This is a genomic window from Halorientalis brevis, from assembly GCF_023077655.1.
The window spans coordinates 1-56,027 of the sequence record NZ_JALLGV010000003.1 but is presented as its reverse complement, the minus strand read 5'-3'; the positions used below and the strand labels follow the sequence as shown (position 1 = coordinate 56,027).

At 65.6% G+C, this 56,027-nt stretch carries 52 protein-coding genes and 1 tRNA gene (1 of these 53 running past the window's edge); 24 read left to right on the top strand and 29 right to left on the bottom strand.

The annotated features are described in order from the left end of the window. Window positions 1-283, top strand: the end of a protein-coding gene (locus tag MU553_RS05730; RefSeq protein WP_247376629.1) for a phosphatase PAP2 family protein. It extends 614 nt beyond the left edge of the window; only the last 283 of its 897 coding nucleotides appear in the window; its start codon lies beyond the left edge, outside the window; the stop codon is at window positions 281-283. A 6-nt stretch (window positions 284-289) separates the two neighbouring features. On the opposite strand, the gene glnA is transcribed toward MU553_RS05730, so the two are convergent. After that, window positions 290-1,663 (bottom strand): type I glutamate--ammonia ligase, encoded by a 1,374-nt coding sequence (glnA, locus tag MU553_RS05725; protein ID WP_247376627.1) that lies wholly within the window; start codon window positions 1,661-1,663, stop codon window positions 290-292. 127 nt (window positions 1,664-1,790) lie between these two features. Here glnA and lrp point away from each other — a divergent pair, with 127 nt between their 5' ends. Continuing rightward, window positions 1,791-2,246, top strand: a complete 456-nt coding sequence (lrp, locus tag MU553_RS05720; protein WP_247376626.1) for an HTH-type transcriptional regulator Lrp — start codon at window positions 1,791-1,793, stop codon at window positions 2,244-2,246. 110 nt (window positions 2,247-2,356) lie between these two features. On the opposite strand, the gene MU553_RS05715 is transcribed toward lrp, so the two are convergent. Genes MU553_RS05715 through MU553_RS05705 form a run of 3 tightly spaced genes read right to left on the bottom strand, consistent with a single transcriptional unit; the run spans window position 2,357 to window position 7,267 of the window. Beyond that, window positions 2,357-3,193: a universal stress protein gene (locus tag MU553_RS05715; RefSeq protein ID WP_247376624.1), complete on the bottom strand. Its 837-nt coding sequence runs from the start codon at window positions 3,191-3,193 to the stop codon at window positions 2,357-2,359. A gap of 2 nt (window positions 3,194-3,195) precedes the next feature. Beyond that, window positions 3,196-5,556 carry an efflux RND transporter permease subunit gene (locus MU553_RS05710; protein ID WP_247376623.1) on the bottom strand — a complete coding sequence of 787 codons (2,361 nt, stop codon included), beginning with the start codon at window positions 5,554-5,556 and terminating at the stop codon, window positions 3,196-3,198. A gap of 1 nt (window position 5,557) precedes the next feature. Continuing rightward, window positions 5,558-7,267, bottom strand: coding sequence for a COG1361 S-layer family protein (locus tag MU553_RS05705; protein WP_247376620.1), 1,710 nt, complete (start codon window positions 7,265-7,267; stop codon window positions 5,558-5,560). Window positions 7,268-7,543: 276 nt separating this feature from the next. On the opposite strand from MU553_RS05705, the gene MU553_RS05700 reads away from it, so the two are divergent. The 3 genes from MU553_RS05700 to MU553_RS05690 all read left to right on the top strand — a co-directional run bounded on the left by MU553_RS05700 (window position 7,544) and on the right by MU553_RS05690 (window position 10,538). Further along, window positions 7,544-8,179, top strand: coding sequence for a TetR/AcrR family transcriptional regulator (locus MU553_RS05700; protein ID WP_247376618.1), 636 nt, complete (start codon window positions 7,544-7,546; stop codon window positions 8,177-8,179). Further along, complete coding sequence (locus tag MU553_RS05695) at window positions 8,176-9,651, top strand: MATE family efflux transporter (RefSeq protein ID WP_247376617.1); 1,476 nt, start codon at window positions 8,176-8,178, stop codon at window positions 9,649-9,651. The genes MU553_RS05700 and MU553_RS05695 overlap by 4 nt, the downstream gene beginning before the upstream one ends. A 296-nt stretch (window positions 9,652-9,947) precedes the next feature. Continuing rightward, entirely contained in the window at window positions 9,948-10,538 is a 591-nt protein-coding gene (locus tag MU553_RS05690; RefSeq protein WP_247376616.1) for a hypothetical protein, read from the top strand. Window positions 10,539-10,565: 27 nt separating this feature from the next. On the opposite strand, the gene MU553_RS05685 is transcribed toward MU553_RS05690, so the two are convergent. Beyond that, window positions 10,566-11,513 (bottom strand): AEC family transporter, encoded by a 948-nt coding sequence (locus tag MU553_RS05685; RefSeq protein ID WP_247376614.1) that lies wholly within the window; start codon window positions 11,511-11,513, stop codon window positions 10,566-10,568. A 127-nt stretch (window positions 11,514-11,640) separates the two neighbouring features. Between MU553_RS05685 and MU553_RS05680 the strand changes: the two genes are divergently transcribed. Then, on the top strand, window positions 11,641-13,230 hold the full coding sequence (locus tag MU553_RS05680) for a serine/threonine protein kinase (RefSeq protein ID WP_247376613.1): 1,590 nt from the start codon (window positions 11,641-11,643) through the stop codon (window positions 13,228-13,230). A 107-nt stretch (window positions 13,231-13,337) separates the two neighbouring features. On the opposite strand, the gene MU553_RS05675 is transcribed toward MU553_RS05680, so the two are convergent. Then, window positions 13,338-14,639 (bottom strand): aryl-sulfate sulfotransferase, encoded by a 1,302-nt coding sequence (locus tag MU553_RS05675; protein WP_247376611.1) that lies wholly within the window; start codon window positions 14,637-14,639, stop codon window positions 13,338-13,340. Window positions 14,640-14,801: 162 nt separating this feature from the next. After that, window positions 14,802-16,487 (bottom strand): thermosome subunit alpha, encoded by a 1,686-nt coding sequence (gene thsA, locus MU553_RS05670; protein ID WP_247377555.1) that lies wholly within the window; start codon window positions 16,485-16,487, stop codon window positions 14,802-14,804. Window positions 16,488-16,699: 212 nt separating this feature from the next. Here thsA and MU553_RS05665 point away from each other — a divergent pair, with 212 nt between their 5' ends. Continuing rightward, window positions 16,700-17,164, top strand: a complete 465-nt coding sequence (locus MU553_RS05665) for a hypothetical protein (protein ID WP_247376609.1) — start codon at window positions 16,700-16,702, stop codon at window positions 17,162-17,164. Window positions 17,165-17,223: 59 nt separating this feature from the next. On the opposite strand, the gene MU553_RS05660 is transcribed toward MU553_RS05665, so the two are convergent. Further along, complete coding sequence (locus MU553_RS05660) at window positions 17,224-17,772, bottom strand: KH domain-containing protein (RefSeq protein WP_247376607.1); 549 nt, start codon at window positions 17,770-17,772, stop codon at window positions 17,224-17,226. A 224-nt stretch (window positions 17,773-17,996) separates the two neighbouring features. Here MU553_RS05660 and MU553_RS05655 point away from each other — a divergent pair, with 224 nt between their 5' ends. Further along, window positions 17,997-18,953, top strand: coding sequence for a TIGR03557 family F420-dependent LLM class oxidoreductase (locus tag MU553_RS05655; RefSeq protein WP_247376605.1), 957 nt, complete (start codon window positions 17,997-17,999; stop codon window positions 18,951-18,953). A 49-nt stretch (window positions 18,954-19,002) separates the two neighbouring features. Here the strand turns inward: MU553_RS05655 and MU553_RS05650 are convergent, their stop codons facing one another. The 3 genes from MU553_RS05650 to eif1A all read right to left on the bottom strand — a co-directional run bounded on the left by MU553_RS05650 (window position 19,003) and on the right by eif1A (window position 20,769). Continuing rightward, window positions 19,003-19,359: a hypothetical protein gene (locus MU553_RS05650; protein WP_247376603.1), complete on the bottom strand. Its 357-nt coding sequence runs from the start codon at window positions 19,357-19,359 to the stop codon at window positions 19,003-19,005. Between the two features lie 151 nt (window positions 19,360-19,510). Further along, window positions 19,511-20,395, bottom strand: coding sequence for a serine/threonine-protein kinase Rio1 (rio1, locus tag MU553_RS05645; RefSeq protein WP_247376601.1), 885 nt, complete (start codon window positions 20,393-20,395; stop codon window positions 19,511-19,513). Between the two features lie 86 nt (window positions 20,396-20,481). Continuing rightward, complete coding sequence (gene eif1A, locus MU553_RS05640) at window positions 20,482-20,769, bottom strand: translation initiation factor eIF-1A (RefSeq protein WP_247376599.1); 288 nt, start codon at window positions 20,767-20,769, stop codon at window positions 20,482-20,484. A gap of 349 nt (window positions 20,770-21,118) precedes the next feature. On the opposite strand from eif1A, the gene MU553_RS05635 reads away from it, so the two are divergent. The 3 genes from MU553_RS05635 to MU553_RS05625 all read left to right on the top strand — a co-directional run bounded on the left by MU553_RS05635 (window position 21,119) and on the right by MU553_RS05625 (window position 25,438). Next, entirely contained in the window at window positions 21,119-22,186 is a 1,068-nt protein-coding gene (locus MU553_RS05635) for a zinc-dependent alcohol dehydrogenase family protein (protein ID WP_247376597.1), read from the top strand. A 529-nt stretch (window positions 22,187-22,715) separates the two neighbouring features. Continuing rightward, window positions 22,716-23,783, top strand: a complete 1,068-nt coding sequence (locus tag MU553_RS05630; RefSeq protein WP_247376595.1) for a zinc-dependent alcohol dehydrogenase family protein — start codon at window positions 22,716-22,718, stop codon at window positions 23,781-23,783. A 242-nt stretch (window positions 23,784-24,025) separates the two neighbouring features. Beyond that, complete coding sequence (locus MU553_RS05625; protein WP_345893361.1) at window positions 24,026-25,438, top strand: NAD(P)/FAD-dependent oxidoreductase; 1,413 nt, start codon at window positions 24,026-24,028, stop codon at window positions 25,436-25,438. A 91-nt stretch (window positions 25,439-25,529) separates the two neighbouring features. Here MU553_RS05625 and MU553_RS05620 read toward each other — a convergent pair whose 3' ends face one another. Beyond that, the gene (locus MU553_RS05620) at window positions 25,530-26,255 is read right to left on the bottom strand and encodes an apolipoprotein A1/A4/E family protein (RefSeq protein WP_247376593.1); all 726 of its coding nucleotides are present in this window, start codon (window positions 26,253-26,255) and stop codon (window positions 25,530-25,532) included. A 368-nt stretch (window positions 26,256-26,623) separates the two neighbouring features. On the opposite strand from MU553_RS05620, the gene MU553_RS05615 reads away from it, so the two are divergent. After that, entirely contained in the window at window positions 26,624-28,015 is a 1,392-nt protein-coding gene (locus tag MU553_RS05615) for a DUF445 domain-containing protein (protein WP_247376592.1), read from the top strand. A gap of 5 nt (window positions 28,016-28,020) precedes the next feature. On the opposite strand, the gene MU553_RS05610 is transcribed toward MU553_RS05615, so the two are convergent. Together MU553_RS05610 and MU553_RS05605 are read right to left on the bottom strand one after the other, a co-directional pair. Beyond that, a complete protein-coding gene (locus MU553_RS05610; protein ID WP_247376590.1) occupies window positions 28,021-28,716 on the bottom strand; it encodes a hypothetical protein in 696 nt (231 codons plus the stop codon). 318 nt (window positions 28,717-29,034) lie between these two features. Then, window positions 29,035-30,660 carry a hydroxymethylglutaryl-CoA reductase gene (locus MU553_RS05605; protein WP_247376588.1) on the bottom strand — a complete coding sequence of 542 codons (1,626 nt, stop codon included), beginning with the start codon at window positions 30,658-30,660 and terminating at the stop codon, window positions 29,035-29,037. A 264-nt stretch (window positions 30,661-30,924) separates the two neighbouring features. On the opposite strand from MU553_RS05605, the gene MU553_RS05600 reads away from it, so the two are divergent. Beyond that, window positions 30,925-32,286: a condensation domain-containing protein gene (locus MU553_RS05600; RefSeq protein ID WP_247376586.1), complete on the top strand. Its 1,362-nt coding sequence runs from the start codon at window positions 30,925-30,927 to the stop codon at window positions 32,284-32,286. Between the two features lie 32 nt (window positions 32,287-32,318). Here the strand turns inward: MU553_RS05600 and MU553_RS05595 are convergent, their stop codons facing one another. Next, on the bottom strand, window positions 32,319-33,029 hold the full coding sequence (locus MU553_RS05595) for a hypothetical protein (protein ID WP_247376584.1): 711 nt from the start codon (window positions 33,027-33,029) through the stop codon (window positions 32,319-32,321). 165 nt (window positions 33,030-33,194) lie between these two features. Here MU553_RS05595 and MU553_RS05590 point away from each other — a divergent pair, with 165 nt between their 5' ends. Beyond that, window positions 33,195-33,626, top strand: a complete 432-nt coding sequence (locus MU553_RS05590) for an SCP2 sterol-binding domain-containing protein (RefSeq protein WP_247376582.1) — start codon at window positions 33,195-33,197, stop codon at window positions 33,624-33,626. A 178-nt stretch (window positions 33,627-33,804) separates the two neighbouring features. Next, window positions 33,805-33,993 carry a DUF7470 family protein gene (locus tag MU553_RS05585; protein WP_247376579.1) on the top strand — a complete coding sequence of 63 codons (189 nt, stop codon included), beginning with the start codon at window positions 33,805-33,807 and terminating at the stop codon, window positions 33,991-33,993. A gap of 298 nt (window positions 33,994-34,291) precedes the next feature. On the opposite strand, the gene MU553_RS05580 is transcribed toward MU553_RS05585, so the two are convergent. Further along, window positions 34,292-36,274, bottom strand: a complete 1,983-nt coding sequence (locus MU553_RS05580) for a DUF460 domain-containing protein (RefSeq protein WP_247376577.1) — start codon at window positions 36,272-36,274, stop codon at window positions 34,292-34,294. A gap of 159 nt (window positions 36,275-36,433) precedes the next feature. Between MU553_RS05580 and MU553_RS05575 the strand changes: the two genes are divergently transcribed. Beyond that, window positions 36,434-36,820 carry a DUF2178 domain-containing protein gene (locus tag MU553_RS05575; protein ID WP_247376576.1) on the top strand — a complete coding sequence of 129 codons (387 nt, stop codon included), beginning with the start codon at window positions 36,434-36,436 and terminating at the stop codon, window positions 36,818-36,820. A gap of 2 nt (window positions 36,821-36,822) precedes the next feature. Next, window positions 36,823-37,026 (top strand): helix-turn-helix transcriptional regulator, encoded by a 204-nt coding sequence (locus MU553_RS05570; RefSeq protein ID WP_247376574.1) that lies wholly within the window; start codon window positions 36,823-36,825, stop codon window positions 37,024-37,026. 2 nt (window positions 37,027-37,028) lie between these two features. On the opposite strand, the gene MU553_RS05565 is transcribed toward MU553_RS05570, so the two are convergent. Then, entirely contained in the window at window positions 37,029-37,442 is a 414-nt protein-coding gene (locus MU553_RS05565) for an HIT family protein (protein WP_247376572.1), read from the bottom strand. Between the two features lie 106 nt (window positions 37,443-37,548). Here MU553_RS05565 and MU553_RS05560 point away from each other — a divergent pair, with 106 nt between their 5' ends. Beyond that, window positions 37,549-39,801, top strand: a complete 2,253-nt coding sequence (locus MU553_RS05560; RefSeq protein ID WP_247376570.1) for a histidine kinase N-terminal 7TM domain-containing protein — start codon at window positions 37,549-37,551, stop codon at window positions 39,799-39,801. On the opposite strand, the gene rnz is transcribed toward MU553_RS05560, so the two are convergent. Beyond that, on the bottom strand, window positions 39,798-40,730 hold the full coding sequence (gene rnz, locus MU553_RS05555) for a ribonuclease Z (RefSeq protein ID WP_247376569.1): 933 nt from the start codon (window positions 40,728-40,730) through the stop codon (window positions 39,798-39,800). The two genes, MU553_RS05560 and rnz, sit on opposite strands and share 4 nt — an antisense overlap. Window positions 40,731-40,864: 134 nt before the next feature. On the opposite strand from rnz, the gene MU553_RS05550 reads away from it, so the two are divergent. The 3 genes from MU553_RS05550 (at window position 40,865) to MU553_RS05540 (ending at window position 43,218) form a co-directional block, all read left to right on the top strand. After that, the gene (locus MU553_RS05550; RefSeq protein ID WP_247376567.1) at window positions 40,865-41,608 is read left to right on the top strand and encodes a DUF4382 domain-containing protein; all 744 of its coding nucleotides are present in this window, start codon (window positions 40,865-40,867) and stop codon (window positions 41,606-41,608) included. A gap of 119 nt (window positions 41,609-41,727) precedes the next feature. After that, entirely contained in the window at window positions 41,728-42,003 is a 276-nt protein-coding gene (locus tag MU553_RS05545; RefSeq protein WP_247376565.1) for a hypothetical protein, read from the top strand. Window positions 42,004-42,195: 192 nt separating this feature from the next. Beyond that, on the top strand, window positions 42,196-43,218 hold the full coding sequence (locus tag MU553_RS05540; RefSeq protein ID WP_247376564.1) for an AAA family ATPase: 1,023 nt from the start codon (window positions 42,196-42,198) through the stop codon (window positions 43,216-43,218). Here the strand turns inward: MU553_RS05540 and MU553_RS05535 are convergent. From MU553_RS05535 to MU553_RS05525, 3 genes are all read right to left on the bottom strand, one after another. Further along, window positions 43,212-45,503, bottom strand: a complete 2,292-nt coding sequence (locus MU553_RS05535) for a PAS domain S-box protein (RefSeq protein ID WP_247376562.1) — start codon at window positions 45,501-45,503, stop codon at window positions 43,212-43,214. The two genes, MU553_RS05540 and MU553_RS05535, sit on opposite strands and share 7 nt — an antisense overlap. Before the next feature lie 5 nt (window positions 45,504-45,508). Then, window positions 45,509-46,960, bottom strand: a complete 1,452-nt coding sequence (locus MU553_RS05530) for an ATPase domain-containing protein (RefSeq protein ID WP_247376560.1) — start codon at window positions 46,958-46,960, stop codon at window positions 45,509-45,511. 102 nt (window positions 46,961-47,062) lie between these two features. Continuing rightward, window positions 47,063-48,076, bottom strand: coding sequence for a methyltransferase domain-containing protein (locus tag MU553_RS05525; protein ID WP_247376558.1), 1,014 nt, complete (start codon window positions 48,074-48,076; stop codon window positions 47,063-47,065). A 163-nt stretch (window positions 48,077-48,239) separates the two neighbouring features. On the opposite strand from MU553_RS05525, the gene MU553_RS05520 reads away from it, so the two are divergent. The 3 genes from MU553_RS05520 to MU553_RS23545 are packed head-to-tail and all read left to right on the top strand — an operon-like array spanning window position 48,240 to window position 49,435. Beyond that, window positions 48,240-48,803 (top strand): TATA-box-binding protein, encoded by a 564-nt coding sequence (locus MU553_RS05520; RefSeq protein WP_247376556.1) that lies wholly within the window; start codon window positions 48,240-48,242, stop codon window positions 48,801-48,803. Window positions 48,804-48,861: 58 nt separating this feature from the next. Further along, a complete protein-coding gene (locus MU553_RS05515; protein ID WP_247376555.1) occupies window positions 48,862-49,248 on the top strand; it encodes a DUF7473 family protein in 387 nt (128 codons plus the stop codon). 58 nt (window positions 49,249-49,306) lie between these two features. After that, window positions 49,307-49,435, top strand: coding sequence for a hypothetical protein (locus tag MU553_RS23545; RefSeq protein ID WP_282594209.1), 129 nt, complete (start codon window positions 49,307-49,309; stop codon window positions 49,433-49,435). A gap of 352 nt (window positions 49,436-49,787) precedes the next feature. On the opposite strand, the gene thsB is transcribed toward MU553_RS23545, so the two are convergent. From thsB to MU553_RS05475, 8 genes are all read right to left on the bottom strand, one after another. Then, the gene (gene thsB / locus MU553_RS05510) at window positions 49,788-51,440 is read right to left on the bottom strand and encodes a thermosome subunit beta (RefSeq protein ID WP_247377553.1); all 1,653 of its coding nucleotides are present in this window, start codon (window positions 51,438-51,440) and stop codon (window positions 49,788-49,790) included. A gap of 253 nt (window positions 51,441-51,693) precedes the next feature. Then, a complete protein-coding gene (locus MU553_RS05505) occupies window positions 51,694-52,509 on the bottom strand; it encodes a DUF6159 family protein (RefSeq protein WP_247376554.1) in 816 nt (271 codons plus the stop codon). A 147-nt stretch (window positions 52,510-52,656) separates the two neighbouring features. After that, window positions 52,657-52,738: transfer RNA gene (locus tag MU553_RS05500), tRNA-Ser, on the bottom strand. A gap of 27 nt (window positions 52,739-52,765) precedes the next feature. After that, complete coding sequence (locus MU553_RS05495) at window positions 52,766-52,969, bottom strand: DUF7981 family protein (RefSeq protein WP_247376552.1); 204 nt, start codon at window positions 52,967-52,969, stop codon at window positions 52,766-52,768. Further along, on the bottom strand, window positions 52,969-53,346 hold the full coding sequence (locus tag MU553_RS05490; RefSeq protein WP_247376551.1) for a RidA family protein: 378 nt from the start codon (window positions 53,344-53,346) through the stop codon (window positions 52,969-52,971). The genes MU553_RS05495 and MU553_RS05490 overlap by 1 nt, the downstream gene beginning before the upstream one ends. A 48-nt stretch (window positions 53,347-53,394) precedes the next feature. Beyond that, complete coding sequence (ilvA, locus tag MU553_RS05485) at window positions 53,395-54,606, bottom strand: threonine ammonia-lyase (protein ID WP_247376550.1); 1,212 nt, start codon at window positions 54,604-54,606, stop codon at window positions 53,395-53,397. A 213-nt stretch (window positions 54,607-54,819) separates the two neighbouring features. Then, window positions 54,820-55,209: a gamma-glutamylcyclotransferase family protein gene (locus tag MU553_RS05480; RefSeq protein WP_247376549.1), complete on the bottom strand. Its 390-nt coding sequence runs from the start codon at window positions 55,207-55,209 to the stop codon at window positions 54,820-54,822. Window positions 55,210-55,247: 38 nt separating this feature from the next. Beyond that, complete coding sequence (locus MU553_RS05475) at window positions 55,248-55,895, bottom strand: CRISPR-associated protein Cas4 (protein WP_247376548.1); 648 nt, start codon at window positions 55,893-55,895, stop codon at window positions 55,248-55,250. Window positions 55,896-56,027 lie beyond the last annotated feature (132 nt).

The following is a 56,027-nucleotide window of genomic DNA, read 5'->3' as shown; positions in this document are numbered from 1 at the left end:
CGCGCTGTTCGCCGGCGGCTACGAGCGCGACCCGGTCATCGCGCTCGGGATGGCGCTGGGCGGCCGCCTCACCTGGCAGGTGGCCGGCGACCGCATCGCAGCCGCGTCGCTCTCGGCGCGGGAGCGCGGGCTGCTCGTCGTGGGCGGTCTGACCGTGATCGGCGGGCTGTTCGTCGGGATGGAGGTCCTCGAACCGGCGTTACCGATCACCTTCCTGCTGTCGGCTGCCATCGTCGCGACGCTGCTGGTGCTCCCGGTCGTGGCGGACGAAAGAAAGCGGTAGTCGAAGTCAGAACGTCTCGAGGTAGCGGTCGAGTTCCCACTCGGAGACGTCGACGAGGTACTCCTTGTACTCCTGGCGCTTGGCTTCGACGAACTTCTCGCCGATGTGCTCGCCCAGCGCGTTGTAGATGTCCTCGTCTGCTTCGAGGGCGTCGACGGCCTCGCCGAGGTTCTCCGGCAGCGTGTCGATGCCGTACTCGGCGCGTTTCTCCTCGTCGAAGTCGTAGATGTTCTCCCGAACGGGGTCGGGCGACTCGATGCCCTTCTCGATACCGTCGAGACCGGCGTGGATCATGACGGCGAGCGCGAGGTAGGGGTTACACGACGGGTCTGGCGAGCGCAGCTCGACGCGGGAGGCGGCCGGGATGCGCGCGGCCGGCTTGCGGATGAGCGCCGAGCGGTTGCGGTCGGACCAGGCGACGTAGACGGGCGCCTCGTAGCCCGGCACCAGGCGCTTGTATGAGTTCACGGTCGGGTTGCAGATGGCCGTGATGGCCGGAGCGTGGTCGAGCATCCCGCCGAGGAACTGCTTTGCCGTCTCGCTCAGGTTGAACTCGTCGTCCTCGTCGTGGAACGCGTTCTCGCCGTCCTCGGTGAACAGCGAGAGGTGCGTGTGCATGCCCGAGCCGTTGATCTTCGGGATCGGCTTGGGCATGAACGTCGCGTGCAGGTCGTGCTCTGCGGCGATGGCGCGGACGACCGTCCGGAAGGTCCCGACGTTGTCGGCGGTCGTGAGCGCGTCGTCGTACTCGAAGTTAATCTCGTGCTGGCCCTGGGCGACCTCGTGGTGGCTGGCCTCGATCTCGAAGCCCATGTCCTCCAGGCCGTAGATGATGTCACGGCGCACGTCGGAGGCGAGGTCCTTCGGCGCGAGGTCGAAGTAACCGCCGGCGTCGTTCGTCTTGGTCGTGGCGCGGCCGTCTTCGTCTTCCTCGAACAGGAAGAACTCCGGCTCGGGGGCGGCGTTGACCTGATACCCCATGTCCTCGGCGCGCTGGATGGCCTGCTTCAGCACGTAGCGGGGGTCGCCCTCGAAGGGCTCGCCGGTCGAGGTGTTGATGACGTCACAGATGAGGCGTGCACTGGCGTGTTCCTCCGAGTTCTTCCACGGGAGGACGGAGAACGTGTTGGCGTCGGGGACGAGGCGCATGTCCGACTCCTGAATGCGAACGAAGCCCTCGATAGAAGAACCGTCGAAGTAGATACCCTCGGCGAACGCCTTTTCGGCCTGCTCCGCCGGAATAGAGACGTTCTTCACGGTGCCGAGAATATCAGTGAACTGCAACCGCAGGAAATCGACGTTTTTCTCCTCGATTTCGTCGAGGACCTCCTGTGCCTCCGCAGTGAGACCGCCGTCAGCTTTTACGTTCGGGTTTGTCATCTTTCTCGTCACCGGAAAGCTATACCCCAAATATAAAAACCCTATTGATTTGCGCAAAGCTCACGACTCGCTCCGAGGAATTGGATATTCGTAAAATTCTAATGCCCCCAGCGAGTTTGTGAACGTAATGACGTACGAAAATCTCGACCGGAAGTTAGTAAATGCCCTGCTCGGCGACGGACGCGCCAGTCTTCGAAGTCTCGCCGAGGACCTCGACGTCTCGGTCACGACCGTCTCGAACCACCTCAAAGACCTCGAAGAACAGGGGATCATCAACGGGTACACCCCCAAGCTGGATTACGACGCGCTCGGCTACGACGTGACCGCGGTCGTCCAGCTCAAAGTCGAGGGATCGGCGCTCCCCGAGGTCACGGAGAGCCTCAAACAGCACAAACAGATGATCTCGGTGTACGAGGTCACCGGTGACTACGACATCATCGCCATCGGCAAGTTCACCGACACCGACGGGATGAACAACCAGATCAAAGAACTGCTCGTCGACCCGCAGATCAAAGAGTCCAACACCAGCGTCGTCCTCAACGCCGCCAGCGAACACGAACAGTTCGACCTCGACGTGGAGTAACGCGCCCCGCGCGGTGCGCTCTTTTCCGACCGCCAGCCCCGCCAGCGCCGTGAGTGCCGTCGATGGCGCGAGCGACGGGGCGGCCGAAGTCACCCCGACACTGGCCAGACTCACTGCTCGGGGGCGGCGTCGTCGGTGTGGACGGCGAGGACGGGGTGCGTCGTCGTTCGAATCGTCCGCTCCGTCACGCTTCCCAGAACGCGTCGCGAGAGGCCCGTGCGGCCGTGCGTCCCCATCACCACGAGATCGACGTCGGCGTCGGTGGCGTACGAGTCGATGACGGCACTCGGCGCCCCGCTCGCGATCTCGGTCACCGGTTCGCGACCGGTCGTCTCGACGATGCGGTCCCTGGCGTCGGCGACGGCGGCGCGCCCGTGGTCGGCGTCGCCGGCGTGCAGGACGTGGGGCGTGGCGTCGAAGGCGTCTGCGAGCGCGATCGCGTGTTCGAGGGCAGCGTCCGCGTACTCGCTCCCGTCCGTCGGGACGAGCACGTCGTCGTAGGCGACCGACTGACACTCCCCGTGGACGGTGAGTACCGGTGCGGTGACGGTCCTGACCGTCCGCTCGGTGACGCTGCCGAGGAGGTGACGCCAGGGACCGGTCCGGCCGTGCGTCCCCATCACCACGAGGTCGATGCCGTGTGCCTCGACGAACTCGGTGATGATCTCGTGGGGCGTTCCCTGCCGCGTGTGCTGTTCGACGTCGACCGAGGGGTCGATGTCGGCGATGGCGGCCGTGGCCTCGCTGGCGCGGTCGAAGAACGTCTCGCGCTCGCGGTCGACGAGGTCGGAGACGTCACCGACGCTGCCGCTCGCGTATTCCATCGGGTCGACGACCGAGAGCGCGTGGACGGTCGCCCCGAAGGCGTCCGCCACCGTCATCGCGTGTGCGGCCGCCCCGCGTGCGCAGTCACTGCCGTCCGTCGGAACGAGGATGTTGTCGTACATTGCTAATCACTTCCCATCGAGTCGGTCGGCGCGGTCGGCTGTGCGTTCGCCTTCCCACCGGCCAGCCCGGTGACGGTCAGCGCCGCGGGCAACACGACGAAGGCCGTCAGGAGCGAGAAACCGATGGCGAGCACGGTGGTCTTGCCGAAGTTCGCGAGCACCGGGAACCGGGAGACCATGAGCACGCCGAACCCGAAGATCGTGGTGAAGCTCGACCCGATGATCGGCCGGGAGAGCTTGGCCACGGCGGTCGCGGCGGCGGTACGCGGCGAGAGCCCGCGCTCGTGGACCTCCTGTTCGTACCGCTCGAAGATGTGGATCCCGTAGTCCACGCCGATGCCCAGCGTCAGCGACGACATCGTGATCGTGAGCGGGTTCCACGGGATGCCGAACAGGTACATCGCGCCCGTCACGAGCAGCGCCGCGCTCCCGGCGACGCTGGCGATCAGCGTGACCGAGATCCGCCAGGACAGGAACGCGAACGTCAGGAACAGCAGGCCCAGCGAGAACGACAGCAGCGTCATCGGCGTGAGGCCGGCGGTGACGTTCTCGATGACGTTCCGGTTGAGGACCGGCTTCCCGGTGATCCGGACGTCGGCCGACGCCGGCAGCGCGGTCTCGGCGGTCTGCTCGTGTTGGGTGATGAGCGTCCGGACGGCCGGTCCCTCGATGTCGTCGGTGTACACGGACAGCACGACCCGGTTCGGGTGGCGCTCCGAGAGCGTGAGTCCCGAGTCGTCGGGTTCCTCGACGCGGTCGAGGAGGCGATCGAACTCCTGTTGACTGTCCGGGGCGGTGCCGCCGCTGGCGGCGCTGACCTGCGTGACCGGACTCTGTATCGTGTTGACTCGGTCGTTCTCCAGCATGAGCCGCTGGTAAGTCGCGAGGTCGCGGAACATCGCCGGCGTGTACGCCTGGTCGCTCTCGACGATGACGTAGATGACGTTGGGGCTGTCGACGGTGTCCGAGAGCCGTTCCATGTCGTTTTTCGCGTCCAGCTCCTGGGGCCAGAAGTCCATCATCTCCTGTTTGGGCTCGACCTGGGGATACGCGTACGCGCCCCCGGAGACGAGCAACACGGCGAGCAGCAGCGTCACGAACGGCCGACCGCCGGAGAAGCCGGTCGTGAAGCGGTAGACGGCCTGTTCGAGCCAGTCGCCGGAGTCGCCGTCGTCGACGGACCCCACCGTGCCGTGGTCGTCGCGGTCGTACCGGACCAGCAACGCGGGCAGGAGCGTCACGGACAGCGCCATCGCCGCGAGCACGGCGATCGCGCTGACGACGCCGAACTGCCGGACGGGCGGGACCGCCGACACCAGCAGCGAGCCGAGGCCGACGACCGTCGTCCCCATCGCGATGAGGAGCGCGCGACCGGTCGTTCGGGTGGCCATCCCGGCGGCCGCGACGGGGTCGCTGCCGGCGCGGCGCTCTTCGATGTACCGGGAGTGGATCTGGAGGGTGTAGTCGATCCCCAGCCCGAGCGCGATCGGCATCACGCCGAGCATGATGGCGTTGAAGTCGTAACCCAGCACGCCCATCGCGCCCATCATGTACAGCAGCGCGGACATCGCGGTCATCAGCGGGAGCAGCACGTGCCAGCCGCGCTCGGCCTTCTGCCGCATCACGAGGTAGACGACGCCGAAGATGAGCGCGAACGCGCCCGCGAACAGCGTGATCATCTCGGGGAGCATCAGCCCGAACGCGGCGTTCTCGAACACCGGTTGACCGGTGATCGTCACGGACAGCCCCGGGGGCGTCCTGGCGAGGTCCGTCTCGGCCTGGAGTTCGGTGTAGACGATGTCGGCGCCCCGCTGCGGGAGGAAGTTCCCGCGGTCGAACGTCTGGACCTCGCCGTAGCCGACCAGCAGCACCGTCGTCCCCTGTTCGGGGACGAGCTGGTCGAGTTGCGCGGCCGCCGTGGGGCTGGACTCGCGGACGCGATCGAGCGAGCGACGGACGCCGGCCTCGGTGTCGGGAATCTCGCCGCCGTTCCCGCGGCGGACGAGGTCGGCGAACGACGTCACCTGCCGGACGGAGTCGACGTTGTCAGCGTACCTGCGATCGAGGCGGTCGATCGCGCGCACCGTTTCGGGGTCGTACAGCCGGTCGGACTCGACGACGACGAAGACGTTGTTTCCGGTGTCGAACTCGTCTTTGAGCGTCTCCCAGTTGTGGATCGTCCGGGAGTCGTCGTCGACGTACAGCGTCATCCCCATGCTCATCTGGACGCCCGACAGCCCGATGCCGAGCGAGAGGAGCGCCGTCACGGCGACGACCGCGAACACCTGCCGCTGGTTCTCCGCGGCGTACCGGCCAGTCGACTCGAGCGCGTCACGGACGCGCCGTCCGAACTCGGTCGGCATCTTACCTGATCCGGGACAGCAGGTCGGTTCTGTAGGCGATGCCGAACATCAGCGCGAGCGGCAGGAGGGCAACGAGCGCGCCGGCCCCGCCGGCGAAGCCGGTGATCGCGCCGACGGTGAACCCGCCGCTGGACTCGGCGACGGTGACCGGCGCGGACTGGACGTCCGTGACGACGGTTTCGCCGAACTGGTTGTCGTACTTGACGCTCATGTCGAGCGTGTAGGACTTGGGGGTCGCAGCGCCGTCGGTGCTAACCGTAAAGGAAACCGTCGTCGTCTCGTTCGGTTCGAGCGTGCCGACGTACGCGGTGTCGTCGTCGGTCTCGAACGGCGAGTTCGTGTTGATGCGTGCGACTGCGTCAGTGAAGGTGCCGCCGCCCGTGTTCCGGATCGTGTACGTGAGGGTGGTGGTCGATCCGGCCTCGGTCTCGGCGACGTCGGTCACGGTGAAGTCCGTCTCCGGCCCCACGGCGACGTCGACGGACTCGTCGTCGTCCGCGACGCGGTTCCCGTAGCTGTCCTGGTGGACGACGGTGACCGGAACCGAGTAGGTCTCGGGCAGCGCCTGGTCGGCCACTTCGAGCCGGTACGTCGCAGTCGTCGATTCACCGGGAGCCAGATCGCCGAGGCTGACGCTGTTGGAAACCGGCGAGAACGGTCCCGTCGACGCGATCTTCGCGCGAGCGTTCGTTGCCGTGCGGTCACCGGTGTTCGTCACCTCGACAGCGACCGCACCCGTCGACCCGACGTACAGCGCCTCGCTCCGGGCCGAGAGCTCGTACGCCGGACCGTTCCCGATCTTGACTCGGCCAGTTTCGACGTCGGACTGCCGGGCGCGGCCGTTCTCGTCCTTGTAGCTCAGTTGGAAGTCAGTCGCGTACTGTCCCGGCGTGTCCGCGTCAGCGACCGCGGCCTGGAAGGAGGCCGTCGCGGTCTCGCCCGGCTGGAGCGTGCCGAGGCCGACGCCGTTCGTCCGCGGCTGCACGTACTCGGTTCCGACCATGTTCAGCGTTGCGTCGCGGGCCGCTTCGGTCCCGCTGTTCTGAACGGTCACCTCGATCCGGCCGTTGGCCTGTTCGTAGAGCCCGTTGCCGGTGGCCTCCTGGATCGACAGCTGTGCGGTCTCTTCGATCTCGACGGTGATCGTCTTCTCGACCGTCACCGTCTCCCGGTCGATGGCGTAGTCGTCGACGGCGGTGACGACCGTGTCCCCCTGATCGTTGACCCACGCGTCGACGTTGTCGACGTACGTGTAGTTCATCGTCACCGGAACCTGGTACGTCCCGGGCGCTGCGTCCTCGTCGACTTCGACCGTGACGCTGGTCATCTGCTTCCCGCGCGGCCGGATGTCACCGACGTTCCGGCGCCCCGTCTTGATCTCGATCGGTGCTTCGCCGGCGTGGAACTCGACGGTCGTCCCGCCGGCAGACCCAAGTCGGATCCCCTGGGTCTGGATCACCGACTGGAGGTCTCTGACGTCACCGGTGAGTTCGATCGACTGGTCGGGTTGGTTCTGCAACGCGATGGGCAACGTCGTCGTCTCCCCCGGTTCGAGCGTGTTGTCGGCCTCGATCGTCGGCGTCACGACCGGCTCCGACACGTCGTCGTACCCGTACGCAGCCGCCGGAACCGTCCACGCCGCTGCCCCGACGAGCAACATCACTGTGATGATCGCCACCTTGCCGAACTCTGCGGTGAGTCTGTTTTGCATCTTGTTCGCAATATTGTGGATAGTATACTTAAGTGTAATGGAACCAGAACACATCTAATCGGTATTTAGAGGTTTGAATTTATGGATTGGCTCATTCTGCCGAGGCCTCGAGTTAATAGAATTGTCCAAGCCATCCAATACACCACCCGGGGTACCGGTTATCGACCCCGACCGGCGTCGGCTTGCCCCACGTGCGGTTCGGAATAGCACACCAGTCGCGCATCCAGTTCCGAACGCTTTTGACTGACCAGTCAGTTAGTTACTTCCATCCCCTCCATGTCTGACGACGTTTCTACCGAGATCATGACGGCGACGTACCGTGCCCTCTGCGAGCACGGGTACGCCGAGTTGACGATGCAGGACATCGCAGACGAGACGGACAAGAGCAAAGCGTCGCTGCACTACCACTACGACAGCAAGCACGACCTGCTCGTGGCGTTTCTCGACTATCTCTTCGAGGAGTTCACCGACCGCGTGTCCGACCCGGCCGGCGAGACGCCCGCCGAGCGCCTCGACGCGTTCGTCGAGAGCGTGCTCTCGCCGCCGACCGAGGACGACGACGAGCGCGTGGCGTTCAAAACGGCGATTCTCGAACTGAAGGCCCAGGCACCCTACGACGACGACATCCGCGAGCGGCTGGAAGCGTTCGACGCGTTCGTCTTCGAGCGCGTCCGCGAGTACATCACAGCCGGCATCGAGGCCGGCGAGTTCCGCACGGTCGACCCCGCTGACACTGCCCGGTTCATCGTGACCACGCTGGACGGCGCACAGACCAAGCAGGTCGCCGTCGGCCAGGACATCGACTGCACCCGGCGGATGCTCCGTGCGTACGTCGACACGCACCTCGTGTCCGAGGACTGTGCTGGTGAGAACGGTCGACTCGACGGCCCAACGGAGGTGACGCCGGAATGAGCGTCCGCGAGCGTCTCGGCAGTCTGTTCAAGGGCCAGGAGGAACTGGACCTGACGAGCGGCGAGATCGCCAAACCGCTCTTTTTCCTCTCCTTTCCCATCATCATCACGAACCTGTTGCAGGTGATGTACAACCTGGCCGACACCTTCTGGCTGGGGCAGTTCGACTCGCCGCAGCCGCTGGCGGCGATCACCTTCGGGTTCCCGCTCGTGTTCCTGCTCATCTCCCTGGGGATGGGACTCGCGGTGGCGGGCAGCGTGCTCGTCGCGCAGTTCACCGGCGCGGACGAGCCTCGGAAGGCAGAGTACGCCGCCTCCCAGACGGTGACGTTCGCGTTCCTCGCGTCGGCGCTGCTGGGCGTCCTCGGCTACTTCGCCGTCGAGGAGTTTCTCGCACTGCTGGGCGCGAAAGGACGGGTGCTCCTGTTGGCGACCGAGTACATGGAAGTCGTCGCGCTGGGGCTGCCGTTCATGTTCGGCTTCTTCGTGTTCATCTCGCTGATGCGCGGGGCCGGCGACACCATCACGCCGATGCTGGTGATGTTCGGCACCGTCGTGTTGAACATCGCGCTGGACCCGTTCCTCATCTTCGGCTGGGGGCCGTTCCCAGCGCTGGGCGTGCAGGGCGCAGCAGTCGCCACCGTCTTCTCGCGCGGGCTCGCGATGGTCGTCGGGATGGCGATCATGCTCGCCGGAACCAGAGGCGTCCGCATCCGACCGGGCGAGATGGTGCCGGACCTCGAATACGTCCAGCGCCTGCTCCGCATCGGCGTGCCGGCGTCCGTCGAAGGGACCGGCCGCGCGCTGTCGGTCAACGCCCTGCTCTTTATCGTCGCGACGTTCTCGGTGACCGTCGAGGCGGCGTTCGGCGTCGGCGTCCGCGTGTTCTCGCTGATCTTCATGCCCGCCATCGCCGTCGACCGCGGCGTCGAGACGATGACCGGCCAGAACATCGGGGCCGGGAAACCCGACCGCGCCGCCGCCGCGAATCACTTCGCGGCGAAGGCCTCGTTCGCGATTCTCGCGCTTCTCGGCGTCGTCATCTTCGCGGCCGCGCCCGCGGTCATGGACCTGTTCACCGACGAGCCCGGCGTGATCCGCGAGGGCGCGACGTTCCTCCGATGGGTCGCGCCGACCTTCGGGTTCATCGGCGTCGTCCGCGCCTACTCCGGCGGCTTCCGCGGGGCCGGGAAGACGCTGACCGCCGCCGCCGTCTCGATCACGATGCTGGCGGTCATCCGCCTGCCTGTCGCGTGGTTCGCCTCGCGCGGCCTCGCGCCCGAGGGCTACTGGTTCCTCTCGACGCCCAGTCCGACGGGGATCTGGATGGCCTTCGCGGTGTCGAACGTCGCCGCGGCCGTCATCGCGTTCCTCTGGTTCGAGCGCGGCACCTGGCGGAAGGCAGACCTCACCGAAGAGGACGTGGGTTCCGGGGCGGAGGACGTCGGTGAGGCGAGTCCGACCGACGACTGAGCGGTGAGGCTGCGAGTCGAACCGCGGGAGGCGGGAGCAGACCGACGACTGAGCGGTGAGGCTTCGAGCCGAACCGCGGGAGACGGGAGCAGACCGACGACTGAGCGGTGAGGCTGCGAGTCGAACCGCGGGAGGCGGGAGCAGACCGACGACTGAGCGGCGGCTCGAAAGACGCAGTCTTTCGGTGGTCCCGTAAGCGAAGCGATCGGGTTTCCCCAGTAGTCACGCCGTCCCAGGGACAAACGATGATTTCAGTCTACGAAGCCGTTTAGTCAGTGAGCCGACCTGTGTTCGGTATGTCTCGCAAGCCAGTCGGTGACGACGGCTCGACGGCACGGTGGCGACAGGCAGACAGTACGCGACGGCTGACGCGCCGTCGAGTGCTCACGGGAGGGAGTGCCGTCGTCGGCAGTGCAGTAGCTGGCTGCAGCGGCCTCCCCGGTGGCGAATCGACCGACGATCTGCGATTCACCAGCCTGCACCAGACCGCCGTGTTCGTCGCCGACGGCGTCGACCTGGCGGTTCCAGAGGAGATTCCGACCGTGAGCGCCGCGAACAACGCAGATCTCGTCGTCGTCCCCGACGACACCGACGTCGGTGCAAAGCAGGCCGTCGACTGGCTCGCCGACGAGCGCGTGATCGCGGTCGTCGGCGACGATGCCGAGGCCACGTGGCACGGCTGGGCCCGAAGCGACGAGTTCGAGGACGCGTTTCGCAGAGACGGGTTCAGCGACAGCGAACCCGACCCGTCCTTGCTCGTCGGGGCTGCAATCGGTCTCGACGTCACGACCTACCGCCACTCCTGGACGGACGGACCGCGCGACCGGGACGTCCTCCGCGCGCTCGACGAGGACCTGAGCGACATCGAATCCAGGACCCCACAGTGAGGTGCCCGTTCGGTCCCCGGACGGAACTCACAGGAGCGCCCCGGACTGGAGGACGGCGATCAGCGCCGTCAGCGTCACCAGACTCCCGAGTGTGCTGACGAGGATGGTCGTGCTCACGTAATCAGCCGCGGAGAACTCCCGGGCGCCGTCGCCGAACTCGATCGTGAGCATGAGCGGCGTCACCGCGGCCGGCATGGCACACTCCAGGACGAACACGCGGCCGACGGTCCCGGTGAGACCGACGCCGAGGGCGACACCGAGTGCCACGATTGGCGCGACGAGCAGTTTGAGAACCGTCGCCGGCGCGACGCGCCGGACCGTCGCGCCCCCGACCGGTCCCGCGAGCTGGATGCCGAGCATCAGCAACATCACGGGGATCGCCGCCTCGCCGGTGAGCCTGATCGTCTCCATGGCAGCCGTGTCAGTCGGCGGCGCGAGATCGAACGCGCGAACCACCCCGGCTGCGACGACGGCGTAGACGAGCGGGAGGCGGAACACCTTCCCGAGGGCGCCGCGCATCGACGCGGCCTGCCCGCGGGAGGCGACGTAGACGCCGACGGTGTACATCAGGACAGACTGGACGGCGATGTACAGCACGGCAGTGCTGCGGCCGAGCGCGCCGAAGGCGAACGCGGAGAGGGGAATCCCGTAGTTGCCGGCGTTCGAGAAGGTGCTCGTGAGCACGAACGCGCCCAGGATCGGTTCCCGTTCGCCGAGGAAGCGCCCGGCGCCCTCCGCAATGGCGACGATCGCGACCGTGAAGGCCACGACGCCGCCGAACAGGCGAGCGACCGTCGACCCGGAGATCGGCGTGGTCAGCAGGCTGTAGAAGACGAGCGCCGGCGCGAGGACGAAGATGGTCACCGTCGAGAGCGGTTCGACGTTGACGTCGCGGACCGAGCCGAGAACGTAGCCGACGCCGGCCACGGCGACGACCGGGAGAACAGCCGAAGTCAGCACTGAGAGCAGCGACACGGTCGCAGCCAGACCGGCGCGCGAGTCAACGGTTTCGATACGCGCCGGGACACGTCAACCAGTCGTCACGACCGTCACACGCGTGTCTGACCAACGTTGATGTAGCGAGACGTACAGTATTGAGACGATGGGCACGAACGCGCGCAGTCCGGACGACGAGAGTTCGCGACCGTGGACGGACCCGCGCTCCGTGCTGCGGACGCTACTTTCGACGCCCGACGAGCAGCCGGACCTCGCGGACGCCGACCTGCGCCGGTCGCTCGTCGCCGGGCTCGCCGACGAGGACCCGACGATCCGGTTTTCCAGCACCTGGGCGATCAGACTCCTCGCGCGCGACCAGCCCAACGCACTGCCCGGCCTCGTCGGCTACCTCGTCGCCAACCGCGACGCGAGCGACGACGTTCGCAACGTCCTCGTCGTCCTCCTCGACCGATATCCCGACCTCGTCCGTCCGGTACTCACCGAGCGCGACGTCGACCCGGACGCCCTCTCGGCGGACCACGACGGTGCGCTGGCCCTCCCGGCCGGAGACGACGACAACGACGACGCGGTCGTCTTTCGCGAGGACCACGACGGGAAGACGATCATCCCGACGTACGGAAGCAGCGCCGACTTTCTGACGACGGCGCTCGACGGCAACCGACAGCTCGTCGAGACCCCCGGCGAGGTCCCGACGGTCATCGAACGAGCGATGGACGACGCGTCGACCACCGGTGGCGGTGACCCCGACCGACGCGACGCGGACCAGGAGAGCGAGGACCAGACCGACGATGCGGCGCCAGACCCCACTGACCGCGCGGCCCCATGGTCCGCCACGCAGCAAAAGCGAGCCGACATCGAACACATCGAGGGGTCGGACCTCTTCGAGACGATCCGATCGCAGTGCCGCTTCGACGACTTGGAGGTCGTGTTACCCCGCGACGGCAGGCGCTACGCCGACACCGTCCGCGCGCGAGCGCGCACCGGCTCCGAGGAGTCGGGAATCGCCCTCCGGCTCCTCGACCGACCGGACAGCGACGCGGACGACGGCGATTACGCCGCGACCGTCGGTGAGCAACTCGCTCGCTGGCAGGGAGCGTCCGCGATCGAGGGCGTCGTCACGGTCCACGACTGGGCAGCGGACCCGCGACCCTGGCTCGCCACCGAGCCGGTCGAGGAACCGATTTCCGAGTGGACTCCGCCGAGCGTCGCCGCGCGACTCCGCTGTGGACTGCACCTGGCCGAGAGCGTCGCCGACTGCCACCGTCAGGGCGTCGTCCACGCCGGCATCGACCCCGGGAACGTCGTCAGGTCCGGCGACGCGCTCACCGTGGCGTGGCGCCCCAAACTCGACAACGTCGGTCTCCTGTTCGCGCTCCGCGAGTACTTCGACCTCGGCGAGTACCTCGACTTGCGGTACGCTGCGCCCGAGTACTTCGACGCTCGCTACGGGAGCATCGACCACTCGACGGACGTCTACCAGCTCGGCACCGTGCTCTACCGGCTGTTCACCGACCGTGCTCCCTTCGAGGGCGGCGAGTCCGAGGTCCATGAACAGGTGCTGACCGCCGAGCCCCCGGCACCGACCGAGGTGAATCCGGCGCTCCCAGACGCTGTCGACGACGTGATCTGGAAAGCGACGGCGAAGCGAAAGCTCGTCCGCTACGAGACCGCCACGCAGCTCCGGGCAGATCTCAAACGGAGCTGTGAGGAAGCAGGCGTCGACATCGACATCTGAGCAGCGAAAAAGCAGCGGGGAGGGGAACCAGCGGCCTCAGTTACCGGATGTCATGTCGCCGTGACGAGACTCCCAGATCGCCATGGCGTTAGGCTCGTCGTTGCCACCTACGAGGACCGGTACCAGCGGACCGCTTCCCCGACGCCGAGCAGGGCGACGGCCACGCCCGAGACGACGAGCAGGAACGCGTCGAACGGCGTCACCCACAGCGGGAGCGAGTACAGCAGCCCGTGCAGCACGACCGGCGGGACGAGTCGCGGAAGCCGTGCGAACGTGGCGGTCCAGCCGACCCCGACCCCGCCGGACTCCAGGCCGAGCGCCGCGGCGCTGGACCCGTTCGCGCTCTCGTCACCCGTTTCGAGGATTTCCACGTCGTAGACGCCGTCCGGGAAGTCACGGCTCCACGAGACGGAGCCGTTCCGGTTCACGGTGAGGATGCGCGATCCGTGCGAATCCGCGATCAGCGTCCGCCCGTCGGGCAGCCGGTCAGCGTCCCGCGGCCAGCTCAGCCGCGAGTCCGCCCACCGCCAGGACCGCTGCCACTCTCCGTCCTCGCGCTGGTACTCGACGATGCGGTTGTTCTCGCTGTCAGCGACCACGACCGCCGGACCGCCCCGGGCTTCGGGGATGTAATCGGGATTGTGCTGTTCGTAGAGGATCTCGTGGTCGCCGTCCGCGCCCAGCGTCCAGTTCTCCTGGAGCCCCGCCCCAGGGTCGACGAACACGACCTGGTCCTGGTTGCGCAAGTCGACCATGACGCGGCCGTCGGGGAGATACTCCACGTCGTTCAGATGGGTCCAGTCGCCGGGGTAGCTCCCGCCGCTCTCGGGCGCGTAGTCTTCCGAGACCCGCCACTCCCAGATGGTCTCGTCGGTGGTGGTGTTCACCATGAAGACGCTGTCCGGGTAGTTGATGTTCGCGAACAGCAGCACCGACTCGTTGATGCGGTCGACGTCGTGATCGTCCGAGGAGCCGTTCTCCGTGTCGACGATCGTGTGCAGGCGCGTCGTCTCGTCGGTCGTCAGGTTCACCCGCTCGACGACGTCGACCGAGCAGGTCTCGCCGGCACAGGCGTCGCTCTCGTTGTGATACGTGGCGACGTACTCGACCGTATCCGACCCCGTCGGCGCGGGGTCCACGTCGTGGTAGATGCCGTACGTCTCGTTGTGGTACATGACCGAGCCGTTGGGGTGGTAGGCGACGATCTGGCCCGGTCCGGTGGCGTCGATGGTCGCGACGAGCGTCCCGCCGACGCCGGGTGCCGACCCCTGGGTTGCGGCCGTGTCGTAGGTCGCGAACGACGCGGCGACCGACAGACCGGTCACCACGACGAGCAGAGCGACAGCGAGCCGAAGAGTCGACATCCGCGTGGAGGGACGGAGTGCGTTCGGCAGCGGAGAGCGAGTCATCCTATCTGGAACGCACCTTGCGTGCGGGAAAAACCCTCCGAGAACTGACGGAAACGGAGAGCGGTCGCTCCTCGGACAGCGCGTCGATAAAAGTGTAGTCGGTCAGCGAGCGGTGCAGTGGGATGACGGAGTGGCGTAGTAAAGTGGCTTAGACGGCCGACTTCACATCATGCCGCCCATGCCGCCGCCCATACCGCCCATGCCGCCCATGCCGCCACCCATGCCGCCGGGTGCGCCGCCTGGGCCGCCTGCAGGTCCGTCGTCCTCGTCGTCGGACGCGCCGCCCTTCAGGTCGCCGGCTGCGATGACGTCGTCGATGCGGAGGATCATGACAGCGGCCTCCGTCGCGGACTCGACGGCCTGGGTCTTGACGCGGAGCGGTTCGACGACGCCGTCGTCTTCCATGTCGACGACGTCACCGGTGTAGGCGTCGAGACCGGTCGTGGTGTCGCCGCCGTCGTGCTTGCTGCGGAGGTCGACCAGCGAGTCGATGGGGTCGAGCCCGGCGTTCTCTGCGAGGGTGCGCGGGATGACGTCGATGGCGTCGGCGAACGCCTCGACGGCCAGCTGCTCGCGGCCACCCACGGAGTCGGCGTAGTCACGCAGACCGAGGGCGAGTTCCGTCTCGGGAGCACCGCCACCGGGGAGGACCTGACCGTCCTCGAGCGTGACGGAGACGACACCGAGCGAGTCGTCGATCGCGCGCTCGACCTCGTCGACGACGTGGTCGGTGCCGCCGCGGAGGATCATCGTGACGGCCTTCGCGTCCTCGACGTCCTCGACGAAGATGCGCTGGTCGCCGCCGACGTCCTTCTCGGCGACGGAGCCGGCGAAGCCGAGGTCGTCCTCGGTGATGTCCGCGATGTTGGAGACGACGCGAGCGCCCGTCGAGCGGGCGAGCGCCTTGATGTCGGACTTCTTGGCGCGACGGACGGCGAGAATGCCCTCCTGGGCCAGGTAGTGCTGGGCCATGTCGTCGATGCCCTTCTGGCAGAAGACGACGTCGGCGCCAGCCTCGGAGATGTTGTCGACCATCTCTTTGAGCTGCTTCTCTTCCTGGTCGAGGAACTGCTGGAGCTGGTCCGGGTCGGTGACGTTGACCTCGGTGTCGAGCTCGGTCTCGGGCACCTCGATGGCGGTGTCGAGCAGGGCGACGTCGGCGTCCTCGACGGCGTAGGGCATGTTGTCGTGGACGCGCTCCTTGTCCACGATGACGCCCTCGACCAGTTCGGACTGGTCGATGGAGCTGCCGACGACCTTCTCGACTTTGATGTTGTCCGTGTCGACGCCTTCCTCGTCGGCGACGGCGCGGACGGAGTCGACGACCAGCGAGGCGAGCGTGTCCTTGGCGGACTCGGCGCCCTTGCCGGTCATCGCGGTGGCGGCGATCTGCTCGAGGATGTCGGTGTCGTCCTCGTCGACCTCGATGGCGATGTCCTCGAGGATCTCCTTTGCCTTCTCGGCTGCCTGGCGGTACCCCTGTGCCAGGATGGTGGCGTGGATGTCCTGGTCGAGGAGGTCCTCGGCCTTCGTGAGGAGTTCGCCCGTGATGACGACGGCCGTCGTGGTGCCGTCACCGACCTCGTCTTCCTGGGTCTGGGCGACCTCGACGATCATGTTCGCGGCCGGGTGCTCGATGTCCATCTCGTCGAGGATGGTGACGCCGTCGTTCGTGACGACGACGCTGCCGGTGTCTCCGACGAGCATCTTGTCCATTCCTTTCGGACCGAGTGTCGTGCGCACGGACTCGGCAACCGCTTTGCCGGCCGTGATGTTCATCGACTGGGCGTCCTTCCCGGAGGTTCGCTGACTCTCCTCGGAAAGTACGATGAGGGGCTGGTTACCCATCTGCTGAGCCATATTCAAGCAAATGGTTGTATTGCCATTCTATATAAACGTTGTGTTCACAGCAGGCAGAACCGCCTTACGGGACCGTCCCCGCGATCCGTGGGAGAACGTGACAGGGCGTGGGTTTAAATCCCGCGAGGGCGGCCGTGGCAGCGACACGGCGGGCGAATCGATACCGGGATTTACGTAGGTCGTTCGCATACTGTCAGCCAATGGAGATTCGAGTGGAACTGGCCGACGACCTGGTCGAGGAGTTGGACGACGAAGCGTCGCTACAGGGGTTCGACGACCGGGCGGCGTATCTGCGGTGGATCATCGCACACCGACCGATGTCGGACCTGGCCTCGACGCAGGCACCAGCGGTTGCGAGCCGCGTCTCAGAACTCGAAGAGCGAGTCAAACTCCTCGAGCGGCAACTCGACCTCGACACCCCGACGAACCCCGAGGCGGACCTCGGCGGTGCGTCGAGCAGTGGCGCCAGCCTGGACGCGGCGAGCGGTACCACTCCCGAAAGCGGTGCCGACGACGGTGCGAGTCTCGCAGGCGGGTTCGAATCGAAAGTCGAGTCCGCCGAGATGGACGACCCGCAAGGAGCGACCGGCGAGCCAGAAGAGGGCGCGGAAGACGACGACATCGCGGACGCGATCGGCGACATCTCACTCGACGACGACGAGTAGCAAACCGAAGTAGCCAGCGTCCCCGCGAACGAAGGGAGCAGGGGTAATTATCGAGGGAATTAGCCCGTGAACTGGTGGTACTCCATTCCCTTGTGTTTCATCTCGTTGTGGCGGCGTTCGAGGAACGAGTAGACCGAGCCGTGGGGCGCGCCGTCGAGGATCATCTCGGCGGCCTCGCGCACGGTGTCGACCTGTTCGGGTTGGCCGATGATCCCGAGCGTCGAGCCGTAGATGACGACCGCAGCACCGGACAGTTCCGCCATGAGTTCCCGGGTGCGACCGTCCTCGCCGATGAGGCGACCCTTGTTCCGACGGAGGTCCTTCTCGTTGCGCGAGGCGGCTTTGATGTCGATGATGTCGAACATCATCATCTCGTCGTCCAGCAGCGCCAGGGCTTCCTCGGGCGCGAATCCACGGCCGATGGCCTTCACGATGTCCGGCCCTTTGAGCCCCGTGATGGGATCCCCGACCGTCTCGACGCGAACCTGACCGGTCTCGCTGTCGATGTCGAGTCGGACCTCCGCGCGCTCTTCGATCTCACGCATCGTCTCTCCCCCTTCGCCGATGAGCACGCCGATGCGGTCCTGCGGAATCTTCACATGTTGCATAAATATACTGCAGGCTACGTGGTCGCGCCGTTTTAAGCCTTCGCACGTGACGAATATCGAGTCGGCAGAAGGCAGTTCCGACGAGGGAATCGCCATCGCTGACGGACGTGGACGGCCGCCAGGGACGTTGCATATCTCGGCCGGTCGCTTAAGCCCGGGAACGTTGACACCGAAGGTACGATGGAACGTAACTGGGAGACCGCGAGCGCGACAGGAGAGCGGCGATGACTGCGGTCGGCTTCGCGCTGTCGAGCGAACTGTACGGACCCAACGAACTCGTCGAACAGGCGGTCCGGGCCGAAGAGGCCGGGTTCGACTTCGTCGCGGTCTCGGACCACTACCATCCGTGGCTCCCGGTCCAGGGCGAGAGCCCGTTCGTCTGGACGACCCTCGGCGGCGTCGCACGCGCGACCGAGGAGATCGGCATCGGGACGGGCGTGACCTGTCCGTCGATGCGGTACCACCCCGCCAACCTCGCACAGGCCACCGCGACGACCGCGGCGATGAGTGACGGACGCTTTTTCTTCGGCGTCGGCTCCGGGGAGCGGTTGAACGAACACGTCCACGGCGACCACTGGCCACCGATCGTCAAACGGCTCGAAATGCTTCGAGAGGCCGTCTACGTCGTCCGGGCGCTCTGGACCGGCGACGAACTTACCCACGACGGAGAGCACTTCACCGTCGAGAACGCGCAACTGTTCACGCTGCCCGAGGAGCCACCGCCCATCTACGGATCGGCGTACGGTCCCACGGCGGCAGCGACCGTCGCGGAGTTCTCCGACGGGCTGTACACCGTCGGCCCACAGGAACAGACCCTTGCGGCGTACACCGACGCTGGCGGAGAGGGGCCGGCCTACGGCCAGTTGAGCGTCTCCTACGAGGAAACCCGAGAGCAGGCCGTCGACGTCGCCACCGAGCGCTGGCCGAACACGGCACTGCCCGGCGAACTGGGGTCGCAACTATCCACGCCAGCCCACTTCGAGCAGGCCTGTCAGATGGTCTCGAAGGCGGACATCGAAAACGGGAGCCTGGTCACTGACCCGGACCCGGCCACGCACGTCGAGAACGTCGAGAAGTTCGCAGACGCCGGCTTCGATCACGTCGTCGTCCACCAGATCGGAACGGACGTTGCGGGCCTGTTCGAGACCTACGAGAGCGACGTCCTGCCGGCAATCGCGTAGTCACGGGGAGCAGTCGCTCACGACGGGTGAGTGCGACCGAAACAGCGTCTCACTGGGGAACGAGATCGTCGGCGGACACCTTCTCGATGTCGAACTCGCTGTCGAACGCCCGCTTTGCCGCCTGTTCGCGTTTCTCCGTTCGGAACTGGCTGCGGTGAAGCGTCTGTACGTATCTGTGAAGCTCCCGTTTGCTGTCGATCAGGAAATACCCGCTTCGAGTCGCCGCGATCGGGATGCCCTCCTCGTACAGCAGGTACTGCAACACCTCCTTGCCCTCGAAGGAATCCGTCTCCGCGACCCCGAGTCGCCGGTTCAGTTCCTCGGAGGAGATGCTGTTGTCACTCCCGCGATGTTCGGAAAGGATGTCCAGCGCCTGCTCGATGAGATCGCGGTCAATGCGGCTCATGCTGACAGCTACCACATTAAGAATCAAAAACATATTCTCAGGTTACATATAGAAAATCCATTAATATTTGTCAGTCGTGACGGGGTCACAGCCACGTTCGAGAACGGTGAATCGAGAGACAACGACGGCCTCCGAACGGTCGGAGACGCAGTCAGTCGGACGTGTCGTCGGTGACGAACGCGAGCAGGTCCTCGTCGGTCACGTCCATTCCCTGGCGGCGGAAGAACGCGGCGACGTTGTGACAGTCGCGTTCGAGGAACTCGCGGCTGTTGGGGTGATGGACAGTCACGGCCTGGCCGAGGTCGATGACGACCAGTTCCTCGCCGTGGAGGATGACGTTGTACTCCGAGAGGTCGCCGTGGACCAGGCCGGCGTCGTACAGGCGGCGCATGTACTCACGGATGACCTCGTAGGCCGTTTCGGGGTTCTCGACGTGGACCTCGCTGAGGCGTTTGGCCCGCCCGGTGTCGAGGCCGAGCAGTTCCATGACGAGGACGTTCCGCTCGACGGCCATGGGTTCGGGGACGCGGACGCCGGCCTTCCGAGCGCGTGTGAGGTTCGCGAACTCCTTGCGGACCCACGCCTGAACGATCTGTTTCTTGTCGTGACCGATCCCCTCGAACCGGGGGTCGCCGTCGAGATACCCTCGCATGTCCCGGAAGTCCGAGGCGTTGATGCGGTAGACCTTGACGGCGACTTCGGGATTGTCGTCGACGTCGAGCACGTCGGCGGCCGTTTCCCCGCCGAGCGCGGAGTAGACGTTCGCCTCTTTGCCCGTCGAGATGGGACCGCCAAAGGCGTCGATGTAGCCGTCCTGAACGAGTTTGTACAGCGCGGCGAAGGTGGCGTCGTCGAAAACGGAGGCCTCGACCTTGAACTGGTCGGCGTCCTTGATGCGTTTGCGGAATTCGCTGAACTCGCGGTCCCGACGGCGGGCGATGCGATCGGCTTCCGTGTCGGCGACGTCGATCTCTTCCCACTCGTCACCCGGCGAGTCGACGTCCTCGGTGTCGACGAGCTCGAAGGATTCTGTCACGAGAGCGTCCCCCGACTCATGGGCCTGCTCGCCGTCGGTCCAGCGGTCGACCGCCGCCGCGCTGCGGAATCGCGTTCATGCGAGCGCTACTCCTGAATGTGACCCTCCTCCTTGAGCTGGTCGGCTTCCTGCTTGTCGTAGCGCCAGGTGATGTCGGCCTTCTCGTCCTGCCAGTCCCACGGTTCGACGAGGACGACGTCGTCTTCGCGGATCCAGATGCGTTTCTGCATCTTCCCCGGGATGCGAGCGGTTCGTGTCTGCCCGTCCATACAGCGCACGCGGACGCGATTCGCACCGAGCATGTCCAGGACGACGGCGAACACCTCGTCGTCGTCGGGCATGCGGAGGTCCTTCCTGCCCTCGTTGTCACTCATGTGCGGTCCTTCGGTGGGGAGACGGTTTAAGCTTTTCAAGCCTGAACTGCCCGCCAACCCCCTCAGTCCGCGCCCTGGGACTTGACCCACCCGCACTCGGGGCAGGTTTCCACGCCGTTCTCCGCGTCGGTCTCGGCGGCCTCGTCATGGCCGACGGGGTCTCCCTCACGAGCGTCTGAGCGAGCGCGCGCGAGCGGTCAATTCCCCGATTTGCCGCCGATTTCGCCCGTACTGGCGCGTTACCAAGAACCACCCCGATTTCGAGTATAACGTGGCCACCCTGGGTAAACAGGCGTTTGATAAGCCCTACCAAGAGTTTATTACAGAGTATTTACAGCCGTGGTGTTGTATGAAAGCAGCAGTCTTTCACGGGGTGGAGGAGCCGCTCCAGATCGAAGAGGTGGAACCGCCGACAGCCGACGACGACCAGATCGTCGTCGAGACCGAAGCGTGTGGGATCTGCCGCAGCGACTGGCACGCCTGGAAGGGCGACTGGGATCACATGGGCGTCATCCCGATGGACGGCCTCATCTTCGGCCACGAACCGGCCGGCACCGTCGCCGAGGTGGGCGACGACGTCGAACGATTCCGCGAAGGCGACAGCGTCACCGTCCCATTTTGTCTCGGCGACGGCACCTGCGAGCACTGCCGCTCTGGGCACGCCAACGTCTGTGAGCGCCTGATGCCGCTCGGCTTCATCAAACCGGCGCCCGGCGCGTTCGCCGAGCGGTTCCCCGTCCGCGAAGCCGACTTCAACGTCGTCAAACAGCCCGACAGCGTCGACCCCGTCGAGATCGCCGGTCTCGGCTGCCGGTTCGCCACCGCCTTCCACGGGCTCGTCCACCGCGTCGACCTCACCGCCGGCGACTGGGTGGCCGTCCACGGTCTCGGCGGCGTCGGCCTCTCGGCCGTCCACGTCGCGAACGCGCTGGGCGCGAACGTCATCGGCGTCGACATCATCGACGAGAAACTCGACAAGGCCGAAGAGTTGGGCGCCGACGAGACGCTCAACGCCAACGACGTCAAGGACGTTCCCCAGGCAGTCAAGCAGTTCACCGAGTCCTCCAAAGGTGTGGACATCGCCGTGGATGCGCTCGGCGTGCCAGAAACCTGCCAGAACGCCTTTAACTCGCTGGGCAAGACCGGCCAGCACCTCCAGATCGGGATGACCGAAGGCGAGGACGGCGGCCACATCCCCATTCCGATGGACAACCTCGTCTACGACGAACGCGAGATCGTCGGCTCCTACGGCATCCCGCCGAACCAGTACGACGAGATCTTCCGCATGATGGACCGCGGGAAGATCGACCCCGGGAAGATCGTCACCGAGACCGTCTCGCTCGAGGAAGTCCCCGACGTCATCGAGTCCATGGGCGACTACGACACCGTCGGGATTCCGGTCTGTAACGAGTTCTAACCACTTTTTTACGTCGGGGGATGTCCTCGGCAGCGAAGCTGCCTGCGGGCATCCCCATCGCAAAAACCTGGACTAAAAACGACCTGCTGTCTCACGCCGTCGGCGTTCGACAGCAGTGAACCGCGCTCGCTACCGCTCGCGCGGATGCTAACGTACTCTCTCCGTCGTCTCGTTCAGGATTCTCCATTGGTACACGGTTACTTTTAACGTGGTTGTGGGAAAACCACACTCCTCACTAAGACTAGGAGATCGATCGAGACACGAACAGATGCACCCGCGAGGGCGCTCTGGACGCGAACCATTCCCCGATCGGACACCTGTTGGAACAGCTATCTTTGCCCGTCAATCGCACTCATGATCGGAGCGCGCGCGAGCGCCGCGATCGGCCGATCACCGGATATTGTTGCCGAAAGAATGCATGAACAGTTGACAACCGTGAAACCCTGCATAACACCCGGCCCCTGAATAGAGAGGCGTATGATATACCCCACCAATGATTTATAAGGATGTATTTGCAGGTTAGGGGTGGATGAAAGCAGCAGTCTTTCACGGGGTGGAGGAGCCCCTCCAAATCGAGGACGTAGAAGAGCCGACAGCCGAGGAGGACCAGATCATCGTCGAGACCGAAGCGTGTGGGATCTGCCGCAGCGACTGGCACGCCTGGAAAGGCGACTGGTCCTGGATCGGCGTGATGCCGACCGACGGACTCGTCTTCGGCCACGAACCGGCCGGCACCGTCGTCGAAGTAGGGGACAACGTCGAGCGGTTCCGCGAAGGCGACCAGGTGACCGTCCCGTTCAATCTCTCTGACGGCACCTGTCACCACTGCCGGAACGGCCGCGGAAACATCTGCGAACAGGTCGTCCCGCTGGGCTTCCTGAAGATGGCCCCCGGTGCCTTCGCCGAACGGTTCCCCGTCCGGAAAGCCGACCACAACGCCATCAAGCTCCCCGAGAACGTCGACCCCGTCGACGTCGCCGCGCTCGGCTGCCGGTTCGCCACCGCGTTCCACGGGCTGGCCCACCGCGTCGACATCAACCCCGGCGACTGGGTGGCCGTCCACGGTCTGGGTGGCGTCGGCCTCTCTGCCGTCCACATCGCCGAAGCCCTCGGCGCGAACGTCATCGGCATCGACATCATCGACGAGAAACTCGACAAGGCCGAAGAGCTGGGCGCCGACGAGACGCTCAACGCCAACGACGTCAAAGACGTGCCCCAGGCGGTCAAGCAGTTCACCGAGTCCTCTCGCGGCGTCGACATCTCCGTGGACGCGCTGGGCGTCGCCGAGACCTGCCAGAACTCCGTGAACTCCCTGGGCAAGGGCGGTCAGCACCTCCAGATCGGGCTCACCACCTCCGAAGAAGGCGGGAACGTCTCGCTCCCGGTCGACAACATCGTCATGGACGAGCGGGACTTCAAGGGCTCGTTCGGGATGCCCCCGAACCAGTATCAGGAGATCTTCCGCATGATGGAGCAGGATAAGATCGACCCCGGCCGGATCGTCACCGAGACGGTCTCGCTCGAAGAAGTGCCCGACGTCGTCGAGTCCATGGGCGACTACGAGACGGTCGGCATCCCGGTCTGTAACGAGTTCTAACCACTTTTTACTCCCTCGGGTATCCTCGCTCGCAAGCGCTCGCTGCGGGTACCACTCGGTCGCAAAACCTGGACTAAAACGTGCTGCTGGCTCGGTCGCACTGCTCCCTCGCCAGCAGTGAACCGCGCTCGCTCACGCTCGCGCGGATGCCAACCACGACCGCACGACAGCAATAGGTCGCCCACAACCCAATAGTTGTGTCTTGCAGTGCAGTTATCAGTTGTCAGCGAGAATAGCAGACTATGCGCGTTGCCGTCTTCGGCGCTGGCTACGCCGGACTGACCGTCGCCCGGCGGCTCGAACGACACGCTCCCGACGACGTGGAACTCGTCGTCGTCGACGAGTCCGAGTCACATCTCGTCCAGCACGAACTCCACCGCGTCGTGCGCCGCCCATCCCTCGCCGACACGATCACCGTGCCACTGTCGGCGGTCCTCTCCGAGGCCGAGGTCCGCCAGGCGCGCGTGACCGGGATTGACGCCGACGATGGCGTCGCGACCCTCGCACCGGTGGACGGAGACGGCGAGACGACGCTCGAATACGACGTCGGCGCCGTCTGCCTCGGTGCGGAAACCGCCTTTTACGACCTCCCGGGCGTCGAAGACCACGCCACGCCGCTCAAACGACTCGCCGACGCACGGAAGATTCACGACGACACGCTGACCGCTGCCGGGGGCCACGCGGTCGTCGGCGGCGCCGGCCTCTCCGGCGTCCAGGTCGCGGGCGAACTCGCCGCGCTCTCCGCTGCGGAGGGACTCGATCTGGACGTGACCGTCGTCGAGCGCTCCGACAGCGTGGCCTCGGGGTTCGACCCCGCGTTCAGGACGGCGCTCCGCCAGGAACTCGACGCCCGTGACGTGACCGTCGAGACCGGCGTCGGCGTCAAGCGCGCTGACGAGGACGCGGTTCACCTGGCCGACGGGCGAACGCTCCCGGCCGACGTGTTCGTCTGGACCGGGGGCATCCACGGCCCTGCGGCCTTCGAGGGAGACCGGCCCCGCGTCGAATCCGATCTCCAGGTCAGCGACAGTACCTTCGTCGTCGGCGACGCCGGCACGGTCGTCGGCGACGACGGCACCACCGCACCGGCGAGCGCCCAGACGGCGATCCGGCAGGCGCGCGTCACCGCGAAGAACGTCCGGCAGCGCATCGAGGAGGCAACCGACGATAGCACCGAATCGGACGGCGCCGACGACGAGTTGGCCACGTACGAGTACGACTCGCTGGGCTGGGTCGTCAGCGTCGGCGACGGCGCGGTCGCACAGGTCGGCCCGGCCGTCCTGAGCGGCGAGCCCGCGCGGGCTGCCAAGGCCGTGATCGGTGCGGGCCACCTCAGCTCCGTCGGGGCGCTCGGCGACGCGGCCGACCTCGTGGCCGAGGAGTTCGGCTGGCCGACCCACGAGTCGGTCGTCTCGCTCGGCGACCTCCCGATCAAACAGGTGCCGACCGACCCCGGCTCGCCGAGCGAACTCCAGTCGACGCTCGGCGCGACCGGACTCGCTCTCGCGGACGCGTTCGCACCGAGCGACGCCGTCGATCTGACGTTCGTAACCCGGCTCGCCGATCGGCGCTATCCCGGGAGTCCGGTGAACCTGCTCGAACGATCGGTGGTGTCCCCGCTCTCGCTGTTTGGGAGTCAGGACGAGAATCGCTGACCCAACCATGCCGGCACTGAGACACAGTCGGCGCTCGGCGTGATCTGTCCCATTACTTCGTCAGAAGGGCGCGAGCGGTGCGCCCGGATCGTCAGGCTTCCGGCGCGTCGCTCTCGTCGTCGGTCTCGGCCGTCTCACGGGTGTCGTCGACAGTGCTCTCCTCGCGGGCTCGTTCGACGGTGTCTTCGAGGTCACCCTGGAGGTCGTCGAAGCGCTCCTGCAGGGTGTCGAGCTGGTCCTGATACCGGTCGAGTTGCTGGACGAACTGGTCGCCGAACTCGTCGGCCTGCTCGTCGATCGTCTCCGAGAGGTCGTCGGCACGTGCTTCGAGTTCGTCCTGGAACTCGTCGTACTGGTCGGCGAGCCGCTCGATGGTGTCGACGGTCTGGTCTTCGAGGTCCTCGTTTACCTCGACGAGGACGTCGAGCTGATCGTCGAGCATATCCAGCGCCTCCTCGACGCTCTCGTCGTAGCGCTCGATGCCGGCCTCGTAGTTCTCGTCGACGGCGTCGATCGTGTCGGCGTGGCGCTCGAGCAGCGTGTCGAACCCGTTGTTGACCGATTCCCGGATGTCGTCGATCGTCTCGTCGTCACCCGAGGCCGTCGATTCGAGCGCATCTAGCAGCTGATTACTGGTGTCCTGGGCGAACTCGATGGTCCGCTGCTGAGCGTCCATCTGAGCGTCGATCGTCCCCCGGATCGTCTCGTTGACGTCCGCCGGTAGTTTCACGGAGAGCGCGACCAGGTTCTGGCCGTGCTTGATTGCGTCGCGCTGGACTCTGAAGATCGCGTCGATCGGTGACGTGTTGTCGCTCATGGTACTGTGTAGTGGCTCCGCGTATTCGACCGGACTACCCCCTCTGCCAGCGGAATGTTCCCTACACCTATATCTTCACCCCAATGTTACTTCTAGCTGGCGGAGTGCCCTCGAAGGAAACAAACCGGCCAGAACAGCCGCTGTACCCGAAGAAACCGAGTACGAGACAAATGTAGTGTTCGGTTGAATTAAGTCAATCGACCGAAAACATCGTCGTATCGAGACTCTGGGGGAGTCGACGTGGTAACAGACGAGGGTTCGAGACAGACAGGAACGGGGGAACAGGGACGATCACTTGTGGGGCCGCTGGCGGCGTCGAGCGCTCCTGGGGGGTCGTGGAACCGGACGGCGACTGAGCCAGGATACTGATGAGCGAGGTGCTACCCGTCGAACTGGGGCTGTTCGCCGTCCTGGGGAGTGGCTTGTCAGTCAGCCACCTGCTCGCGGGACCGGTGAGTCTGCCCGGCGACCTCGCATCGATCGTGCCGTCCGGAATCAACTGGAGTCTGGTGCTGATCCCGCCGATCACGGGGATCATCGGCTACGTCACGAACTGGGTGGGGATCAGACTGCTCTTCCACCCGGTTGATTTCTTCGGCGTCAAAGTGCCCGGAATGCAGCAGGTGGCGTCGCTGCTCCCGACGAAGATCCAGCAGATTCCGGGCGTCCGGGAGGGGAAACTGGGCTGGCAGGGAATCGTCCCCTCGCGGGCGGCGAAGATGGGGAGCCTCGCCGCCGACAACGGCGTCACGAAGATCGCGAGTCAGAAGGAGTTCTACGAGCAGTTCGATCCCGAGACCATCGCCGAGCACGTCGTCGCGGCGGCCAGCGACGACATCCACCGACTCGTCGACGACATCATCCGACGCGAGCACCCGCAGTTGTGGCGCGACGCACCGCCAGCGGTTCGCGAGATGATCCACTCGCGCGTCGAGTCCTCGATGCCGGCGGTGGTCGATCGGGTGTTCCACGACATCGGCGAGAACATCGACGACCTGATGGACATGAAGATGATGATGGTCAACAAGCTGGGGAACGACCCCGAGTTGCTCAACAAGATGTTCCTGGAGATCGGCGACCGGGAACTGAAGTTCCTCATCAACTCTGGCTTTTTTCTGGGGACGTTCCTGGGGATCTTCTCGATCCCGTTGTTCATCTACATCGGTGAGTGGTGGGTGTTGCCCGTCGCGGGCACCCTGGTCGGGTACTTCACCAACTTCATCGCCATCAAGGCGATCTTCAACCCGAAACAGCCGGTCAAGGTCGGCCCGTTCACCGTCCAGGGGCTGTTCATCAAGCGCCAGAACGAGGCCGCGGAGACGTACTCGGAACTCGTCGCCGGCGAGATCGTCACCGTCGGCAACATCGCCGAGAACATGCTGAACGGCTCGAAGTCCGACCGGACCCGCAAGATGATCACGGACGCGCTCCGCCCGGCAGTCGACGAGGCGGTCGGCGTCGCCGGCCCGCTCGTGCGCGTCACCACCGGGGACCGCGAGTACGAGGCCATCCGCGAATCGTTCGCCAACGAGACGATCGAGTACGCATTCGAGCCGCTCAAGGACCCCACGTTCAACCGCAGACGGAGCGGCCCGGTCCAGGAACTGATCGCCAGGCGCATGAAGGAACTCCCGCCCGAGGACTACTGCGTGATGCTCCGGTCGGCGTTCAAAGAAGACGAGTGGCTCCTGATCGGCATCGGTGCGGTCCTCGGGTTCGTGGCGGGCTGGATCCAGCTGCTCGTCGTGACTGCGCTGTGAGCGTGTTAGAACGGTGAGAGCGTTTGGACTGTCAGGGCAGCCTGTCGCGTGACGCACTTCTGGACGGTGACTGGCTGTCGGATCGACTCGTCGAGCAGGAAGTTGACGAAGGATTCACCCTCGTGTTCGATGAGGAACTCGGTGTCGACGTCGGCGGCGATGTCACAGAGCAACTGTAGCTCCGCCGTGTACGGGATCTTCAGCAACTCGTTGCCGATTATCTCCAGGTCGCCGCTGATCACGGCGGACGTGGCCGGTCGACCCGCGATGATCGATTGCCACGTGTGCGCGGACGCACGGAAGGCCGTCCCGACCTCGCGATCCCCTGGCCCGTCGACCAGGGCCAGCTCCGTGCAGTCGCCGTCCTCCAGTTCGACGTACACGTAGATCGTCCCCTCGACCACGTCGCGTTCCGTCTGCTCGAGCAGGTTCCGCAACGTCGCCGGCAGCGACGACCTGATCGACTCGTCGATGAGGTCGGTCGCCTCGTCGATGGACACGTCTTCGAGTCCTTCCCGCGCCGAGGGCGGCAGTTCACTGAGAACCTCATCGGAGAGGTCGCCGAGTGTGATAGTAGCGAGGTTCAGATCAGTGATGACGAGCAGCAGGTTCTCGTCGAATTCGAACCCGTCCAGTTCCGAACTCTCGTTGATCAACCGCTGATATTCGTCCAGCCACTCTTCGGAGGGATACAGGACCATGGAGATCAACTCGACTCTGTTTACCACGTCCAGTACAAAAGCACAATGCCGGCAGGCGCAAACTTCAGGGCGCATCCTACCAGTGTGAGTATGTAAGAATGTTCTGGTCAAACAACCCGAGACGCCAGCCGCAGACGCGACTGGTCGCAGTCTGTAGAACGGAGATCGACGTCCGCGTTCGGGCGACTGTTGGGAAGTTGGTACTGCAACTCTGCGTCTAGGGTTTGCAAACGGCGGATTGCAGACGCGAACCGACGATCACGGTGGGAGACAGCGGGAAAAACAGCGAACTGGCGACGCTTGGGACTGGCCGATTGCTCAGCGGTTGCGCCCGAGTTCCTCGTGGCTGGTGACCCAGTCCGAGGCGGAGATCGCCGAAGCGAGCGAGAGTTCGCCGGCGAGGACGACGCCAGCAGCGATCTCGGCGAACTTGTTGACGTTGCCGGGGCCGTCACAGTCCAGGATCTCCAGGCCCTCGTTCTGGGTCGGCAGGCCCGTCCCGCCGCCGTAGGTCGCGACAATGAGCGAGGGGATCGTCACGGAGACGTGCAGCGAGTTGTCGTCGAGCAGCGTGGTGTTGACCATCGCCGCGTGGGACTCGGCGACGTTCGCCTCGTCCTGGCCGGTCGCGATGAACAGCGACGCCAGCCCGTTGGCCGGATGGGCGCCGTTCGTCGTGTTGCCGGCGAAGAAGGAACCGAGCGTCCCGACTTTGCCGTGGTGGTGGATGCTCTCCGGATCGGCACCGAGGTGGTGGACCAGCACTTCCTCGGGCAGGGTCACTTCCGCGGTCACGCGCTTGCCGCGGGTCATCAGGTCGTTGACCTTGGAGGCCTTCTTGTCGGTCGAGAAGTTGCCGTCGAGATAGAAGTTCTCGACGTAGCCGGGGAACTCGCTCAGAATCCAGTTGCAGGCGGCGAAGGTCGCCTTCCCCACCATGTTCATCCCCGCGGCGTCCCCCGTCTTGTAGCCAAAGCGGAGGAACGCGTAGTTGTTGGTCATGTAGTCCTCGATCTCGACGAGTTCGGCGACGCTGGAGGTCTCCTCGGCTTTCTCCTTGATCGTGTCGTAGTGGTCGAACACCCACTCGCGGAAGTCGCGAGCGACGCGTGCGTCCTCGAAGACGAACACCGGCGCGCGGTTCATCTTGTCGTCCGTCACAGTGGTCTTCGCGCCGCCGCTCAGGTTGATCGCCTTCATGCCGCGGCTGTAGGAGGCGACGAGCGTTCCCTCGGTCGTCGCCAGCGGAATCGGGAACTCGCCGTCGGCGTGTTCGCCGTTGACCTTCAGCGGCCCCGCCAGCCCGATCGGCATCTGGGCGACGCCGATGAAGTTCTCGATGTTCCCCTCCAGATCCTCCTCGGGATCGACCGAGTAGTGCGGAATGTGTTCGAGGTCCACGTTGGTCGTCTCCTCGAGGAACTCGTGGCGGTCCTGGATGGCCTCCTCGGTGAAGTTGTTGTCGTCACGGCGCGGAATGCTCGGGATCTCTTCTTCGTCGCGAATGGTGTCCGCGATCGAGAGCGAGAGGTCCCCGAACGGGTGGGCGACGAACTCGATGTCGAGCGTGTGATCGCCGGTCGGCAATTCCATCCCCTCGACGATCACGTAGAGGGTCCGCCCCACCGGGAACGACAGCGGGTTCTCCCCGTCGACCTCGTCGAGTCGGTGGACTGATTCGTCCACCGTCTCCAGCCGAACGCGGTCTTCCGAAATCTCCTCCCCGTTGATCGCAAGGCGGTTGACGCCGGCGAATTCGGCGTCCTGGAGCCTGTTTTTCACCTCGAACTGCAGCCCCTCGTCCGTGTTGGTGATACTCCCGTACGTGTACAATCGCTTCAGTATCTTCTCCGGAACGTCCAGCGAAACGAACCGCCCACTCGATCCGAACAGGTTGGCGTACAGCCTGTTCAGAATCCCACTCTCTGGTCTCGGAATTGCCATACTACTGACGGGCAACTACATGGACATAAAATTTCGTACAGCCGTAACATTCCCGTAATATTTTCGGCCGGTCATTTAATACAGGCGGTTTTATTCCGCGTTGAGCCGTGTGGAAGAACCCACCATGTGTCATAATTCCAAACACGGGGTAGGCCGCGAACCGGGAACATCTCTAGTTGTTGCACTGAGCGTTTACAGGCTTTTATACCGGTTCGTGAATTATACGCTAGTAAATATGATGGGGATCATAGAGGGGTGCCGTCGATGAGCACGTCAGTTCCAGTGTCGATGATCGAGGAAGCGGTGTATCACATCGAGCAGAAACACACGTCCTGGAACATTCAGGCCGAGGTGGAGACGACCGCGACCATCGACATCGACCAGTTGCACGAGGCCGCCAGAACTGCGTGCAAGCATCATCCGATCGTGGGGGCGAAGATGCGGTCGGCCACGATCGCCGACTCGCGGTACGTGTGGGAACTGCCGGACGAGTCCGAAATCGAGGACATCGAGTTCGACATCGAGGTGTTCGACGCCGGGGAGATCACCGTCGAAGAGGCCCAGAACCGGGCGTACTTCCAGAAGTTCGATCTGACCGAAGAGCGGCCGATGCGGGCGCTCGTCCTCCGTGGAGCGGGGATCGACGGCGGCGACCGGCTGCTGGTGAGTTTACACCACTCGGCCGTCGACGGGGTCGGGACGCTGCAGTTCACGCAGGCGGTCTGTCAGGCGTACCGCGGGGAACCGCTCTGGCAGGATTCGGTGTCGTTCGCGGAGTCCCGCGAGTGGCTCGACGACCTCGAACCGTCGTCGATCCTCGACACGTTCAACTTCCTCGACGACGGCATCGACGTGATCGACAAGGTCGCTCGACAGTTACAGAACACCGTGGACGAGCCGGCGCGCATCGCCGAGGACCGCGAGCCCGACGATCCGGACTGGGGCTGGCGGTTCACGCGCCGCGTGCTCGACGACGACGTCACCGACGCGGTCGTCAACGACAGACCGGACGGCGTCTCGGTCAACGACGTGTTCCTGACGGGACTCCACCTGGGGATCGAACGGTGGAACGAGGACCACGGGAAGCGAGCGCGCAAAATCAGCACCATGATGCCGATCAACATCAGGCCCGACGATCACTTCTACTCCGCGTCGGGGATGTACACGATGTTCGAGAGCATCCACACCCGCAAGAAACACCGAGCGGACCCGATGGAGGCCGCACGGGAGATCGCCGAACAGACCAGTCGGGTCAAAGACCGCGACCGGGCGTCTGCGCCGTACAAGCTGATGCGGATGTTCCCCGACGAGGTGCCGCTCGGGATCAAGCAGGAACTCCCGGAACTGCTGCGCGGGCCGGGCCACCGCATCTGGGACACGGCAATGTTGACCAACGTCGGGAAGATTCCGGTGATGCCGTCGCTTTCGGGCGACGACGGCCGGGAGCGGCCGTGGTTCACGCCGCCCGTCTGGAAGGGGACGCCGGTCGGCGTCGGCGTCGCGACCTACGGCGGGCAGGTGACGTTCACCTTCCGCCACCGGCGCGAAGTGCTCGGGCAGGACGCCGCCGAGCGGTTCTCCGATTACTTCCTCGACGGGATCGCCGAGGCGATCGACGCCGCATAGACGGCCTGAACGCGTTCGAGCGCGTCACAGGCCTACTCCGCGGTCTCGTCGTCGGTCGTCGACGCCAGTTCGTCGACGCCGTCCGGGAAGAACGGGAACACGGAGCCGTCGGTGGCGCGGGCGTCGAGCGCCGTCAACACCTGCAGATGCTGCCGTGCCTCGGCGAGGCCCTCGCCGGCGTCGATCTCGCCCCAGGTCCCGAAATCGTACAGCAGTTCGTCGCGGTGTCGTCGTGCGATCTGCATCTGTTCGACCGTCTCGTCGTCGACGTCGGTACACCGCTTCAGCAGCTGTTCGCGGTCGGACTGGGGCAGCCGCCAGAGCCACCGGCCGGTATCGGTCGTCCGCTTGTGCCCGTCCACGACGAGTTCGTCGTGAATGATCCGCAGCGAGTAGCTCTCGACGAGCATCTGGGCCAGCGTGTGGAACCAGACGCGATACGTCGTCGCCGTGACGCCGGTGAACTTCTCGATCGTGAACCAGGGCGCGTCGAAGACCGCCGTGTCGAGCAGTTGCTGCCACGTGTCGACTGGCGAGTCGCTCGAGAGACCGAGCAACACGGCGTAGAGCTGCCTGACCGCGCGTTTCGTGCCCTCCTCGGGCGACGCCGTGCCGCCGCTGCGACCGCGGAGCAGCGCGACCGGCGACAGCGGAAACATGGCCGCGGCGTCGGCCTCGTCCCCCGGCGTGAACCCTTCGAGCAGTGTCAGCAACGGCGTGAGCGGAGTAGTGTCGTTCCCCATCGTCGTTCCCCGTGTGAGCGATTGTCAGTCAACGTCCGTCATTCTGTCGCTCGTAGGTCAATACTGCGGGAACCGGACGGTCGCCGCGATGACGGGGACGAACCCCATTAAAGAACCGAGTGTGCGAGGGGCAATCGAGAAGCCGGTCGCTGGCCACGGAAGAGTATGGCAATCACACTGCCGAGCGACGGACAGGAATGGATCGACGAGTGGGCCAACCAGCTCAACGAGAGCGAGGCGTACAGCGACGCCGGCCAGGGGTGGGGCGTCGACTTCAACGGCGTGTTCCTCTTCGACATTCAGCCCGACGACGTCTACGACGGCGAGAACCTGAAGTTCAAAATCGACGTGGAAGACGGCACCTGCCACGAGGCAGAACAGATCGAGGACGAAGACGAGGTCGACTGGGGCTTCGCCTATCGCGGCCCGTACTCGAACTGGAAGGGCATGATCCGGGGCGACATCGGCGCCATCGACGGCCTGATGAGCGGCAAGTTCGACCTCGACGGCGACATGCAGAAGGTCCTGCAGTATTCGGACGCCGCGACCGTGATGACCGAGAACGCCGCCGAGATCGACACCGAGTTCGAGTACTGATCTCGCCACACCGCACGGACGGCCCAGACTGGTGCCGGGCGACGCCGCTGGTTCCGACGTGTGACCCGTCAGCGACAGCGCCGCCGCAACCCCGGTCCAAGAGACAGACGCATGGCAAAAACAACCACACCGAAGCGGTTTCTCAGTTTTTAAGTCGTCCGCTGAGACAGAGGTTCGTATGTTGGACAAACTGGGCGTCGCCGGACTGCTGGGGTTTCTGCTCTTGCTCGGAGGGATCGCCCTCCTCGCGTACATCGACCTGCTCATCGCCGCCGGCGTCGCGTTCGTCGTCGCCGGCCTCGGCCTCGTGATCTACGGACTGGTCTCGGGGTTCCTGGGGTCGCTCGGCATGGGCCAGATGATGTAAGCGGACTCGATCGCCGAACCGCACAAAAACCCGAACCCTGCTTTTTCGTCGCCGTTCGCGTCGGCCGTCAGTCAGCGCCCTGGTGTGGGACGTAGCAGCAGCGCTCGCATCGGTGATAGTCGTAAACGGTCGTCATCGTGGCGTCGCAGTTGGGGCAGTTCACGTGTCGCTACTCACTGCCTCGACGAACATGAGCATTATCTCGGGTTCGAGTAGATTACCCGACCGCTGAGATGTAGGAATGTAGAGAAGACGGAATAGCGCCGGAAAACCGAGAAGTGCGGCAGCGCCGAGGGAATCAATGTCCCGACTCGGCACCGCGGTCGGAGGCGCGATGCTCGCTGATGAGCCGGTCGACCATCTGTTCGTTTTGCTGTTTGACGCGTTCCTCGGCCCGCTCGTGCCAGTCCTCGATGGCGGCTTCGACCTCACTCTCGCGAGCGACGGCGAGTTCGTCGACCTCCTGGATCGTCACGTCCGCGGCCGGCCCGACGGGGACGTCGTGCTCGAAGAGCAGGTCGTCGGCCATCTCCGAGAGGCCGCCGTCTTTCAGGACGACCCTGGGGTTCACGTCGGCGAGTTTCTGGGCGGTCGATCGCCCGGCGCCGCTGGCGTCACGGAGGTAGATCACGTCGCCCTCGGCCAGCCCGTACTGCTCGTCGGCGTGCTCGATGGCGCCCTTCGTGAACTTCTCGATCACCTTCACCGGGACGAGGTCCTGCTGTTTCTCGGAGACGTCGGCGAAGTTCGAGTGATCGAGCTTCCAGAGGGCTTTGAGCCGTTCGAGTTTGTCCGCCAGTTCCTCGACGTTCTCGCGTTCGGTTTCGAGTTCGCGTTCGAGCCGCTCGTTCTCCCGTTCGAGCCGCGTGACTTCGCGACGTTCGCGAGCCTTCTGGCGCTCGCGCTGGCGCTCGGCGGTGAGTTCCTGCTCGTACTCCTCGATCTGTTCGTCCTTCCGGGCGATCGTCTCTTTCAGGTTCTCGGCGTGGGACTCCAGCCGATCGACGCGGGCCTTGAGGCGCTTGATCTGCTTTTCCTCGGCGGTGAGTTCCCGCTCGGTGTGTTCGGTCTCTTCTTCGGGTTCGTCCTCGTCGGTTTCGAGGTCCCGGAGCACGGATTCGACCGATTCCTCGTTGGTGACGACGCGTGCGAGCACCTCGCCGAGGTCCTGTCGCGGCGGGACCTTCTCGGCGACGCGGTCGAACTGGTCCTCGTGGGCGTCGAACGCGTACAGTGCGGCCGCGAGCGCGTCGCGTTCGTGATCGTTGTCGTAGCTCGCCTCGCGGGTCCGGTGTTTCTTCTCGTCGACCGGGAGGTCCGCGTGGGGTGCCCAGCCGGCGGCCTCGAAGCTCCGTCGGAACTGCTCGACGGTCTCGGGCATCGGCGTCACGTCCGCCGCGACGATGATCGGACGGCCGCGCTCGATGAGCCACTCGATGACGTCGGCCGTGTCGCCGGTGCGGGTGCTCATCACGTCCAGTACTGTGCCGTCGAGGCCGACGACGGCCGCCGCCGTGGTCGTTCCGGGGTCGATGCCCACCAGAACGTGGTCCCGGCGCTTGACCAGCGGCTGGAACTCGACGCCGTCGCGCCGTTCGCGTTCGATCTCGATCCTGACGTCCCCCGACCGTTCGGTCGAGACCGGGATGTCCGACGGGCGGCCTTCGACCTCGAAGACGGCGTTGGCGAACCCGCCGTACTTCTCGGTCACGTCGCGTTCGTAGTCCAGCGAGGCGTCGTCGAGTTCGCTGGCCACCTCGCGGGCGCGCTTCTTGACCGCGCCGTGGATGCGTCGGGTAAAGCGGTCCTCGGACCAGCCGCCCTTGCCGGTCGAACGGCCGCGAGAGACTTTCACGCGCGTCGTGTTGGTGAAAGCAGTCACCTCCTGGCCGACGTTCACCGCGGCGAGGCGAGCGGCTGCTTCCGCCTCTTTCATGGGGTCTTTCCCGTAGGGGACGCCGTGGCGGGAGGCGACCCGGGAGAGCGGTTCCGGGCGCTCGGCACCGGTCACCTGAACCAGCGTCGTCTCGTCGGGCAACTCACGAAGGAAATGGACGAGTGCGTCCTTGTCCTCGGCGAGTTCGTACATGTTGTCGGTCGCGAGCATCGCGGGTTCCTCGCGATCGACGAGTCGGCGGAGTTTCCGTCGCGAGACCACGTCGCGGTCCAGCGACTCCCCGTCGAAGGCCACGAGTGCGTACGACACGTCCCCCCGGACGTCCCCACTCTGTACGTCCACCCCGAAGACGACTTTATCAAGGGCGCTCGTGCGGGCGTTCACACCTCGGGCTAGGGACCTGTTCCGTATAAGTTTCGTGGGGGACCCGGTGACTGGTTTCGAAGGACGGCGCTCCCGAACGAGGGAAATATTTAACTCGGTGTGTAAAAGATACTTTACTGTAAAGGACGCTTTACGGAAAGTGATCTTGACATGGAACACGTGCCATCCACTCACTCGGAGTCCACGTACCGCCGGTCGTACATCGGGAGTTGGCTCGCCGGAACGGTCGCGTTCGCGGGGCTGATCGTCGCCGGCTATCCCGTCGTGGGTGCAGTCGCATTCGGCGTGGCGGCGCTCGTCGCGATCAACCTCCAGCGCGGCTACGAGGGACCGCTGTTCGACGAGCGCGACGAGGACATCGTTAAAGAGGCGAGCGCCAACACCATCTCGATCTTCGGTGTCACGTCGGCGGTGGTCTTCCCGACGATGACGGCCCTCACCGCACTGGGCATGTTCGAGTGGCCCTGGTGGCTGACGCCCATCGCGTGGTTCGTGACCGCTCTGTACCTGGTGTGGGGCCTCAACCTCCTCCTCGCGAGGCGGTAGCCGTGGACAACGACTTGCCTGCGCTACGCGAGGACAACGGTGAGAGCCAGGCCGACCTCGCGGCCGCCGTCGACGTCACTCGCCAGACGATCAACGCCATCGAGCGCGACCGCTACGATCCGTCGCTGGAACTGGCCTTCGCCCTCGCAGCTCACTACGACCGATCGATCGAGGAGATTTTCCACTGGTCGCGCGCCGAGGACTGACCTCAGAGCAGTTCGGTGATCTCGTCGGCGACGTCGTTCAGTTCCTCGCGGGCCACCCGCGACTGCTCGGCTGCGAGAGTGACGTCGTCGTCTTCGGTGCGAGGAATCACGTGCAGGTGGACGTGGAACACCTCCTGGCCGGCGGCTTCCCCGTCGGCGAGAAAGAGGTTGACGCCGTCCGTCGGTACGCTCGACGTCCGGAGCGCGGCCGCGACCTTCTGCGCGACGGCGAACATGCGCCCGCCGGTCGCCGGGACGAGCCCCGCCAGCCCCTGGGAGTGCTCGCGCGGGATCACCAACACGTGTCCCTCGTTGATCGGGTTGAGATCCATGAACGCCATCGTTTCCGGGCCGTCGTAGACGACGCTCGCCGGTCCGTCGCCGGCCGCGATCGAACAGAACGGACAGTCGGTCATACACATCGGTCGAGCTACACGACCAAAACTCCCGGTGCTGCGCACCCGCGCTCGACAGTTGAAACGGCCGCACATGTTTTTGTGACAGAACGAGAATGTCGGCCAGATGGTCGCACGCACCGAGCCGACGCTGTGGCTGGCACTCGTGGCGTTTCTCGGAGCGGCGATCGCAGGCGTGCTCGGAATCCTGTTCTGGCGCCGTCGCGATCAGGCCGGCGCACGGTGGTTAGGGATCCAGATGGGTGCGACGACACTCTGGCTCGTCGGCTTCGGACTCGAACTGGCGAGCCCGACGGTGGGAGCGGCGCTCCTGTGGTTCCGCGTCGAGATCATCGGGCTCGCCTGGATTCCGGTCACCTGGTACGCGTTCGTCGCCGAGTACACCGACGCAGAGAACCCGATGGCCGCGCGAACGATCGTGCTCCTTTCGCTGCTCCCGCTGGCGAACGTTCCGATGATTCTGACGAACGGCGCCGTCCACACGCTCTCCTGGACCGCACCACAGTTGGTCGAGAGCGGGCCGTTCGTCCTCCTGTCGGTCGAACACGGCCCGGTCTGGTGGCTCAACGTCGGCTACAGCTACCTCGTCATCTCACTGGCGTTCGTGCGCTTGCTCCGCCATCGGAAACGGTCGGTCCACCGCTACCGCCGCCAGACGGATCTCGTTCTGCTCGCGGCGATCCCGCCCGGCGTCCTCAACGGCCTGTATTACGCCGGAGTGCTGCCGTGGCCGGCGCTCGATCCCACGCCGTTTGCCTTCGTGTTTTCCGGTCTCGTCATCTTCTGGGCGCTGTTTCGGTACGATCTGCTCGATCTGGCTCCCATCGCCCGGCGCTCGGTCGTCGAGAACATGGACGACGGCATGCTCGTCCTCTCGCCCGACCGGCGGCTCATCGACGCCAACCCCGCCGCACAGCGCCTCCTCGCCGACGACGACCCGATCGGATCGCCGATCGAGACGAGCTTTCCCGAACTGGATTCGTTACTCGGGCCGCTCCCGGACCCGACTGCCGGCAACACGCCGCTGAGCGGCCACGCCGGGTCGGGCGGCCGACGGACCCTCGAACTCGGGACGGACTCGCTCACACTCCAGCGGAACGGGGGCCAGCGCGTCTTCGACGTGAAAGTCACCGGCCTGCACGACCGAAACGGGGCAGTCACGGGCTGGACCGTCGTTCTCCACGACGTCACCGCACGGAAGCGCCGCGAGGAGACGCTCACGGGACTGCAAGGGACGGCCCAGGAGATGATGCGTCCCGAGACAGTCGACGGCGTCTGCGAACACGTCGTGACCGCGGCTCGTGACGTCGTCGACCTCGAACACGTGGCGATCCACCTGCGACGGGACGACGACACGCTCCAGCCGGTCGCGTACACCGACGACGTGCGGGAGTTGTACGAGACGCCGCCGTCGTTCGACATCGGCGAGGGGTTGCAGGGAACCGCTTACGAACGCGGTGAGACGGTCGTCGTCGACGGCGACCGGCCAGCCGACGCCGCCCGTGATCTCGACACCAGCATCGAGAGCGCGCTCGTCACCCCACTCGGCGAGTACGGCGTGTTCGGTGCCGGATCGACGACCCGGACGTCGCTCGACGACGAAACGATCCACTTCGCGGAGGTGCTCGCCGCCACCGCGACGACCGCCATCGCTCGAGCAGACCGCGAGGAGACGGTCCGAGAGCGCGAACGCGAACTCCGGCAGCAAAACGACCGGCTCGAGGAGTTCGCGAACGTCGTCTCCCACGACCTGCGGAACCCGCTGACCGTCGCGTCCGGCCACGTCGAACAGATCGACGACGACGCGCACGCCGACGCGATCGAGCAGGCACTCGGACGGATGGAGGAGATCATCGACGACGTGCTCACGCTCGCTCGACAGGGAGAGCCAGTCCGGAACCCCGACTCCGTCTCGCTGGCCACCGTCGCCGAGGACGCCTGGGAGCTGGCCGACACCAGCGGTGGGGCGCTCTCGGTCGCTGCCGATCTGCAGTTGCTGGCCGACGAGAGTCGGTTGCAACAACTGCTGGAGAACCTCTTTCGCAACTCGGTGGACCACGGCGGTGCCGACGTCTCGGTGAGCGTCGGTCCCGTCACCGGCGCGCCGACCGGCTTCTACGTCGCGGACGACGGGCCCGGCATCCCGGTCGAGGAGCGCGATCGCATCTTCGAGTCGGGCGTTTCCACCGCACAGGACGGCACCGGCTTCGGCCTGGCGATCGTCCGCCAGGTCGTCGAGGACCACGGCTGGGCGATCACGGCGACAGAGAGCGAGTCCGGGGGCGCGCGCTTCGAGATCACTGGCGTCTCGCGGGCCGCTGCCGAACACGTCGATGGCGGCGCGAGCCGGTCGAACTAATCCTCGACGTCGGGGAAGGGAACGTCCAGTTCGTCGCCGTCGTCGGGGAGGAAGGCACGCTCGCCCTCGAAGACCTCGCGAGCCTCCTGTTCTAACCGGTGGGACTGCCCGGCGTAACGCGTCGAGACGTGCGTCAGCGCCAGGCGTTTCGCCCCGGCACGGTTGGCGATCTCAGCGGCCTGCTTCGCCGTGGTGTGGCCGGTCTGGCCGGCCCGCTCACGGCGGTCCTCGGCGAAGGTGGCGTCGTGGATCAAGAGATCGGCGTCCTCGGCGGCCTCGACGACGCTCTCGATGGGGCGGGTGTCGCCCGTGTAGACTACCCGTCGCCCGGGACGGGGCGGGCCGACGACCTGTTCGGGTTTGACGATCGTCCCGTCGTCGAGTTCGACCGACTCGCCGTTGTGGAGTTTGCTGTACTCCGGTCCCGGCGAGATGCCGAGTTCGTTCTCCGCTTTCTCGCGGTTGAACCGGCCCTTTCGGTCGTCTTCGACGATGGCGTAGCCGACGGCTGTCGCCCGGTGGTCGACGTCGATGGCGCGGATCTCGAAGTCCTCGCGGTCCAGCGCCACGTCGCCGGGCGACACCTCGTGAATGCGGACCGGAAACGAGGGTTCGTTCCCGGTGAGCGTCACGAGGTCCTCGATGCGCTGACGGGTGCCGGCCGGCGTGTGGATGGCCAGGGGTTCCTCGCGGTCGTTGAAGTCCCAGGTCTGAATGAGTCCGGGAAGCCCGAGGACGTGGTCGCCGTGGAGATGGGTGACGAACACCTGCGAGACGGCGAAGCCGGTGTTGAACCGCATCATCTGGCGCTGCGTGCCCTCGGCAGCGTCGAAGAGGAACCGCTCGCCTTCCCGGCGGACCATCACGGCGCTCGGATTACGCTGGGTCGTCGGGACGGCCCCGCTGGTCCCGAGGAAGGTCACGTGCATACCCCGGTTTCAGCGAGCGACCGGTAAACGGGCTTCGAAAGGCCACCGACGGCGAGGCCGAACCAACGCCGACCACCGCTACTCGCCCGGGAACGGCCACGCCGCTTTTGTACGCAGCGCGCAACGAATTGACGATGAACTCGCGAACGGTCGCACTGATCCTGGTCGCAGGGATGGTCGCACTCGCCGGCTGTTCCGGCGGTCCAGCCAACGGCACCGAGACGTCGGCGAACGACACCGAGACGACCGGCAGCGACGGCGGGGGAACGATGGACAGCGCCGAGTCCACGGGTACCGTCAACTTCTACGTGAGCGACAAGCCCGGCGCACTCGACGACTTCCGGTCGCTGAACGTCACCGTCAGTCGCGTGGGTTTCGAGCGAACGGCGACGACGATGGCGGCGAACGACACGACCGCAGCGAACGAGAGCGACGGCGACGACGGCACCACCGGCGGTTGGGTCGAGTACGCGGTCAACGACACGACGGTCGATCTGACGCGACTGGTCGGCGACAACGCGACGCTCCTCGACTCGTTCGCCGTCCCCAACGGGTCCTACGGGAAGGTGTTCGCGTACGTCAGCGAGGTCAACGGAACGCTAACGGACGGCACGAGCCAGCGGGTCAAGCTCCCGAGCGGCAAGCTCCAGCTCAACAGCCAGTTCACCGTCGGCGCGAACGAATCGGTCGATTTCGTCTTCGACGTCCAGGTCCACGAGGCCGGCAAGAGCGGGAAGTACGTCCTCCAGCCCGTCATCAGCGAGTCGGGCACTGACCGGCAGATCGAGGAAGTCGACGCCAAGGCCGAGAAGGACGACGACGAGTCGACGGGCAACGAGGCGACGGCCACCGAAACGACAACCAACGAGACGGCCTGAGACGGTACCCAACAGGGAACTCATATTTTCTCCTTCGAAGGAACTATTCGAGCGGTGGATTCGTCCGTTCGGGACCAGGGACCGAAATATACAGCAGTGGCGCTCGCCTCGTCGGCCACATGGCGAGAACGGTCGACGAACTGCGGAACGACATCCGGGTGGCGGTGGGACGATACGAGCGCGTCGAGTCGACGGCGTTCACCAAGGAGATGCTCGCGGCGCTCTGCGAGGAAGTGGGGTACGACATCGGTACGGGCAGCCTGCCATCAAAACCACAGATGCGGGCCGGGATTCTCTGGAAACTCGGCGAACTGGAGACGGACGACCCCGACGAAGCACCGCGGGCGTTCCGAAAAGGGGAACTGCAGGCCATCGCCGATTCCCTCGACGCCTAATCGAGACGGCAAATACACCAGAACGTCCGCGCGACCGGAGGGAGCGCGGTTCACCGCCGGAACGAGGCTTCGCCTCGTGGAGGCGGCTTTTTTGGTCCAGATTTTTTGATCGGGGTTGAGCGAGCGTGAGCGAGCGAGGCCCCGGTGAAAAAAGGTGGATTCTTACTATCGGCTGTGCTAGCCGGGGGTGAGATGGACGCCCCCCTCTGGACGACCGAGCACGCGCCGGACATCGACGACCTCCCGCAGCCAGAGGTCCGCGAGTCGCTGTGGGGGGCCGTCGAAGAACCCATGAACCTCGTCGTCCACGGGCCGAAGGGCAGCGGGAAGACCGCCGCCGTCCGGGCGCTCGCCCGGGAGGCCCACTCGGACCCGGACAACGACCTGGTCGAGATCAACGTCTCCGACTTCTTCGGGATGACCAAGAAGGAACTGAGCGAGGACCCGCGCTTCGAGTCCTTTATCACGCCCAAGCGCCGGCGCAACTCCTCGAAGGCGGACCTCATCAATCACGTGCTCAAGGAGTCGGCCAGTTACGCGCCGGTGTCGGGCGAGTACAAGACGGTCCTGCTGGACAACGCCGAAGGCATCCGCGAGGACTTCCAGCAGGCGCTCCGTCGCGTGATGGAGCAGTACTACGAGACCACGCAGTTCGTCATCGCGACGCGCCAGCCCTCGGCGCTCATCCCGCCGATCCGCTCGCGGTGTTTCCCCGTGCCGATGCGCGCTCCCACGCACGAGGAGACGGTCGCGGTCCTGCGCGACGTCGTCGAGGCAGAAGACGCAGACCACGACGACGAGGGCCTGGAGTTCGTCGCCGGCTACGCTGACGGCGACCTCCGGAAGGCGCTCCTCGGCGCCCAGACGACCTACGAGCAGGAGGGCGAGATCACGATGGAGACCGCCTACGCAGCGCTCGGCGAGGTGGGCATCGATCACCGCATCGAGGAGATGCTGGACGACGCCGAGGCCGGCGAGTTCACCGACGCCCGCAAAACGCTCGACGACCTGCTCGTCGAAGAGGGGTTCAGCGGCGAGGAGATCCTCTCGGACGTGCTCCGGGTCGCCGGGTCGCGGTACGACGCCGACCAGATGGCTCGGCTCCACCGCCTGGCCGGCGAGATCGACGTGGACCTGAAGGAAGGGACGAGCGACCGCATTCACGTCAGTCACCTGTTGGCGAACCTCGAGGGCGGCGACCTCGCTCGTCAGTAAACGTCGGCGAACTCGAACCGCGCGCCGCCCTGGTCGGCGTCCGTGACGGTGACCGACCAGCCGTGTGACGTGGCGATCTCTTCGACCATCGCGAGTCCGAGCCCGGTCCCGTCGCTGGCCGTCGAGTGGCCGACCTCGAAGATTCCGTCGCGGTCGGCCGCGGGGATGCCGTCCCCGTCGTCGGCGACGTAGAAGCCGTCACCGCCGTCGAGCAGGCCGACGCGAACGGTGACGGCGGCGTCGCCGTGTTCCACGCTGTTCCGGAAGAGGTTCTCCAGCAACTGAACGAGGCGATCGGCGTCGGCGGTGAGCGACTCGTCGGTCTCGACGACGAGCGTGGCCGCGTCGCTCCCGACGCTCTTCCAGGCTCGCCGGGCGACCGATTCGAGCGAGAGCGGTTCCAGATCGGGTGCCGACTGCTCCTGGCGAGCCATGTCCAGGACGTCGTCGATGAGGCGGTTCATCCGGTGGAGACTCCGTTCGGCCGATTCGAGGTGCGGTTCGGCGTCCTCCCGTTCGCGAGCGGCTTCGAGTCGGGAGAGCGCGACCTGCAGCGGATTGCGCAGGTCGTGGGAAACGAGGCTCGCGAACTGATCGAGGCGTTCGTTCTTGGCTTCGAGTTCCCGTTCGCGCCGTTTGAGGTCCGTGATGTCGTTGATGATGCCGACGTACTTGCGAACGGTCCCGTCCGGGTCACGGACTGGATAGCCGTCGGCTTCCACCCAGCGGAGGTCGCCGTCCGGTCGCTGGACGCGGTACTCCACGTGGTAGCTGTCTGCTTCGTGGTCGGGATCGTGGACGGTCGCAATCCACTCGCGGACGTCCGCGCGGTCGTCCGGGTGGACGAACTCGACGTACGACGCCGGATCGTCACCGAACTCTTCGGCGGACCGGCCGACCAGTTCCTCGAATCCCGGACTGAGATACAGGAGTTGCTCGCCCGCCGCGTCAGTCATCCAGATGACTTCGTGGACGCTGTCGGCGATCTGCCGGAAGCGCTGTTCGCTCTCGGCGAGGTCGCGCTCGCGTTCGATGCGGTCGAGGGCCGTCCGGGCTGTGCCCGCAAGCAGCGCCACGAGTTTCTCGGTCCGATCGTCGAACGCACCGACCTCGCTCGACCCGACCACGAGCACGCCGTGCCCGCCGAGCGGCGCGAAGATCCCCGCCCGCATGTCCGTCTCGTGAGTCTGGATGTGGGGAGAGGTGTGGATGTCGTCGAAGTGCGTGAGCGTGCCAGTAGTGAACACGTGTCCGGTGAGGCTGCTGTCGTCGGACGGGACTGCGGGCAGCGACTCACGCATGAACCCCGTGTCGAGGGACTGCGCGGCGGGTTCGAGCGGACCACCGGGGTCGGGCTGGAGATACACGGCGACGCCGGACAGATCGAAGACCTCCGTGACCGTCTCGACGATGCGGTGGCTCACTTCGGTCTCGGTGACCGCGTCGAAGAGTTGCCGAGAGGCGGCGTGGAGCGACTGGAGCGTGCGCTCGAACCAGCGCCGCTCAGTGACGTCGCGCATGATGACGACGGCGTCGTCGTCGCCGTCGGTGTCGAGCGTGCTGACCTTGATCTCGGCGAATCGGTCGCCGCCGGCCGGCGTCCCGTAGGAGACCTCGATCGTCTCGACGTCCCCGCCGGCCAGTCGGCGGTCGACGGCGTCACCGATAGTCGCTGCCGTCGACGTCGAAAACGCCTCGAGCCGTTCGATCGATTCGTCCAAGACGGCGTCGTGGTCCGTCGCGAACTGCGCGCAGAACGCGTCGTTGACGTACTGCACCTTGTGGCCAGCCGAGAGGACGAGCGTCGGGTCGGGCGTCCCGTCGAACAGCGTCCGGAACCGCTCCCGCGAGCGTTCGAGCCGCCCCGAGAGCTGCTGGGAGAGGTGCCGACGTTCGATCAGGTTCTCCAGCCGTCGGGAAAGGACGGACTTCTCGACCGGGATCGAGACGATCTCGTCGATGACGTACAGCCCGTCGATGTCCGTCCAGGCCTCGGGATCGAGTTGCTCGCTGGGCGGGTCCCGACTGACGAGGACGACCGGCAGAAACACGGGGTGGAGCCGTTCCTTGTGGTCCTGGAGCCACTCGCGATGGCGGGCGAACGAGATCGCGTCGACGAGACAGAGATCGAACGGCTCGCCGTCGGCGTCGGTGCCGACCTGGACGTCGTAGGTGTCCGCGAGCCACTCGGTCAGCAACTCCCGGTTGCGCTCGTCGGCGACGAGCAACCGCACTCGCGGTACGGTCGGCTCGAAGGGGTGCGCCGATTCGTCTCGTCCGTTCATTCCACTCAATCGTCCTCGGTCGGCTCCGGCGTTCCCTGGAGAATGCCGCGGTGGCCGGTGATGGGGTCCCCCACGTGAACGCCGTCGTCAGTAATCTCGAACTCCCGGAGCGTATGCTCGAAGGAACTGACGCGCTTTTTCAAGACACCCGTCGTCTTCCGCAACTCTCCCTGGACCTCGAGATACTGGAGGAAGAGAATGTTGTCGGCGAGGTAGCTGATGCCGGCGTTGGTCACCTGGAAGTCGCCGGTAATCTCGTCGATCTCGTCGACCAGGATGACGGTGACGCCCATGTTCTTCAGGTACCGACACAGCGCGTGGAGTTTCCGGCGGAGCGCCGTCTCTTCGCCCTGGATCGAGAGGGTGTATCCTTTGACGCCGTCGATCATCACGACCTCGGTGTCGCGTTGTTCGACCTCTTCCCGGACCATCTTGGCGAACGCCTCGGGGGACTGGGTCAGCGGCTCGACCTCTTCGATTGCGAGTGACGCGGACTCGGTCATCTCGTTGATGGAAATGCCGATCGACTCGGTCCGATGGGTGAACGTCGACTCGCTCTCCTCGAACAGATAGATGACCGACCGCTCGTCGCGGGTCGCCGTCTGCTCGGCGAACAGCGAGCCGGTAGTCGTCTTCCCCACGCCGGTCGGGCCGCTAATGACGGTGACCGTCCCGCGCTCGATCCCACCGCCGAGAAGCGTGTCGAGGCCCGGGACGCCCGAGGAGATCTGCTCCGATTCGAACTCCTGTGAGTGAGCTTCCGGCACCAGTTCCGGGAACACTTCGAGCCCGTCGCCGTCGACGCGCAGGGAGTGAGTCCCTTTCTGACGGTCGGAGCCACGGAACTTCGGCACCGAGATCGTGCGCCGGCCGTCGTCGTTGTCGAGTTCGAGAATGCCGTCCGAGAGGAACTGGAGGTCGACGTCGGACGACGACGGCGTCTGCTGGGTCGTGTACAGCACCGTCGCGCCGCGTTCTTTGAGATAGCGCATGAACGCGAGCACCTGCTTGCGGAACTGATACTCGTCGGGCGCAAGATAGCGGAGTTGGGTCAGCGGATCGACGAACACCCGGTCGGGCTGGACGTCGTCGACGCGGTCGATGATCTCCTCGGTCACCGGCCTCTGCTCGACCTCGCTCGGCGAGAACATCTCGTAGGACTGGTCGGCCACGAAGAAGTCGGACTCCGGCGAGAGATCGAGCATCTCCACGTCTCCGAGGTCGAACCCGAGCGTCGCTGCGTTCTTTCGAACGTCATCCGATGACTCCTCGAGATTGATGAGCAGCGACGTCTCGTCGTCGCCGCCAGCAGTCAGAAAATGGAATCCCAGAATCGACTTTCCCGTCCCGGGAGCACCACGAACGAGATAGTTCCGTCCTTTGACAAACCCACCGCGAAGAACACCGTCGAGCCCCGGAACACCCGACGAAACGCGGTCGAGAGAATTGTCAATCATCTTCCGTACCGGTACGAAACGCGCGGTCTTGTATGTTCCCCCGTAGTTCCAGAATTTGAGATTATCTGCCAATATGAGGGGGTGGTTGCCGTCCGAGTGGCGTTACGGTGGACGAGTGAGCACCAGGACGTGCCTGGTGAGCGACCGATGGACGCGCCGCTCGAACCGGTCAGTGATCGTCCAGCCAGCGTCTCGCGCCGCCTCCGCCCAGGAGCGATCGGCCACGACGACCGCTCGCGGTGCCACGCGACGGGCTTCGGCGAGTGCGCCAGCCACCAGCGCGTCCAGGTCGCGATTGGCGATCTTCGACTGCCGGCCGTAGGGTGCGTCGAAGACGACCGCGTCGACGCCGTCGTCGGGGAGGGGGAGCGCCGTGGCGTCCCCCTGCATCGTGTCGAACGAGCCGGGGTCGGGAAGTCCCTCGTGGGGCTCCCCGCCGAGCAGGTGGGCGAGGTTCTCTCTGGCTCCGTGAGCCATCTTGGTCTGTGCGTCGACGCCGAGCACGTCGGCCCCGACCAGGCCAGCCTCCGCGAGCACCCCGCCGGTGCCGCACATCGGGTCCACGACCAGGCGGCCGGGACGGGCGCCCGCGACGTTGGCGAGCGCGCGCGCCAGCAGCGGGTCCATGCTCCCCGGTTGGAAGAACGGACGATCGGTCGGTTGGCGGGTCCCGAAGTCGCGGACGCTCTCGACGGCGAGCCAGCCCAGCGCGCACGTGCCCCCGTCGTCAGCGCGCGAGAACACCGCCTGTAACACGTGGTCGGGCTCGTCCAGATCCACGGCGAACCCGCGGTCGACGAGCACCTGGCCGAGTTCCCGCTCGACCGTCTGGGTGTCGATGCCAGTCAGGCCGCGGACGTCACGTGCGCGGACGGCGACCGATCCGGTGCGGTCGAAACTCGTCGCGTCGAGGAGCGCGCGTGCGCTCTCGACGTCCGGCTCCGTCTGCCCGAGGAGGTCGCTGGCGCGGTGCGTGTACGCCAGGCCGCGGACGCGCTCGGAGATGCCCCGTGCCGTGGCGAGACCTGGGGCGACGACGGAGACGTCCGTCGCTGCGCTCGCTGCCTCCCGCGCAGCGAACGCGTCGTCCTCACCAGCGAGTTCCAGGAGGTACACGCCCGCAGATGGCCGCCTGATCCGTATAACCCTCCCGGTCTCCCGCCCGAACGACCCCCCTGATAAACCCGGCCAACGCTGCCGGAAGCACCATACGATTTCCGACATATCAGTGAGAGGTATCAACCTTTATAAGCCTTAAATACGTGCTTTAAGTCGAGACATGGTTGACCCCAAGGAAACAATCAATATTGAGAACGTCGTCGCCTCGACGGGTATCGGTCAAGAACTCGATCTCCAGAGCGTGGCCATGGACCTCGAGGGGGCGGACTACGATCCCGAGCAGTTCCCAGGACTGGTGTACCGGACCCAGGAACCCAAGTCTGCGGCACTCATCTTCCGGTCGGGCAAGATCGTCTGTACGGGGGCAAAGAGCACGGACGACGTCCACGAGAGCCTGCGGATCGTCTTCGACAAGCTGCGCGATCTGAACATCCAGGTCGACGAGGACCCCGAGATCGTCGTCCAGAACATCGTCACCTCGGCCGACCTCGGTCGCAACCTCAACCTCAACGCCATCGCCATCGGGCTCGGCCTCGAGAACATCGAGTACGAACCCGAGCAGTTCCCGGGACTGGTGTACCGACTCGACGAACCCGACGTCGTCGCGCTCCTGTTCGGCTCCGGGAAGCTCGTCATCACGGGCGGCAAGCAGCCCGAGGACGCGAAAGAGGCCGTCGACAAGATCGTCTCGCGACTGGAAGAGCTGGGCCTGCTCGAAGGCTGACGCCCGCGCCCGAATCCAGTAACGCAGGCTACATACCGCGGCAGGACCAACCACCGGTATGTTTCCGTTGCAGGCCGACGTGACGGGTGGCGGCCCGCTGGCCATCGTGGTGACCTTCTTCATCGTCGCCGCCTTCTACGCGTTCACGCTTCATCTCGCCGCCGTCTTCTTCATCGGCGAGGTCAAGAGTCAGCGCGCGGCGTACGTCTCACCAGCGCCGACGATCGTCTCGCTGTTGCTCCAGCGCTACGGCGTCGATAGCGGCATCGTCTCGCCGGGCATCGGCGTCCTCGTCACCCTCGTCGCCACGTTCGTCGCCGACGCCATCGCCATCAGCTACGTCTACCGGCTCCGGTGGTCGTCGGCCGTCCCGCTAGCGGTTCTGCACTTCGCGTTCGCCGCCATCATGGGTATTGCCCTCAACGGTATTTTCGGGTTCGTCTAACGTCCAACCGCCCCCATACGTTTATCATCTGACAGACACAAGGGATGAAGAACCCGCGATGGTGTACCAGTGGCTGACGCTGGCCGGGACGCTGATCTCGCTGGCGCTCGCGCTCGTCGCCTGGCGAGCGCGGCCCAAACCCGGAGCCACGCCGCTGGTCGTGTTGATGGTCGCGATGGGACTCTGAAACCTCACACAGTTCCTCGCAACCGTCGCAACGAGGGTCTCGGCATCCCCGAGGACGAGCGCGACGACGTGTTCGAGACGGGGTACACCGACAGCGAGCACGGCGGCGCTCGCTTCGAGATCACTGGCGTGGACGTTCGCGAGACGACCCAGGAGCAGCTAATCGAAGGGTCGTCGCGAAAAAACGGAGTGTTCAGCGAGCGGTTCGACGGGGCGTGGAGCGTCCGTGCGCCCGTGGCGCACGGTTCACGCGACCGAATGGAACGAGGTCGCGCTTTTTTGGTCCAGATTTTTTACCGGGGGTTGAGCGCTCGCCGCAGGCGAGCGCGAGCCCTCCGGTAAAAAAGGTGGGTTTACATCATGCCGCCCATGCCGCCGCCCATGCCGCCCATGCCGCCGGGGGCGCCACCGGGGCCGCCTTCGTCCTCTTCACCCTCGGTGGAGAGGTCGCCGGCGGAGATGATGTCGTCGATCTTGAGCACGAGGTTCGCCGCCTCGGTGGCAGAGGAGACCGCCTGCTCTTTGGCGTGGGCCGGCTCGACGATGCCGGCGTCGAGGGTGTCTTCGACGTCGCCGGAGAAGACGTTCAGGCCGGCCTTCTCGTCGCCGTCGTCGTGGGCAGCACGCAGGTCGACGAGCGTGTCGATGGGGTCGAGCCCGGCGTTCTCCGCAAGGACGCGCGGAATGAGTTCGACGGCGTCGCCGAAGGCCTCGACGGCCAGCTGCTCGCGGCCCTCGACGGAGTCTGCGTAGTCGCGCAGGCGGCGTGCAAGTTCGACCTCGACGGCACCGCCGCCGGCGAGGACGCGACCGTCCGTGACGGTGGCTGCGACGACGTCGAGCGCGTCGTTGACGCCCCGTTCGAGTTCGTCGACGACGTGTTCGGTCGAGCCGCGAAGCAGGAGCGTCACGCCGTGGCTGTCGCCGCCCTCGACGTAGAACAGTTCGGCGTCCTCGTCGCGGGTGAGGTCGCCCGTGCCGAGGTCCTCGGCGGACGCGCTGTCGAGATCGGAGACGATGTTGGCCTCGACGACTTCCTTGAGGAACTGCATGTCGGACTTCTTGACGCGGCGCAGCGCGAGGACGCCCTCTTTGGCGAGGTAGTGCTGGGCCATGTCGTCGATGCCCTTCTGGCAGACGACGACGTCGGCGCCCGTCTCGACGATCTGGTCGACTTTCTCGCGGAGCTGCTGTTCTTCCTGCTCGATGAACTGCTGGAGCTGGTCCGGCGAGTCCACGGAGAGGGACGCGTCGGCTTCGGCCTCTTCGACCTCGACGGGCTGGTCGATCAGCAGGATGGAGGCGTCGTCGAGGTCCGTCGGCATGTCCTCGTGGACGGGGTCCTTGTCGATGACTGCGCCTTCGAGGAGCTCGGAGTCACCGGCGGAGCGGCCGGTCTGTGTCTCGATGTTGAGGAACTCCAGGTCCGTGACGTGGGAGCCGTCCTCGGCCTCGACGGTGACGGCCTCGACGGCGTCGTAGATGATCTGGCTGAGGTGCTCCTTGTTGAGCTCGGCGCCCTTGCCGGTCATGGAGGTCTCCGCGACTTTGCGGATGGTCTCCTCGTCGTCGGGCTCGACGGACTCGGCGATGTCGTCGATCTCTTCCTGTGCCTGCTTGCTCGCGAGGTCGAACCCGCGAATGATGGCCGTCGGGTGGATGTCCTGCTCGATGAGGTCCTCGGCCTGCTTGAGGAGTTCGCCTGCGACCGCGACGGCCGTCGTGGTCCCGTCGCCGGCCTCGTTCTCCTGGGTCTCGGCGACCTCGACGATCATCTCGGCCGTCGGGTTGTCGATGTCCATCTCCTGGAGGATCGTCACGCCGTCGTTCGTGACGGTGACCGATCCCATCGAGGAGACGAGCATCTTGTCCATCCCTTTCGGGCCGAGCGTCGAGCGTACCGACTCGGCGACTGCGCGGGCCGCAGCGATGTTGTGCTCCTGGGCGTTCTTGTCCTTCATCCGCTGGGCGTCGTCGCCCATGATGATCATCGGCTGACCTTGCATTCGCTGCTGCTGGCTCATAATCAAGCGAATGATTGAAAGTCCTTCTATATAAACCTATTGGAGCTGGTGTGAGCGACGGTCGCCCAGAGACGGTCCGGTCGAGCGGAGAACCAACGGATTGCGGCGCTGTGTCGACGCCGCGTTCGTCCCAGCCTCGGCTGTTGCGTCGCGGACAGCTTCACGACTGAGGCCAGTGTTTAAATACAAAGAATGGTGGTGCGTGACGACCGCGGGGCGGCGGCGAGCCGGCGTCTCAGTTCAGTCCGCGCTCGAAGTCGACGTTCTCGAACTCCGCCGGTCGCTCGCCGTCGGTCGCGTAGACGTACAGCGCGGTCTTGGCGATGGCACCCAGCGCGGAACTGAGCAAGAAGAACGCCAGCAGCGTGACCGCACCGATGGCGGCTGCGACGACGAAGCCGCCCGCACCACCGAGCGCGAAGAACACCGCGGCGGCGATGGCCAGGCCGACCAGCATGAACACCATCGAGACGAGGCCGACCCCGAAGTGGGCACCGGCGGTCTCTCCCCAGGTGTTCTTGAAGGTCTCACCGCTGCGCTTGAACATCTCCGTGACGCTGACGTCCTCGAAGACGATGACGGGGACGATGAAGTAGGTGACAATCGACCAGGCCGCGCTGAACAGCATCGCGACGACGTCGGCGACGATGTTGTCCTGCTGCTCGATGGCCCTGACGATCATCCCGACGATCGCCGAGATGACCGCCCACGCGAACAGCGGCCCCTTGTGCGTCCAGGCCTCGCTGAGACCCCCTTTGACAGACGGGTCTCGCCCCTGGAAGGCCTCACGTGCGCTGTACACCAGGCCGGCGTTGAAGAACGCCGCGATGAACGACGTCCCCAGGTACGACAGGAAGAGGACGACGATCCCCGTGGCGTCCGACTCGAACAAGCCGACGACGAACGAGCCACCGAACAGGAGTGCGATGTACAGCACCCCTGCGATTCCGCTGATCAGCGGGAACAACGCTAACTCGGGGTTCTTCCGGAGGACGCGGAAACTGTCCATCGACAGGTTCCACCCCGTTTTCAGGCGGGCAAAGATTCCCATACCGCAATTTTCACCGATCCATCATATACAAATTTTGGGTCGCCCGATAGCGAAGAACACCGGATATTGGCGGGTTTTCTCGTCGCTCCGGCTGGTGAACGGTGCGAGTGGATCACACTCGCCTCCTGAGCTTAAATGTCAGAGAAACGCCGGGACGGGGATTTGAACCCCGAATCCCGTAAGGGAACACGCTTTCCAGGCGTGCGCCTTACCGTTCGGCCATCCCGGCTCACGCGTATGTATCCGGGTTCGCCGTTTAAACCCTTCCCTTCGGCCTCGCCCGTTTCTGATAGGCGTAGGACAGCACCGCCGCGCCGACGACGACGGCCAGCGCCACGCCGAACTTCACGAGCCAGTCGACGCGTTCCATACTTAGCAGTTCGTACCCCTGGAGGAGCACGAGGAAGGACAGCCCGCCGATCAGCCCCCAGAGGAGGCTCGCCTTTCGGACCGGGTTCATCACTTCGTCGCGACCGCCTCGATCTCGATGCCGACGCCCTTGGGCAGGTTCGCCACTTCGACGGCACTTCGGGCCGGTGGGTCTTCGTCGAAGTACTCGGCGTAGGTGTCGTTCATCTCCTCGAAGTCGTCGATGTCTGCGAGGAAGACCGTGACCTTCAGCACGTCGTCGAGGGAGGAGCCGGCTTCGTCGAGGATGGCTGCGACGTTGTCCAGCGCCTGCTCGGTCTGCGTAGCGATGGGTTCGTCGTCGAGCAGGTCGCCGTCGGGCGTGAGCGGGATCTGCCCGGCAGTGAACACCATGTCGTCGGTCTCGGTCGCCTGGCTGTAGGCCCCGACCGCGGCGGGGGCGTCGTCGGTGCTGACGATACGTTTCATGTCCCCACGCGCGCCCGGCAGCGACTTAACTCCCGTGGCGTGCGCTGCTCACACCAGCACCTCGGTCTCGTACCCGTGGGCTTCCATCGCGTCGAGCAACTCTGCGACGTGCTCGTGGCCGCGGGTTTCGAGATCGAGTTCGACTTCGGCGTCGTTCATCGCGACGTTCCGTGACGTGCGGTCGTGCCGGATGGCGTAGATGTTCGCCCGCGACTCGCTGATGACCTGGGTGAGGTCTTCGAGCGCGCCGGGACGGTCCTTGAGGACGGTGCGGAGCCGGAGGTACCGGCCGGTCTCGATGAGTCCGCGCAGGATCACCGTCGTGAGGACGTTGAGGTCGATGTTCCCTCCGCTGAGCACCGGGACGATGGTCTCGCCGTCGTCGTATTCGAACTTCTCCTCCAAGATGGCCGCGAGCGGAACGGCGCCCGCACCTTCGACGAGGGTCTTCGAGCGTTCGAGCAGTTTCGTGACGGCGACGGCGATCTCCGAGTCGGACACGGTCACTACCTCGTCGACCCGGTCTTCGATGACCGAGAACGTCTTCTCGCCGGCGCGACGCGTCGCGATCCCGTCGGCGATCGTGTTGACGCCTTCGCGCTCGACGATCTCACCCTTTTGGAGCGACTGGGCGACGCTCGAGGCGCCCTCGGCCTGGACGCCGATGACCCGAGCGTCGGGCTTTTTGCCTTTGATGGCGGTCGCGACGCCGCTGATGAGCCCGCCCCCGCCGATGGCGACGACGACGGTGTCGACCGCCGGCAGGTCGTCGTGAATCTCTAACCCGATGGTGCCCTGGCCGGCCATGACCTGCCAGTCGTCGAACGCGTGGACGTAGGTGCGGTCCTCCTCGCGTTCGAGTTGGTGGGCGTACTCGGCGGCCTCGCTGTAATCGTCGCCGCGGAGGACGACCTCGGCCCCGTAGTTCCGGGTCGCCTTCACCTTCGAGACCGGTGCGCCTTCCGGCATGACGATCTTCGAGTCGGCGCCGATCCGCGTCGCGGCCAGCGCGACGCCCTGCGCGTGGTTCCCGGCGCTGGCCGTGACGACGCCGGCCTCGCGTTCCTGCTGGGAGAGGGTCGCGATGCGATTGGTCGCACCGCGGATCTTGAACGAGCCCGTCCGCTGGAACGTCTCCAGTTTCAGGTGCACGTCCGCACCGGACATCGCAGAGAAGGTATGTGAGTAATCGAGCGGCGTGTGTCGAGAGGTTTCCGCGACCCGGTCCTGTGCCGCCAGGACGTCGGCGAATTCGAGCATGAACTGACTTTCCACTCCTCGGAGATAGATGTTGGTGACCGACGCGGAGTGTCAAGCAACAAAAGGGAGCGTGTGACCGCATGCTGACTGGGACGCCGCTGGTACATAAATACCCGGGCGACGTCCGTCAGACAAAATCGCCAGAAGAAAGCCGTATATGACCTGCGTCAGACGGTAGACTGACGGACGTCACAGTATATAAATAGACAGTTGTTACGATGGTGTCACGTGAACGTCATGCGCGTCGACGTAGGCGCGGGCACGCTCCGCGAACGGACCAGTACCTGGCCACTCAACTGGCGCGTCCAGTGCCGCGGGATCGCCGACGTACACCGCGACGCTCTCCCGCGCCGCCTCGTCTGCGAGCGGGACGGTGACGCGGCTGTACAGCCCGCGGTCGACGCCCTCGTAGTGGTCGAGGGCGCGAATCTCGTCCGTCGACAGGAGCCGGCCCTCGACCTCGCCGCCCGGAGCGAGGGTCGGATAGGTGCCGTCGACACGGTGGAGCCCCGACAGAACGGCGTCACCGGCGTACTCGAACCTGTCGAGGACCGCGCTGGCTTTGTCCGGGTCGGTCAGCGTGCCGTAGACGAAGACGTTCATGCCCACGCGTACGCGACCGAGGGGTTTCAGCGGCGGGGTCAGAGTAGCGAACGCAGCGAGCGCGTCCGAACGCCGCACTGTTCGCGGAACTCGCAGGGCGAACACTTGGCGTCGCTGTCGACTCTGGCGGGCGGGCCGTCGATGGCGTCGGCGGTCCGGACCGCTTTCCGGTAGGCCGCCTTCCGCCGCGTGGTGAGCGGCACGTCCCGAACCACGCCGTAGGCCGGATACTCGGCGAAGGCCCGCTCGATCGGCGTCTCACGAGTCCAGGCGAGGGCTTTCGCCGCGGCGACCAGCCGGACGGACTGGGGTTCCCAGACGCCCTGTTCCGGGGGCTGGCCGGCGAACACCAGCGAGGGCGCGAGCGGGTCCTCGATGACCTTGTGGGCGACGCCGCGACACTCCCGGCCTTCGAGCGTCGTCTCGCGTTCGGGCGGGTCGACCAGTGCGTCCCAGCAGTCGAGGCGGGCCTTCGTCGCGCCGAGACGGGACCGGAACTGCGTGGGGGAGACCTCGATGGGGGCCGCGAGCAGGTCGGCGTCGCTGTCGAGCAGGCGTTCGTACTCGAAGGCGAGGCTGCGGCAGGCCGCGACCTCGTCGGGCACGTCCGGTGGGCCGGAGCGCCGACGGTAGTACAGCTTTCGCGGGCAGTACGCGGCCGTCTCGACGTCCCGGAAGGTGTGCATACCCGGCGCTGGTCCCGGATTGATACTTGAAGGTACGGACGGTGCGGAGCTGAGGCGGTCGCGGTTGCGGTCGCTGTGGCGGCGGCACACGCATCCGCCGCCAGAGGCGGCGGTTCACCGGTCGCGAGTGGC

Excerpts from the sequence above, each read along its gene's own strand:
- MU553_RS05680 (WP_247376613.1), top strand. The coding sequence starts at position 11,641 with ATGGGCACGAACGCGCGCAGTCCGGACGACGAGAGTTCGCGACCGTGG.
- rnz (WP_247376569.1), bottom strand. The coding sequence starts at position 40,730 with ATGCACGTGACCTTCCTCGGGACCAGCGGGGCCGTCCCGACGACCCAG.
- MU553_RS05495 (WP_247376552.1), bottom strand. The coding sequence starts at position 52,969 with ATGAACCCGGTCCGAAAGGCGAGCCTCCTCTGGGGGCTGATCGGCGGG.
- glnA (WP_247376627.1), bottom strand. The coding sequence starts at position 1,663 with ATGACAAACCCGAACGTAAAAGCTGACGGCGGTCTCACTGCGGAGGCA.
- MU553_RS05620 (WP_247376593.1), bottom strand. The coding sequence starts at position 26,255 with ATGAGCGACAACACGTCACCGATCGACGCGATCTTCAGAGTCCAGCGC.
- MU553_RS23545 (WP_282594209.1), top strand. The coding sequence starts at position 49,307 with ATGGTGTACCAGTGGCTGACGCTGGCCGGGACGCTGATCTCGCTGGCG.
- MU553_RS05565 (WP_247376572.1), bottom strand. The coding sequence starts at position 37,442 with ATGACCGACTGTCCGTTCTGTTCGATCGCGGCCGGCGACGGACCGGCG.
- MU553_RS05650 (WP_247376603.1), bottom strand. The coding sequence starts at position 19,359 with ATGAGCCGCATTGACCGCGATCTCATCGAGCAGGCGCTGGACATCCTT.
- MU553_RS05655 (WP_247376605.1), top strand. The coding sequence starts at position 17,997 with ATGACTGCGGTCGGCTTCGCGCTGTCGAGCGAACTGTACGGACCCAAC.
- MU553_RS05505 (WP_247376554.1), bottom strand. The coding sequence starts at position 52,509 with ATGGGAATCTTTGCCCGCCTGAAAACGGGGTGGAACCTGTCGATGGAC.
- thsA (WP_247377555.1), bottom strand. The coding sequence starts at position 16,487 with ATGGGTAACCAGCCCCTCATCGTACTTTCCGAGGAGAGTCAGCGAACC.
- MU553_RS05595 (WP_247376584.1), bottom strand. The coding sequence starts at position 33,029 with ATGGGGAACGACACTACTCCGCTCACGCCGTTGCTGACACTGCTCGAA.
- MU553_RS05590 (WP_247376582.1), top strand. The coding sequence starts at position 33,195 with ATGGCAATCACACTGCCGAGCGACGGACAGGAATGGATCGACGAGTGG.
- MU553_RS05475 (WP_247376548.1), bottom strand. The coding sequence starts at position 55,895 with ATGCACACCTTCCGGGACGTCGAGACGGCCGCGTACTGCCCGCGAAAG.
- MU553_RS05540 (WP_247376564.1), top strand. The coding sequence starts at position 42,196 with ATGGACGCCCCCCTCTGGACGACCGAGCACGCGCCGGACATCGACGAC.
- MU553_RS05610 (WP_247376590.1), bottom strand. The coding sequence starts at position 28,716 with ATGGTCCTGTATCCCTCCGAAGAGTGGCTGGACGAATATCAGCGGTTG.
- MU553_RS05715 (WP_247376624.1), bottom strand. The coding sequence starts at position 3,193 with ATGTACGACAACATCCTCGTTCCGACGGACGGCAGTGACTGCGCACGC.
- MU553_RS05710 (WP_247376623.1), bottom strand. The coding sequence starts at position 5,556 with ATGCCGACCGAGTTCGGACGGCGCGTCCGTGACGCGCTCGAGTCGACT.
- MU553_RS05585 (WP_247376579.1), top strand. The coding sequence starts at position 33,805 with ATGTTGGACAAACTGGGCGTCGCCGGACTGCTGGGGTTTCTGCTCTTG.
- MU553_RS05675 (WP_247376611.1), bottom strand. The coding sequence starts at position 14,639 with ATGACTCGCTCTCCGCTGCCGAACGCACTCCGTCCCTCCACGCGGATG.
- MU553_RS05515 (WP_247376555.1), top strand. The coding sequence starts at position 48,862 with ATGTTTCCGTTGCAGGCCGACGTGACGGGTGGCGGCCCGCTGGCCATC.
- MU553_RS05635 (WP_247376597.1), top strand. The coding sequence starts at position 21,119 with ATGAAAGCAGCAGTCTTTCACGGGGTGGAGGAGCCGCTCCAGATCGAA.
- MU553_RS05550 (WP_247376567.1), top strand. The coding sequence starts at position 40,865 with ATGAACTCGCGAACGGTCGCACTGATCCTGGTCGCAGGGATGGTCGCA.
- MU553_RS05625 (WP_345893361.1), top strand. The coding sequence starts at position 24,026 with ATGCGCGTTGCCGTCTTCGGCGCTGGCTACGCCGGACTGACCGTCGCC.
- thsB (WP_247377553.1), bottom strand. The coding sequence starts at position 51,440 with ATGCAAGGTCAGCCGATGATCATCATGGGCGACGACGCCCAGCGGATG.
- MU553_RS05545 (WP_247376565.1), top strand. The coding sequence starts at position 41,728 with ATGGCGAGAACGGTCGACGAACTGCGGAACGACATCCGGGTGGCGGTG.
- MU553_RS05695 (WP_247376617.1), top strand. The coding sequence starts at position 8,176 with ATGAGCGTCCGCGAGCGTCTCGGCAGTCTGTTCAAGGGCCAGGAGGAA.
- MU553_RS05630 (WP_247376595.1), top strand. The coding sequence starts at position 22,716 with ATGAAAGCAGCAGTCTTTCACGGGGTGGAGGAGCCCCTCCAAATCGAG.
- MU553_RS05705 (WP_247376620.1), bottom strand. The coding sequence starts at position 7,267 with ATGCAAAACAGACTCACCGCAGAGTTCGGCAAGGTGGCGATCATCACA.
- lrp (WP_247376626.1), top strand. The coding sequence starts at position 1,791 with ATGACGTACGAAAATCTCGACCGGAAGTTAGTAAATGCCCTGCTCGGC.
- MU553_RS05665 (WP_247376609.1), top strand. The coding sequence starts at position 16,700 with ATGGAGATTCGAGTGGAACTGGCCGACGACCTGGTCGAGGAGTTGGAC.
- MU553_RS05480 (WP_247376549.1), bottom strand. The coding sequence starts at position 55,209 with ATGAACGTCTTCGTCTACGGCACGCTGACCGACCCGGACAAAGCCAGC.
- MU553_RS05660 (WP_247376607.1), bottom strand. The coding sequence starts at position 17,772 with ATGCAACATGTGAAGATTCCGCAGGACCGCATCGGCGTGCTCATCGGC.
- MU553_RS05605 (WP_247376588.1), bottom strand. The coding sequence starts at position 30,660 with ATGGCAATTCCGAGACCAGAGAGTGGGATTCTGAACAGGCTGTACGCC.
- eif1A (WP_247376599.1), bottom strand. The coding sequence starts at position 20,769 with ATGAGTGACAACGAGGGCAGGAAGGACCTCCGCATGCCCGACGACGAC.
- MU553_RS05700 (WP_247376618.1), top strand. The coding sequence starts at position 7,544 with ATGTCTGACGACGTTTCTACCGAGATCATGACGGCGACGTACCGTGCC.
- MU553_RS05520 (WP_247376556.1), top strand. The coding sequence starts at position 48,240 with ATGGTTGACCCCAAGGAAACAATCAATATTGAGAACGTCGTCGCCTCG.
- MU553_RS05490 (WP_247376551.1), bottom strand. The coding sequence starts at position 53,346 with ATGAAACGTATCGTCAGCACCGACGACGCCCCCGCCGCGGTCGGGGCC.
- MU553_RS05690 (WP_247376616.1), top strand. The coding sequence starts at position 9,948 with ATGTCTCGCAAGCCAGTCGGTGACGACGGCTCGACGGCACGGTGGCGA.
- ilvA (WP_247376550.1), bottom strand. The coding sequence starts at position 54,606 with ATGCTCGAATTCGCCGACGTCCTGGCGGCACAGGACCGGGTCGCGGAA.
- MU553_RS05530 (WP_247376560.1), bottom strand. The coding sequence starts at position 46,960 with ATGATTGACAATTCTCTCGACCGCGTTTCGTCGGGTGTTCCGGGGCTC.
- MU553_RS05615 (WP_247376592.1), top strand. The coding sequence starts at position 26,624 with ATGAGCGAGGTGCTACCCGTCGAACTGGGGCTGTTCGCCGTCCTGGGG.
- MU553_RS05600 (WP_247376586.1), top strand. The coding sequence starts at position 30,925 with ATGAGCACGTCAGTTCCAGTGTCGATGATCGAGGAAGCGGTGTATCAC.
- MU553_RS05560 (WP_247376570.1), top strand. The coding sequence starts at position 37,549 with ATGGTCGCACGCACCGAGCCGACGCTGTGGCTGGCACTCGTGGCGTTT.
- MU553_RS05535 (WP_247376562.1), bottom strand. The coding sequence starts at position 45,503 with ATGAACGGACGAGACGAATCGGCGCACCCCTTCGAGCCGACCGTACCG.